54 protein-coding genes (2 of these 54 cut by a window edge) are annotated in these 57,671 nt (G+C 39.1%); 6 read left to right on the top strand and 48 right to left on the bottom strand.

Features of this window, described 5'->3' with window-relative positions:
* From BHU72_RS11240 to BHU72_RS11165, 16 genes are all read right to left on the bottom strand, one after another.
* Positions 1 to 301 carry the beginning of a sulfate ABC transporter substrate-binding protein gene (locus BHU72_RS11240; RefSeq protein ID WP_069702715.1) on the bottom strand. 740 nt of this gene lie to the left of the window's left edge, so the window shows 301 of its 1,041 coding nt (coding positions 1-301); it begins with the start codon at positions 299 to 301; its stop codon lies off the left edge, out of view.
* A gap of 308 nt (positions 302 to 609) precedes the next feature.
* The gene (locus BHU72_RS11235; protein ID WP_069702714.1) at positions 610 to 1,194 is read right to left on the bottom strand and encodes a CDP-alcohol phosphatidyltransferase family protein; all 585 of its coding nucleotides are present in this window, start codon (positions 1,192 to 1,194) and stop codon (positions 610 to 612) included.
* Between the two features lie 45 nt (positions 1,195 to 1,239).
* Positions 1,240 to 2,373: an ABC transporter ATP-binding protein gene (locus BHU72_RS11230; RefSeq protein WP_069702713.1), complete on the bottom strand. Its 1,134-nt coding sequence runs from the start codon at positions 2,371 to 2,373 to the stop codon at positions 1,240 to 1,242.
* Positions 2,373 to 3,176 carry an ABC transporter permease gene (locus BHU72_RS11225; RefSeq protein ID WP_069702712.1) on the bottom strand — a complete coding sequence of 268 codons (804 nt, stop codon included), beginning with the start codon at positions 3,174 to 3,176 and terminating at the stop codon, positions 2,373 to 2,375. The genes BHU72_RS11230 and BHU72_RS11225 overlap by 1 nt, the downstream gene beginning before the upstream one ends.
* The gene (locus BHU72_RS11220) at positions 3,176 to 4,027 is read right to left on the bottom strand and encodes an ABC transporter permease (RefSeq protein ID WP_069702711.1); all 852 of its coding nucleotides are present in this window, start codon (positions 4,025 to 4,027) and stop codon (positions 3,176 to 3,178) included. The genes BHU72_RS11225 and BHU72_RS11220 overlap by 1 nt, the downstream gene beginning before the upstream one ends.
* Complete coding sequence (locus BHU72_RS11215) at positions 3,993 to 5,264, bottom strand: ABC transporter substrate-binding protein (protein WP_141709305.1); 1,272 nt, start codon at positions 5,262 to 5,264, stop codon at positions 3,993 to 3,995. The genes BHU72_RS11220 and BHU72_RS11215 overlap by 35 nt, the downstream gene beginning before the upstream one ends.
* Positions 5,265 to 5,605: 341 nt before the next feature.
* Positions 5,606 to 6,559, bottom strand: a complete 954-nt coding sequence (locus tag BHU72_RS11210) for a lysylphosphatidylglycerol synthase transmembrane domain-containing protein (protein ID WP_069702710.1) — start codon at positions 6,557 to 6,559, stop codon at positions 5,606 to 5,608.
* 45 nt (positions 6,560 to 6,604) lie between these two features.
* Entirely contained in the window at positions 6,605 to 7,312 is a 708-nt protein-coding gene (locus BHU72_RS11205; RefSeq protein WP_069702709.1) for a TVP38/TMEM64 family protein, read from the bottom strand.
* 54 nt (positions 7,313 to 7,366) lie between these two features.
* Entirely contained in the window at positions 7,367 to 7,966 is a 600-nt protein-coding gene (locus tag BHU72_RS11200; protein WP_069702708.1) for a hypothetical protein, read from the bottom strand.
* A 25-nt stretch (positions 7,967 to 7,991) separates the two neighbouring features.
* Entirely contained in the window at positions 7,992 to 8,678 is a 687-nt protein-coding gene (locus BHU72_RS11195; protein WP_069702707.1) for a YdjY domain-containing protein, read from the bottom strand.
* 204 nt (positions 8,679 to 8,882) lie between these two features.
* Positions 8,883 to 10,034: a double-cubane-cluster-containing anaerobic reductase gene (locus BHU72_RS11190; protein ID WP_069702706.1), complete on the bottom strand. Its 1,152-nt coding sequence runs from the start codon at positions 10,032 to 10,034 to the stop codon at positions 8,883 to 8,885.
* A gap of 79 nt (positions 10,035 to 10,113) precedes the next feature.
* Positions 10,114 to 10,893 (bottom strand): acyl-CoA dehydratase activase, encoded by a 780-nt coding sequence (locus tag BHU72_RS11185; protein ID WP_218076131.1) that lies wholly within the window; start codon positions 10,891 to 10,893, stop codon positions 10,114 to 10,116.
* On the bottom strand, positions 10,886 to 11,230 hold the full coding sequence (yedF, locus tag BHU72_RS11180) for a sulfurtransferase-like selenium metabolism protein YedF (protein WP_069702704.1): 345 nt from the start codon (positions 11,228 to 11,230) through the stop codon (positions 10,886 to 10,888). The genes BHU72_RS11185 and yedF overlap by 8 nt, the downstream gene beginning before the upstream one ends.
* Before the next feature lie 42 nt (positions 11,231 to 11,272).
* Positions 11,273 to 11,485: a putative Se/S carrier protein gene (locus BHU72_RS11175; RefSeq protein ID WP_069702703.1), complete on the bottom strand. Its 213-nt coding sequence runs from the start codon at positions 11,483 to 11,485 to the stop codon at positions 11,273 to 11,275.
* Positions 11,482 to 12,618, bottom strand: coding sequence for an aminotransferase class V-fold PLP-dependent enzyme (locus tag BHU72_RS11170; protein WP_069702702.1), 1,137 nt, complete (start codon positions 12,616 to 12,618; stop codon positions 11,482 to 11,484). The genes BHU72_RS11175 and BHU72_RS11170 overlap by 4 nt, the downstream gene beginning before the upstream one ends.
* 5 nt (positions 12,619 to 12,623) lie before the next feature.
* Positions 12,624 to 13,049 (bottom strand): C-GCAxxG-C-C family (seleno)protein, encoded by a 426-nt coding sequence (locus BHU72_RS11165; protein WP_069702701.1) that lies wholly within the window; start codon positions 13,047 to 13,049, stop codon positions 12,624 to 12,626.
* Between the two features lie 261 nt (positions 13,050 to 13,310).
* On the opposite strand from BHU72_RS11165, the gene BHU72_RS11160 reads away from it, so the two are divergent.
* Entirely contained in the window at positions 13,311 to 13,895 is a 585-nt protein-coding gene (locus tag BHU72_RS11160) for a rhodanese-like domain-containing protein (RefSeq protein ID WP_069702700.1), read from the top strand.
* Positions 13,896 to 13,980: 85 nt separating this feature from the next.
* On the opposite strand, the gene BHU72_RS11155 is transcribed toward BHU72_RS11160, so the two are convergent.
* From BHU72_RS11155 to BHU72_RS11120, 8 genes are all read right to left on the bottom strand, one after another.
* On the bottom strand, positions 13,981 to 14,625 hold the full coding sequence (locus BHU72_RS11155; protein ID WP_083248414.1) for a response regulator: 645 nt from the start codon (positions 14,623 to 14,625) through the stop codon (positions 13,981 to 13,983).
* A complete protein-coding gene (locus BHU72_RS11150) occupies positions 14,618 to 16,483 on the bottom strand; it encodes a GAF domain-containing sensor histidine kinase (protein WP_069702699.1) in 1,866 nt (621 codons plus the stop codon). Before BHU72_RS11150 ends, BHU72_RS11155 begins: the two co-directional genes overlap by 8 nt.
* Before the next feature lie 9 nt (positions 16,484 to 16,492).
* Positions 16,493 to 17,443 carry a PhnD/SsuA/transferrin family substrate-binding protein gene (locus tag BHU72_RS11145; RefSeq protein ID WP_245671896.1) on the bottom strand — a complete coding sequence of 317 codons (951 nt, stop codon included), beginning with the start codon at positions 17,441 to 17,443 and terminating at the stop codon, positions 16,493 to 16,495.
* Between the two features lie 35 nt (positions 17,444 to 17,478).
* A complete protein-coding gene (locus BHU72_RS11140) occupies positions 17,479 to 18,567 on the bottom strand; it encodes a 4Fe-4S binding protein (protein ID WP_069702697.1) in 1,089 nt (362 codons plus the stop codon).
* A gap of 12 nt (positions 18,568 to 18,579) precedes the next feature.
* Positions 18,580 to 19,227, bottom strand: a complete 648-nt coding sequence (locus tag BHU72_RS11135; RefSeq protein ID WP_069702696.1) for a TorD/DmsD family molecular chaperone — start codon at positions 19,225 to 19,227, stop codon at positions 18,580 to 18,582.
* Between the two features lie 80 nt (positions 19,228 to 19,307).
* Positions 19,308 to 22,136: a molybdopterin-containing oxidoreductase family protein gene (locus BHU72_RS11130; RefSeq protein WP_069702695.1), complete on the bottom strand. Its 2,829-nt coding sequence runs from the start codon at positions 22,134 to 22,136 to the stop codon at positions 19,308 to 19,310.
* Positions 22,137 to 22,149: 13 nt separating this feature from the next.
* A complete protein-coding gene (locus BHU72_RS11125; protein WP_069702694.1) occupies positions 22,150 to 22,725 on the bottom strand; it encodes a 4Fe-4S dicluster domain-containing protein in 576 nt (191 codons plus the stop codon).
* Between the two features lie 28 nt (positions 22,726 to 22,753).
* The gene (locus BHU72_RS11120; RefSeq protein WP_069702693.1) at positions 22,754 to 23,092 is read right to left on the bottom strand and encodes a hypothetical protein; all 339 of its coding nucleotides are present in this window, start codon (positions 23,090 to 23,092) and stop codon (positions 22,754 to 22,756) included.
* A 597-nt stretch (positions 23,093 to 23,689) separates the two neighbouring features.
* Between BHU72_RS11120 and BHU72_RS11115 the strand changes: the two genes are divergently transcribed.
* A complete protein-coding gene (locus BHU72_RS11115; protein WP_069702692.1) occupies positions 23,690 to 24,649 on the top strand; it encodes a substrate-binding domain-containing protein in 960 nt (319 codons plus the stop codon).
* Here the strand turns inward: BHU72_RS11115 and BHU72_RS11110 are convergent.
* From BHU72_RS11110 to modA, 3 genes are all read right to left on the bottom strand, one after another.
* Positions 24,646 to 25,731, bottom strand: coding sequence for a sulfate/molybdate ABC transporter ATP-binding protein (locus BHU72_RS11110; RefSeq protein WP_069702691.1), 1,086 nt, complete (start codon positions 25,729 to 25,731; stop codon positions 24,646 to 24,648). The genes BHU72_RS11115 and BHU72_RS11110 overlap by 4 nt on opposite strands.
* Positions 25,731 to 26,408 carry a molybdate ABC transporter permease subunit gene (modB, locus tag BHU72_RS11105; protein WP_069702768.1) on the bottom strand — a complete coding sequence of 226 codons (678 nt, stop codon included), beginning with the start codon at positions 26,406 to 26,408 and terminating at the stop codon, positions 25,731 to 25,733. Before modB ends, BHU72_RS11110 begins: the two co-directional genes overlap by 1 nt.
* An 80-nt stretch (positions 26,409 to 26,488) precedes the next feature.
* Positions 26,489 to 27,304 carry a molybdate ABC transporter substrate-binding protein gene (gene modA / locus BHU72_RS11100; protein WP_069702690.1) on the bottom strand — a complete coding sequence of 272 codons (816 nt, stop codon included), beginning with the start codon at positions 27,302 to 27,304 and terminating at the stop codon, positions 26,489 to 26,491.
* A 225-nt stretch (positions 27,305 to 27,529) separates the two neighbouring features.
* Between modA and BHU72_RS11095 the strand changes: the two genes are divergently transcribed.
* Positions 27,530 to 28,891, top strand: coding sequence for a TrkH family potassium uptake protein (locus tag BHU72_RS11095; protein WP_069702689.1), 1,362 nt, complete (start codon positions 27,530 to 27,532; stop codon positions 28,889 to 28,891).
* Between the two features lie 16 nt (positions 28,892 to 28,907).
* Here BHU72_RS11095 and BHU72_RS11090 read toward each other — a convergent pair whose 3' ends face one another.
* Together BHU72_RS11090 and BHU72_RS11085 are read right to left on the bottom strand one after the other, a co-directional pair.
* Positions 28,908 to 29,270, bottom strand: a complete 363-nt coding sequence (locus BHU72_RS11090; protein ID WP_069702688.1) for a response regulator — start codon at positions 29,268 to 29,270, stop codon at positions 28,908 to 28,910.
* 209 nt (positions 29,271 to 29,479) lie between these two features.
* Positions 29,480 to 29,752 (bottom strand): DUF2325 domain-containing protein, encoded by a 273-nt coding sequence (locus tag BHU72_RS11085; RefSeq protein WP_069702687.1) that lies wholly within the window; start codon positions 29,750 to 29,752, stop codon positions 29,480 to 29,482.
* 461 nt (positions 29,753 to 30,213) lie between these two features.
* On the opposite strand from BHU72_RS11085, the gene BHU72_RS11075 reads away from it, so the two are divergent.
* Together BHU72_RS11075 and BHU72_RS16560 are read left to right on the top strand one after the other, a co-directional pair.
* A complete protein-coding gene (locus tag BHU72_RS11075; protein ID WP_141709304.1) occupies positions 30,214 to 30,477 on the top strand; it encodes a hypothetical protein in 264 nt (87 codons plus the stop codon).
* Positions 30,478 to 30,492: 15 nt separating this feature from the next.
* The gene (locus BHU72_RS16560) at positions 30,493 to 30,717 is read left to right on the top strand and encodes a thioredoxin domain-containing protein (RefSeq protein WP_083248433.1); all 225 of its coding nucleotides are present in this window, start codon (positions 30,493 to 30,495) and stop codon (positions 30,715 to 30,717) included.
* A gap of 95 nt (positions 30,718 to 30,812) precedes the next feature.
* Here the strand turns inward: BHU72_RS16560 and BHU72_RS11070 are convergent, their stop codons facing one another.
* From BHU72_RS11070 to BHU72_RS11015, 12 genes are all read right to left on the bottom strand, one after another.
* Positions 30,813 to 31,517 (bottom strand): ATP-binding cassette domain-containing protein, encoded by a 705-nt coding sequence (locus BHU72_RS11070; RefSeq protein ID WP_069702684.1) that lies wholly within the window; start codon positions 31,515 to 31,517, stop codon positions 30,813 to 30,815.
* Positions 31,518 to 31,542: 25 nt separating this feature from the next.
* Complete coding sequence (locus BHU72_RS11065; RefSeq protein WP_069702683.1) at positions 31,543 to 32,232, bottom strand: ABC transporter permease; 690 nt, start codon at positions 32,230 to 32,232, stop codon at positions 31,543 to 31,545.
* A 142-nt stretch (positions 32,233 to 32,374) separates the two neighbouring features.
* Positions 32,375 to 33,208, bottom strand: a complete 834-nt coding sequence (locus BHU72_RS11060; RefSeq protein WP_069702682.1) for an ABC transporter substrate-binding protein — start codon at positions 33,206 to 33,208, stop codon at positions 32,375 to 32,377.
* 250 nt (positions 33,209 to 33,458) lie between these two features.
* Positions 33,459 to 36,092, bottom strand: coding sequence for an ATP-dependent chaperone ClpB (gene clpB / locus BHU72_RS11055; protein ID WP_069702681.1), 2,634 nt, complete (start codon positions 36,090 to 36,092; stop codon positions 33,459 to 33,461).
* 217 nt (positions 36,093 to 36,309) lie between these two features.
* Positions 36,310 to 36,657 carry a hypothetical protein gene (locus BHU72_RS11050; RefSeq protein ID WP_218076130.1) on the bottom strand — a complete coding sequence of 116 codons (348 nt, stop codon included), beginning with the start codon at positions 36,655 to 36,657 and terminating at the stop codon, positions 36,310 to 36,312.
* A 95-nt stretch (positions 36,658 to 36,752) separates the two neighbouring features.
* A complete protein-coding gene (locus tag BHU72_RS11045; RefSeq protein ID WP_069702679.1) occupies positions 36,753 to 40,025 on the bottom strand; it encodes a response regulator in 3,273 nt (1,090 codons plus the stop codon).
* Positions 40,022 to 41,224: a response regulator gene (locus BHU72_RS11040; protein ID WP_069702678.1), complete on the bottom strand. Its 1,203-nt coding sequence runs from the start codon at positions 41,222 to 41,224 to the stop codon at positions 40,022 to 40,024. Before BHU72_RS11040 ends, BHU72_RS11045 begins: the two co-directional genes overlap by 4 nt.
* Before the next feature lie 17 nt (positions 41,225 to 41,241).
* Positions 41,242 to 43,221: a hybrid sensor histidine kinase/response regulator gene (locus BHU72_RS11035; RefSeq protein WP_069702677.1), complete on the bottom strand. Its 1,980-nt coding sequence runs from the start codon at positions 43,219 to 43,221 to the stop codon at positions 41,242 to 41,244.
* A 47-nt stretch (positions 43,222 to 43,268) separates the two neighbouring features.
* Positions 43,269 to 44,981, bottom strand: a complete 1,713-nt coding sequence (locus BHU72_RS11030; protein ID WP_069702676.1) for a two-component system response regulator — start codon at positions 44,979 to 44,981, stop codon at positions 43,269 to 43,271.
* 80 nt (positions 44,982 to 45,061) lie between these two features.
* Positions 45,062 to 46,222 carry an amidohydrolase gene (locus BHU72_RS11025; protein WP_069702675.1) on the bottom strand — a complete coding sequence of 387 codons (1,161 nt, stop codon included), beginning with the start codon at positions 46,220 to 46,222 and terminating at the stop codon, positions 45,062 to 45,064.
* Positions 46,216 to 48,327: an N-6 DNA methylase gene (locus tag BHU72_RS11020; RefSeq protein ID WP_069702674.1), complete on the bottom strand. Its 2,112-nt coding sequence runs from the start codon at positions 48,325 to 48,327 to the stop codon at positions 46,216 to 46,218. The genes BHU72_RS11025 and BHU72_RS11020 overlap by 7 nt, the downstream gene beginning before the upstream one ends.
* Positions 48,328 to 48,348: 21 nt before the next feature.
* Positions 48,349 to 50,541 carry a Tex family protein gene (locus tag BHU72_RS11015; protein ID WP_069702673.1) on the bottom strand — a complete coding sequence of 731 codons (2,193 nt, stop codon included), beginning with the start codon at positions 50,539 to 50,541 and terminating at the stop codon, positions 48,349 to 48,351.
* Positions 50,542 to 50,961: 420 nt separating this feature from the next.
* Between BHU72_RS11015 and BHU72_RS11010 the strand changes: the two genes are divergently transcribed.
* Entirely contained in the window at positions 50,962 to 51,885 is a 924-nt protein-coding gene (locus BHU72_RS11010; RefSeq protein ID WP_176720469.1) for a selenium metabolism-associated LysR family transcriptional regulator, read from the top strand.
* 53 nt (positions 51,886 to 51,938) lie between these two features.
* Here BHU72_RS11010 and BHU72_RS11005 read toward each other — a convergent pair whose 3' ends face one another.
* The 7 genes from BHU72_RS11005 to BHU72_RS10975 form a co-directional block, all read right to left on the bottom strand.
* Positions 51,939 to 52,643 carry a gamma-glutamyl-gamma-aminobutyrate hydrolase family protein gene (locus BHU72_RS11005; protein WP_069702671.1) on the bottom strand — a complete coding sequence of 235 codons (705 nt, stop codon included), beginning with the start codon at positions 52,641 to 52,643 and terminating at the stop codon, positions 51,939 to 51,941.
* A gap of 49 nt (positions 52,644 to 52,692) precedes the next feature.
* Positions 52,693 to 53,427 (bottom strand): hypothetical protein, encoded by a 735-nt coding sequence (locus tag BHU72_RS11000; RefSeq protein ID WP_141709303.1) that lies wholly within the window; start codon positions 53,425 to 53,427, stop codon positions 52,693 to 52,695.
* A gap of 247 nt (positions 53,428 to 53,674) precedes the next feature.
* On the bottom strand, positions 53,675 to 54,025 hold the full coding sequence (locus tag BHU72_RS10995; RefSeq protein ID WP_069702669.1) for a type II toxin-antitoxin system PemK/MazF family toxin: 351 nt from the start codon (positions 54,023 to 54,025) through the stop codon (positions 53,675 to 53,677).
* Between the two features lie 7 nt (positions 54,026 to 54,032).
* A complete protein-coding gene (locus BHU72_RS10990; RefSeq protein WP_069702767.1) occupies positions 54,033 to 54,284 on the bottom strand; it encodes a CopG family ribbon-helix-helix protein in 252 nt (83 codons plus the stop codon).
* A gap of 486 nt (positions 54,285 to 54,770) precedes the next feature.
* The gene (gene alr / locus BHU72_RS10985) at positions 54,771 to 55,898 is read right to left on the bottom strand and encodes an alanine racemase (RefSeq protein ID WP_069702668.1); all 1,128 of its coding nucleotides are present in this window, start codon (positions 55,896 to 55,898) and stop codon (positions 54,771 to 54,773) included.
* Between the two features lie 188 nt (positions 55,899 to 56,086).
* Positions 56,087 to 57,103, bottom strand: a complete 1,017-nt coding sequence (locus tag BHU72_RS10980) for an outer membrane lipoprotein-sorting protein (protein WP_069702667.1) — start codon at positions 57,101 to 57,103, stop codon at positions 56,087 to 56,089.
* Positions 57,104 to 57,176: 73 nt separating this feature from the next.
* Positions 57,177 to 57,671: the 3' end of a bifunctional ADP-dependent NAD(P)H-hydrate dehydratase/NAD(P)H-hydrate epimerase gene (locus BHU72_RS10975; protein ID WP_069702666.1), read on the bottom strand. Its footprint extends 1,053 nt past the window's final position; only the last 495 of its 1,548 coding nucleotides appear in the window; the start codon falls outside the window, past its right edge — the gene reads right to left on this strand; the stop codon is at positions 57,177 to 57,179.

The raw sequence follows: 57,671 nt of genomic DNA, 5'->3' as shown, positions 1-57,671 counted from the left end.
AGCCTAAGGCTAACGTTACAACATCTGCGCGCAATCCATCCATTACAGAACGTGCCTGCTTACCAGAACCACCATGCGACTGTTTTACCTTTACTTGCTGCCCTGTCTTGTCAAACCAGTACCTAGCGAAGACTTCATTGTATTCTTCATAAAACTCACGTGTTGGATCATAGGAAACATTCAAAATTTCTATTGTATTCGAGCCTTCTTTGCCGCTCGAAGCAGATTGAGAGTTCAAGGTGCATCCAGCAATGAAAAGAAGAATTACAATTACGATACTTAACAAAGCTTTATTTTTCATATAAAAACTCCTTTGTTGTCTTCCCTAAGTTTGAATTTATGTCTTATGATCTATTGATCTACTGTTCGTATGATCTATTGATCTATTGATTTACTGTTATATTATTTATTCTTTTAATTCCAATATGTTTACTCGGAATTGTTATTATAATAACACCGACTTGCATTTACTGTCAATCGTTTTTTGTACCAAAAAACCTGGATTCAGTAAATAGCTATACTATCTACCGCTCCAGGCTTTTGATTTGATTTTTAAGTTTTGATTTGAGTTTTAAGTTTGGGTTCTAATTTGAGTTTATGTTTTTTTGCTTAAGAAAGAATTTTCTTAGCTTCATACAATCTTTGGCATGCTGTAAAAAACACCAACCCCGCAAACACTAGCGTGGAGTAGTATAATACTGAAGGAAAAAGCATCATAATCGACAATAGGATAAATCCCTCTGTCCTCTCCATTACACCCGCCTGGTAATAGAAACTCTTCATGCTTTGCTTTTCCGAAACTGCCCCTACCGTCAGGAAAACCGTCATCGATACGACAATCGCGCCAGTCAACAACAGCATCGCAAATAATGTATCTGGGTAGAGTAACGCAAGCGCGATGATTACCGCTAACTCCACTAAACGGTCAAAGGTAACATCCATGACCGTACCCCATGCGGATGTTTGCTTGGTAAGACGCGCCATTGTGCCATCCACAGAGTCAAGAAATCCAGAAAACCAAAGAAACAACACGGCAACCAATGGTTGCCCAGTCGTAATCCAAAAAAAAGTACTTACTCCTACAATAAATGCAATAACCGTTACTTGATTTGCAGTAAGTCTCCAGCTAATGAAGCGTTTAGCAGTCCAAAGCAAGCAGGGATCTATATATTTTCTCGCATGTGTATCTAGCATGTGTTTTCTCCTTAATTAAAAAAACTATATATAATACTTTATACCTTACTTAGCAGTCTCTTTTTTCAATATAATGATTTCATCAATTGGAATTGAGACTTGAATAGCCTGCCCTACATGTAATTCTTTATTACAATAAGCAGTGAAGGTCAAATTCATCCATGCGATTTTCACCTTATATGCGCTACGATAGAATGTACGTAAAGTTACTTTTGCCACAAACCGTAAAATGTCCTTCTCATTCTTCTTTCTAAACTCCTCTTTAAGCTGCTCTTCAAAGCTCTCTTCGTACTGCTCTTCCAATTCGTCAATCATAATCGATTCGTCTTTAATACATGCTATTGATTCCGTTTTCCCTGAACATGAGACCGAGGCAGGGACAGGGAAAGAAACTTGCTCGTGATGACTGGCATAAAATCTCTGATTTTCAACATATCCATAGATCAGATTCTGCGTGGTAAAAAACCTTGCGACTCGAGCATTCGCTGGCAGATGATATATTTCTTGGGCTGTGCCCACTTGCACCAACGCACCATCAAACATAATACCAATTCGATTGGCTATGACCATCGCCTCTTCTTGGTCATGGGTCACCAGAACCGTCGTCAATGATAGTTCCTTCTGTAGTTTTAATACTAACTGTTGCATTTCCTCTCGCAAGGAAACATCGAGTGCACTAAAAGGCTCATCTAGTAGCAAAATTTCTGGCTCTAAAATAAGTGCCCTTGCTAACGCAACACGCTGTTGTTGTCCACCAGATAATGACTTGGGATAACGGCCGGCAAAACCAGTTAATTGAACTAACTCTAGCATCTGCAAAAGTTTTTGCGCCTGTATCGATTTCTCTACCCCAGCCATTTTCAATCCAAAGGTTATATTTTCCCCCACCGTAAGATGTGGAAATAATCGTGGATGTTGAAACATCATCACAATCTTCCGTTGGTGGGCTGGCACATTGCTTATCTCCACACCGTTAACCACAATATTTCCAGTATCTTGCCGCTCTAGTCCGGCAATCATTTTTAACAACGTTGTCTTCCCACAGCCAGAAGGCCCTAGTAATACAAACATCTCACCTTTTTCTATTCGGAGATTGATAGGCCCCATCTTTTGGGTATGATATGCTTTTTTTACATCCTGAACGCTTAGCCATTCTTTTATATGTGTATTGGTATCCATTATTTCACCGCAAATTCTTGTCGATTTCGATAATAAAGCTTTAAGAACACTTCCATTAATATCATAATTCCAATAGCAAGAAAAGCAAACAGGCTATTGTATGCCGCTGCAATCACAGGATTATCTCCGAGAATAAATGGCACAAGTAATAATGGTAGTGTTACGACTTGCCCACCGCCGATAATCATCGTAATAATATATTGACTGATGGAAATAATCACTACAAGAAAACTACCAGCAATGATACCTGGTAAGAGATACGGAATCGTAACAGCCGTAAAGGTTTGTCTTTTGCTAGCCCCAAGAACACTTGCTACCTCTTCCCACTCTCTTCCAGCAGCGCTATAACTGATTGTTAAAGCACGGACCATGTACGGCAATGTCGGAAAGATATGAGCAATAATTACTCCAATCATTTGATCCGTGATGCCGGCACGTAGAAATAATAATTGTAGTCCCATCATAATCGCATAGGGTGGAATCATAATCGGCATGATGAGAATCAATTCGACAAATCCCTTACCTTTGAAGTCGTAGAATGCTAAGGCGCGTCCACTGGGAATCGCTAGTAGTAGGTTAATCACAAGTACTACCACCGCAATCCACATCGTCAGTCCTATCGATTGCCAAACATCACCACTTGAAAATACATACTGCCAAGCACGCCACTGCACTTCGTTTGGAACAAGTTTTGGCCACTGCCAACCACTCGCAACAGACCATATAATGAGCGGGTAAAAAGGAACTGCTATGATCAATAGAATGAACAGACGCCACACAGTATTTCCTTTTCCTGTTCCCATCATGTATCCCACCGTCTTTGCATTCGAAAATATAGAAATGCAATCACAATCGCAATTGCAGATAATAGCAAGTTAATCGCCATCGCCATTGAGCGATGCGCAAGATTTGGATGTGTGAAATAGTCATACGCATACACCGATAGAAACTTCGGAAATGTAATGCCTAAAATATACGGTATCTCAAATGAAGTTAAAGTAAATGCAAAGGCAATCAACATAGCACTCCACCAAGCTGGTAACAACATCGGAAACGTAACATAACGAAAGGTCTGCCAACGATTAGCCCCTAAATTAGCCGCAGAGAGACTCCAGTCTTGATCAATCTGTTTCCACGCTGCCGCAACGAACACTGCTATAAACGGTGCTTCCTTCCATACAAAAGCAAGGATAATCCCAACACCGAAGGAGTCGTGAACAAGTACTGGGAACTGATGCATCGAATCTATGACTCCCATTTGATACAATAACCCTGAAATTAAACCACCTGAAGTAAACAATAGAAAAATCATATACGCAGCTACAATATGCGGAATTGCAAACGGTAATAAATATACAATTGGTCGATTCATAAAGAAGTACGCAATCGCTAGACCGATGACGCCAGATATAATAGTAGAAATGACCGACACTCTTAAGGTTAACAATAAAGACGGCAAAAACCATCGCCCAGAGAACATCCTCTCATAGGTAGCGAAGGAAAGATTCTGGTTATGAAGAAAAGGCAGGCGCCCTAAGCTCTGTAAAAGAGCTTCTCCAACGCCTGCTATAAGAAACATCATAATAATTAAAAATGCTGGTGCAATATAAAAGTACGGTTTAGCGACCCGCCACATTTGTAAGCCATTCCTCATTTAGTTGTTCTACGTGCTTTGCAGAAATTTCTGGTAAACGATATTTCGACAATACATCCATTGGAAGTGTTGCAACTCCTGGATCAATTGCTGCAATTTGTTGCTTATCGACATCATTGAGTCGATTCACATCAATCGCCATTCCTTCACCCCACTGCTTTGGATTATATTTAGCAATTTGCGCCTCAGGCGATAACAATGCATTAATCACCGCTAAAGCTCCAGCTTTTTGTGGTGCATTAAACGGAATTGCTAAGAAGTGGGTATTGCCAATCGTTCCACTTTCCATGACGAAAGAACGTGTCGTTTCTGGGAAAATTCCATCGGTAATCATATTTGAAGCACGCGCCTCATTATATCCCATTGTAATCCAAACTTCACCAGATGCAAAAAGTTGGTCTAGTTTTGCAAGGTTTTCTGGATAAGTGGTTCCATTTCTCCATAAATTAGGCTTTAACGCATTCAAATATTCCCACACCTTACTCGTATCACCTAAGGTGCTGTCTTCTTTCAAATATTGCTCATACCCGCCAGTCTCATTATATAAAACATGACGAATAAACGCACTACCCGTAAAGTCTTGTACAGCAGGGTATGTGAAACGACCTGGATTTTCCTTCGTCCAAGCTAATAGTTCCTCAAAAGTCTTTGGCGGATTCGCTACTTTCGCAGAATCATACGCAAAGGTAAATTGCACTTTCCCCCACGGAGCCTCGTACCCTTCTGTAGCAAGGCCGAAGTCGTATAATATACTTGGATCGTTCTGATCGACATAATCATTGAAATTCGGTAATTGATTCGTGAATGGCCCGTACAAGATATCTGCTTGCTTAGCCGTTAGGAAATTCTCCCCGTTAATCCATATGATATCGATAACACCTTCTTGTTTATTCGCCTGTTTCTCTACTTGAAGCTTATTAATAAAGTCAGGGGCGTTCATTGGCGTACGCTTTAGCGTTACGTCATATTGTTGTTTCACCATTGGGGCCATATAGTCATCAATATAACGATTGATTGCGTCACTTCCACCCCACATATAGATATTAACCGTTTTCCCTTGTGCATCTGCTACAATTTCATCCCAGCTTGCATCTGATAGAGATCCCGGGACTTCTAAAGGTTTATCTGGATTTGCTGTTTTCGCCTTAAATGGATTGTTACAGGCCGCAAGTAGAAGGATTACCAGTAATCCTAACATCACTACTAATATTCGTATCGTTTGTTGTCGCGCGTTCATAACGCCCTCCTAATTTTGTTATTTGTATTTTGTATTTTGTATTTTGTAGCTTGTAGCTTGTAGCTTGTAGCTTGCATATTATCTATCATATCTTTATTGAACCCCAACTTAGTATATAAAGAAAACTTAGTTCAGATGGAGTTTTTACTCCACCTGAACTTTAGTTGCACTTATTTCGCCTGTACCCCTTGTGGGTGAAGCTTGGCGGCACTTATCTCCCACTTTCACCTAAGGGTACGTAATGGTTCTAACTATTATAAAAATAGAAGAACCATTCTGTAGTAGTGGGCGCATTAGTTAACCCCGCTGAAATCAAAATACTTAAATATATTTGTTACAACTTATTGAATTAAAGATTCTGCTTTGAAATTCGTAGCAATTTCTTTGCTTTCCTTTTTTTCGATAATCCAGAACAGCCCTCCAACTGACGTGGCGAGTAATACTATCACATAAAATAGCAGAGATACTGTAATAGATGTCGCCTCAGCAATTCCAATTATGGCAAAGAAGTACGAGTAAGAACCTTCCCTTACACCTAAGCCATTCACTGAGACTGGAATCATTGTAATGGCTGATATTATAGCTACAAAAGCCAGCTGATAAAGAAAGTTCACTTCTACCCCTAATGCCCGGTAGAGCAAGTCTGTGATCCATACGAAACAAAACTGGAATGCCACAGAATAGGCTAGTAATTTCCACAATAGTCGTTTTTGATTTTTATAATGATCAATCGTTTGGTAGAAGTTTTGAATGCTTTTCCCAAAGCGCCTAGTCATAAAACGGATCACACTATTATTAAAAAGCATAATATATAGGATCGCGAAAACTCCCGTTAATATCACTAGATGATAGGAGAATTCCGTCATACTCTGAGCCCCAATAAAGCCAATCAATGCCGTAAGCACTAACGCAATCCCTGCAAAAACTCTCTCCACAGTAATCGATGCGACTGCATTGGCTAGACCCATTTTTTTGCTAGCATAGTAGATGCGTGGCGCATCACCACCAATACTGCCAGGAAGGAAATTACTAAAGAAAAAACCAATATAGTACCAGCGTAGGCTTTCCCAGAAACCGACATTCGATGTCGATTTGCATAAAATATGCCATTTAATTCCGCTGATAAAGATCGCCAATTGAGTAGCAAAAAATGCAGCTACAATAAACTTGTAGTCTGCACTTTGAATATTTCTTGTTACGTCTTGCCAATCGATTCGATAAAAGAGGTATAATAAGACTCCTATTGATACCATAATGCGGACTGCTAAACCAATCCTCTTACGTGTAGAATCCATATCGGTTCCCCATTCAATGATTTATTGGGTTATTATACGTTGTATTTATTGAGCTTTTTGAGGTTTTTTGTCCATTAAGAACCCTTTCGCCGCCCATGCAAAAACCATAAGTGTTAAGACAGCGATAACAGCCCAGAAAAGTACAGGGACTGAGATTATTGCATCGCCCTTAAGAATTTCGTCACCAATGGAATACGCAATATACGAGTACACGATTGTTGCCGGTGCTTGCCCAACACCCGTCGCCCACCAGTAGGTGCTAAAGCGGATTTTCGTAAGGCCTGCTGCATAACTTACAATACCGAAAGATAGAATCGGTAATAAGCGTGTGATCATAATCGTATGTTTCCCATACTTTTCGAAGAATCCGTCAGCAATCTCTAAACTCTTCTTCCCAACCATTTTCTCTACTAGTGGTCTACCATAGATTTTTGCAAGTGCAAAGTTAAGAGCCGCCCCTAACATCGCACCACTCCACGATAGAATAATGCCCCACTCCCAGCCATAAATCAACGAATTCGCAACTGTTATAATAAATGTTGGTAATGGAATGATCATGGTGTTGATAGTCATCATTAACATCGATATAATCGGTCCCCATATTCCAAAGGACTGAATGTATTCCTTCATTGCTACAAAGTTGTTTTTCTCAACAATATTAAAAGCTGTTTCTCTAAAAGAAGGAACAATTGCTATCATTGCGATAATTACAAGTAATATACCTATTTTAACCCATTGGTTCTTCTTTTCCATTCGAACACTTCCTTCAAATCCTATATTTTGTTACACGTATGCTGTCTCTCTTCTCTAGTGGCATACATATTGATTGATGAAGTAACGAATCCCCGGTTGCACCAAATATAATGTTAGAAAAATAAATACAGGGTACATCACACCAAGAATCTGCATCTTTCTCTTTCTACTAGTCTCTCGAATCGGATGTTCTTCCTTACTTTGTAGAGATAAACCCTTGAGTAATCCCCAACGGTTGGCGTGTAATAAAATATGGCTAATCAGCCCAACAATCAAAATGATAAGCATCGTCATATTCACTTGTGCTAAACTTACATTTTTCAAAAAGAAACCCGCACGCACGGTATACGCTGGTACGATTAACATGTGATCGATTGTAAAAGAATTCGTGGCAACAATAATAATGCCACTAAAGCCTATTAGCAACGACCCAATCAATGGTCGTTGCCAATATAGCTTTCGATATAATCGAACTTTTGAATTTAGTAAGTACACACAAGTAGAGATGATTAGTAATGCGAATATCATTGCGCCTGCGTTGGACCTCATGTCTAGCCAGGTCCACTTCACCATCAACATAGCAATTGCTAGCCCTAGAAGGAAGTGGATGAAAATGGTCTGAAACAAACCGATGACCCATCGCAATATCTGCATTTTCATTCTCCTACGCATTAACTTTTTACTTAATTGTGTACGTGATAACTACGCCAGTGCCGTCACCAGGTAGAACATCTTTATTTCCACGGAACTCACCTTTTTTGTCAGCAAAAGTCTTTGTTGGGTGAGAGCTGTTACTTGTAATACCAACTGGGCAGCTATCTAAGCAAAGTAAGCAGCCTGTGAAGATTTCTTTCGCACGGTCATAGTTGCCACCGAATTTAAATGCGAACGGTTGGTTATTGGAATCAACTAATACTTCATTCATGTTGTACTCTTTGCCAGCGTTTTCCCAAGTAATCGTTACATCTAAATCTTGACCTTCGATAAACTTGTTATCAGACTCTGCTGTAAGGTCTAAATTGTTACCAGGTACAGCACCAATTTCAACTAAAGCATCATGCACGTCTAATGGATTTGCATACGCAACGAAAATTGCCTGATCTCCGTATTTACCTTCATGGAAGTTAAAACCATGACGAGTTGGTTCTACTAAATACTTACCGTTTACTTTTCCATATACAGAAATTGATTTGTTTTCTTTGTTAATCACTAATGGATTTTGTTCTGTTACTTCATTTGCATCAGTAGCTTCTTGAGCAGGAGTTTGCGGTGCATTTGAACCCGCATCTTTAGAACCACAACCTACTAATACTAGACCAAAAACTAAAATAATTGCTAGACTTACGAATAAAAAGCTCTTTTTCATGTTTCAAATTTCTCCCCTTTTGTAATATGTGCTATAGCGTTTTTTGCATTTCTGTCATAAAAATGTTTTATCGCGCTATAAAGTTTTATTATGACAAGAGTATAGCACGTAATGCCGAAGGAGGTCAATCATACTTTTCCCATCAGTCTAGTTTTTTTGTATTATGTTTAATTACCTCGAATTCATTTGATAGTTTGTATTCCCTTACTCTTGTAGCATTTCTAGGAAAGTATCTACTCGTAGCTTAATTTGCTGCACATCCGACTGACTGTAATCTGTCTCAATCTGTAGCAATGGAATATTATCGTTTTCTCGTAAATGTTCTTTTAACGAGTAAGACTCGATATTATACGTATGGCAAGCCTGTAGTGTAATATCCACAACGCCATCAATTTGATAATCTTTGCACAGCTGGCTAGTGAGCTCCATCCTTCTAGGATTTGGCGATAAACAAGAACAAGGGATATCCATATACTTTTTCGCAAGGGCAATATATGGGTCGATTTCTTCGTCAATTAAGTCAACAAATCCCTTAATCCCGCTACAGGCTTCTTGAAGGATTACTTGACCGCCAGATTCTTCAATGATTTTCATAACCTTTTCCTGACCAACACCTGTCGGAGAACCTGTCACGAGAATTCTTGGTTTATTCGAAACTCGATCACTATCCGCGCGATTTTCTATGATACCTTTTACCTCTTCAGTAAGCTTCGCTAGGTTAGCAGAGAATTCCTCGCGATTGATTTGGAAGCTTCTACCCCACAATACTTTTAACAAGTCGATTCCAGACATTGGCGCAGGGTTATGCTTGTTTAATGCGACAAGCTCCATTACATCCCTGCGTTCTTGATTATAGATGCGAATTGTATCACGTAGTCTTTCTTCTGTCACTTCTGCTTCTAATTGATCTTCTAGAAATCCTTTTAACCTTTGAATTTCTCCTACCCAGTGCTCAACTCTTCGCTCGTAATTCGATGTATTTGGAATATCCATGACCATCAACGGCTTTAGCTTCGTCATCAGTTCATACATTTTTTTCTTCCCATCGCAAGTTGTCTCTGCTACAATCACATCGGCAAAATGGAAGAAAGGACATTTTCCACTTGCAGCGAATCCATAGCTAGATTTAATGAGTGGACATAAATTGCGCGGCAGAACCTTCTCCCCATCCGCAATAGGCTCTTGTTTTGTAGCACATAATCCTACTGGTAGAGCCCCTGTAGCCTCAATTAACTCTATTGGGGAGAATACACAGTAATATCCGACAACCTTTCGTCCTTGCTCTTTAACATTCTTGATATCCACTGCACTATTTGCGATTAATTGGTCAAAATATTCCATTGCTTGTGGTCTCATCTTTTCCACTCCCTCAATATTTTGTATAACTATCATTGCATTAAACTAGAATTACATGAAACCATTAATCACCGAGATGTTAGATCATCTCATAACCTATGACAGCAGCACCTAAAGCCCCCATAATTTGTGGTTGCTTTGGTACATACACAGTCCAGCCCGATTGATTCGCAAACATTTTTCGTAACATAAAACTGTTCGCAAGTCCCCCCGTGAAAACAATTTCATTCCCGGAATATAGCTTTGCTGCCATAGCCGTCATCCTGACTGCGATAGATTTCAGTACTCCTGCAAGAACTGCCCCTGGAGCGTGACCATGTACGATTAAGTTCAGCACCTCTGTCTCTGCAAAAACCGCGCACATACTGCCAATTTCCACTGGTTGTTGACCTTCTGTCACATAATCAATTTCATCTAAATCAATCCCTAGGGCTTGAGAAGTCACTTGCAGAAAGCGTCCAGTACCAGCCGCACATTTATCATTTAGTAGAAAGTCACGAACTCTACCTCGTTCATCTAACAATATTACTTTGCTGTCCTGTCCACCAATATCGATGACTGCCCCAGCATCTGGATATAGGAAATGAACTCCTTTTCCATGACAAGTAAGTTCATTCGTTGTTTTGTCTGCATAAGGCATGTGAATTCTACCATAACCAGTTCCGATTGTTTTAGCCACTTGATTAAGGGATATGCCAGCTTTGTTCAGGAGTAAATCACGCGCCTCTTGGCCAATTGACTTGGGCGAGAAACCCGTTGTCATAATCAAATATTGATACGATGTCCCATCAAAAAGAACGGCTTTAGTCGAGACGGAGCCTACGTCTATTCCTAAGGTGTACATAATGGTACTATCCAATCGACACTAAATTGTCAGTTTGTGCAATGATATCACGCAATGTATAAATGTTACTCACTTCACCAACTGCAAGTTGATCTTTGATTTGGTAATAATCCAAGCATGTCCCGCAAGCGAGAATCTTCACACCTTTTTCTGCAAGTGCTTGAAGAGACACAACAGTCTTCTCTCCTGATTGTGCAAGTAGCACGCCTGAATTGATTAAGAAAACATGAGACGGTAGTTCTTCCCCTTCAGATAAAGCAATCAGATAATTTGACATAAGCTTAACACCTAGCTCGTCTTCCCCTTTTCCTAACGCTTTCCCACTTACTAGAACTGCATATTTTTTTGCCATTGATAAACTCCCTTTCTATTATTCAAGATGTGATTTTGCAATTTATTGAGTAATTACTTTTTCAATTTCAATATTTTCTTTGTAAAAAACATCCATTGCAGCATTCTCTAAATCATCTGATATTTTAATCCCCAGACCACAGCCTTCATTCACATATGGCGGCACAGGTACGACGTGATGATTTATCGCTGCTGACTTTAAAGCCTTTTCGGCGGTTAACGTCCAATGTACTGTAGGAAAGATAACCAATTTCAAGACAATATCACCTCCAACGCTCGTAACAATTGCTCTACCTCTTCTTCTGTTGTGAACGGACCAACACTTACGCGTACTGCCCCAGGTTCTAATGTTCCAATGGACTTATGTGCTAAAGGCGCGCAATGAAGACCAACCCTTGTAGCAATTCCGAATTGCTGCTCCAAAATATACCCCACTTCGTCTGCCGGCTTATGGTGTAAATTAAAACTTATAAGGCCAACTCGATGTTCAGCATCTCTAGGGCCGTAATATTCAATTCTCGGATTTCGATCCATATAGTGCAAAATTTTTGTCACCAAAGTTGTTTCGTGGTCGCGCATAGATTCCATATGCTCTAAACAATACTGAACCCCAACCCCAAGTCCAATGATTCCCGGTATGTTTCTGGTGCCGCTTTCTAGCATTTCTGGGTACTCTTGCGGCTGTATAAGTAATGCGGAACGACTTCCCGTGCCACCATGGAGTAACGGGTTTAGTGTGATTCCCTTTTTCACATACAACCCACCAGTCCCTTGAGGACCTAAAAGCCCTTTATGACCAGTAAACGCAAGTATATCAATATTCATTTCCTCAACATCAATCGGAAGAATCCCAGCTGTTTGTGCAGAATCTACTAAGTACGTTAAACCGTATTCTTTCGCAAGAGTACCTATCTTAGCGATTGGTAGGATTGTGCCTGTTACATTCGATGCATGGGTTGTAGCAATCATTCTTGTACTTGAGTTGATAGTACGACGAAACTCTTCTATAAGCTGTTCATCCGATAATCCTAAACAATCTACTATTGTATACGTTAGATCGATCGTTCGTCGCATAAACTCTAGAACACGAAACACGGAATTATGCTCAAAGGAGCTAATGATGACATGATCACCCTGTTGTAAGAATCCCTTCAATGCTAGATTTAGGGCCTCTGTGACATTTTGTGTAAAGGCAATCCTCTCAGGTGTTGGTATGTGGAATAACCGTGCTAATAACAATCTCGTCTCTAGTAAACCACGACTAGCTGCCAAAGATTTTGCATTCCCACCTCTTCCAGCATTTCCACCTTCGCGTAGCGCTTGGTCCATCGCAACATAAACTTGCTCTGGTTTTGGCCAACTCGTTGCTGCGTTGTCTAAATATATCAAGGGATTCACTCCCCTTTATACTCTTCTATAATGGAAAACAATAATTCTGCAGAATTGCCAGTTAGAGAACAGCAGCCACTCCCTGTAATCTTGTTCAACATACCTTGCTTCTTATGAATGACACGGCAACAGGTAGAACTGTTTTGTTCACGGAATCCTTGCTCAAATTTCTTCGCTGCCTCAAGACCTCGAGGATGATCATGCAATACGTATCCTAGAATCATCATACCGCCCGCTAGCGCACCGCAGACACACCCTGAACCTGCAACTCCCTTTTGGAAAAATCTTCCCATATTCACAACCTCGGGCGGAATTGGTAACTCTAGTAGTTCAATAGATGTCCGAATCATACTTTCACAGCAATTGCTCTTTTGTTTAAACGCTTCCATTGCTTTATCCTTCGCTACTTCTGCTGTTGTTACAGTCTCCATCTTTTAACCTCCAATTACTATTTCTACTATATGTTTTACACTATCAATATAAGACTGATTTATACGATTATAACTTCATTTAATATCGAAATAAGTGTATACCAAATTTCAAATTTTTGAAAGTAGGAACTTACTTCTTAAGGGCTATAATATTTTCAAATAACTATATAAGCTTCCCGAATGACTGCTATTAAAATTTCTAATATATAATAGTTTTTGAAATGCTTAATTATTTTTAAAAAGAAAAGGGGAAATTACAACATGATACAAAGAAAGAAACATAGCTTGTATGTAGTACTTGCTACCATCCTAGCATTAAGCCTAATCATCGGTGGTTGTTCATCAACTACTAATTCTACCCAAACTCCGAAAACAGAAAGTCAGTCAGCTCAATCCCAAAGCACAGGCCCTCAATCACAGCTAAATCAATCAGTAGAATCTTCTCCTAACACTGCTACTGTTAAACAAAATTCTGAAGAAAAGCCGAAGGAAATTGTACTGCAATACATTAAACCTGAGAACGTCAAGTCAGCGATTGAAAAAGGCGACAAAATGTTTCTTGTCGATATTCAACCTGAAGACGAGTATAGTAAGCATCATATCAAAGGGACAATCGAAACAAATGCCTTCCCGGTGAAAACAAATGACGATAAACAAAAACTTGCAAAAGTCTTACCAGATGTATTAGCTTCCAACGACCCCGTTTATATCGTTTGTCCTCGTGGTAAAAGCGGTGCTGAGAACACATTTAATTTCTTAGCTGAACAGGGTGTTGCTAATGATCGCTTGTTCATAATCGAAGGTGGTCAGGCTGCTTGGCCTTATGACGAATTACTTGAGAAGTAATGAGAATATATAACAGGGGATTTCAATACCACTTACGGCAGTTGAAATCCCCTGTGTTTATTATATCGAATATTATTGTATTTCTTCATTCTATAATCCCTTTTTTTATTGCATACCTTGTTAACTCCACAAGATTTTTCAGACCTAATTTTCTCATCATATTTGCTCTATGGTGCTCGACAGTTTTGATACTTATATGCATCGACTCGCCTATTTCTTTATTCGTCTTGCCCTTTGCGATATTCAATAACACTTCTTTCTCCTTGCCAGTTAAGTCTTCATAGGCATCCTTGCTATTATCAAAGGGATTTGACATCGCATCAAGAACAGCACTAGTAACAGCCGCATCTAAATATTTATTTCCCTGTGCAATCTTGCGAATCGCGTGCACAAGCTCATCGGATGCTGCACGTTTTAATATATAACCTTCAGCCCCTAATTTTAGGGCCGGAACAATATATTCTTTATTCTCATGCTGGGTTAAGAATAACAACTTCAAATTAGGATTAGCCTCTTTTAGTAATCTTGTAGCTGTTAACCCATCCATTTTAGGCATGCTTATATCCATGATAGCAACGTCAGGATTAGCTTTTAATATCATTTCAATACTTTCATTCCCATCACAAGCTTCCCCTATAATTTGTATGTCAGGATAGCTCTCAAGTAATGCCCTAACCCCTGCTCTAAACATATTATGATCATCTACTAAAAAAACCCGAATCTTATTCAATACTGTATCCCCCAACTATTTTGGTAGGCACTACGAAAGACAATGTTGTCCCCTTATTTAATTCTGAAAATATTTTCAACTTAGCACCAACCAAGGATGCCCGTTCCTTCATTCCTATTAATCCAAGACCTCTTCTGGAATGTTTCGATGTTTCAGATAAAATGGACTCTAAATCAAAACCAATACCATCATCCGTTATCACCATCATAAAGTTCTCATCAGTAAAAATGAATCGAATAGATACTATGTTAGCCTGAGCGTACTTACTAATGTTCGTAATACACTCTTGGGCAATGCGAAAAACACTTATTTCCAATTCACTTGACAATCTATGCTCTTCACCAGTGACAGTCACATGAGCTTTCACATTTTTTAGCGATAACTTTGTGTCTGCTAACCACGTTACAGCGGGTATAAGTCCTTTATCATCTAATAGGGTCGGACGCAAATCGTAGATTATATTATGAATTCCCTTTACCGTTATGCTAATACTATCTTTTAATGTATTCAAAAGAGATTTAGTTTTTATATTCTCATCCGTTAATGATAATTCAACGGTCTTTATCCCGAGACTCAAGGCTGCAATGTTCTGACTCGTCTCATCATGAAGCTCTCTTGCGATTCTTAATCGCTCGTCCTCCTGTGTTTGAATCGTTTTTTCAATGAGTTCTTGCCTCAATAAACTTCTTGTTTTTATTCTTTTCCATAATTGAGCATTTTCTATCGCTGTACCAATTTGTCTACCTACAACGGATAGAATATCATAATCCCCAGATTTTAAATCCTTTCTTTCGCTAATCATTAAGTAGATGACACCTATAGATTTTCCTTTTGCAATTAATGGAATCATCAAATGATTTTGATAACTTATAACACGGGGCTCTTTGTCCTTCTCTGTTAGTTTTGCATACGTTTGAATACATTTCACTTGACTGTTATCATTGGAATCATTACTTTGCTTATTTACATCAACTTCAACTGCAAATTCCCATGATTGATCAGAGTTTAATAGTGCAATCCAACCAAATTTTAAATCAAGAAGTTCTAAAAGCTTTGTCAGAGAAGCCTTAAGAATCAAATCGAGTTCTGTCTCTCCACTAATTACCTTAGCTATTTCATTATACATCGATAAATCTTTATTCTTTTTCTCTATTTCACTAATATTATCTTGTATTCTAATGGACATTTCTTGAAATGCATTTTCTAAATCTCCTATTTCATCATTACTCGACGGCGAATTGCTAATGACATCACCATATTTAAAGTTCTTTACCTTTTCTGTAAATTGACCGATTGGCTTTGTAATTACATAACTAACCAACGTAGAAATCATAACGCTAAGTAGTATACCAGCTATAATAACTCCTAATATAATGATCGACATTCGGTTTAACACAGAATAAATTTGTTGTTCATCGAAACCAACGTGTAATTCAATATCGGTACCTTTGATGACTCGATATCCAATATCGCGAATCAATCCATAATCAGAATCGTAGATTGTAACATTTAAATCTTGATTGTAATCGATCCGTGTGTTCGGTGGTAATATAGCAGGGAATCCATGATTAAATGTGTGCACAGTATTCTGCGTCTGATAATTAATAATGTAGCTGTATACAATTTCGTGGTTATTATCGACAAAATCTGTTAGACTACGTTTAACTGCTAATATTTCTCCTTCCAAGAACGCATTGGCAATGTCCTCCGCAACTAATCTTGTAACTGTTTCCCCTTTTGCTTGCAGTTGGTTCTGCAGAGAATCTAAGATTATTAAACGTACAATAATCATAGTTATTAATCCCATGACAATTGTAATACTAATCGTTCCTATGGATATTTTGTCACGAAGCTTCATAGTAACCACCTATTCAACTAACCCAATATTCAATGCAATCTCTTCTAATTTTTTGTAACTGTTATCTCTTGTCGGTAAAAAACCATAGCGCATTTCTGATCGTTCCCAATCACTAAAAAAATGTTGATCAATTCCATTTGGATCACAATCGAGTAAAGCCTTCGTAACTGCTTCTACCACAATTGGTTCCACGTGTTTCCCAGCAATCACACCACTGCTAGGATAATAATCTGATTCTGCTATGATTTTTATCAGACCTTGTGCCTCAAGCCGCTGTCCCAGTTGGTCTTGAATTGCACCAGCATCATAACGACTGCTAAGAACAGCATTTACAGTACTTGAATGGGAGTCCATATATCCATAATCCGCTAAATCATTAATGGTTAATCCTTTTTCTTGTAACATGATCCTTGGAATCAAATGGCCTTGTGTTGAGGATCTGGGTCCAAAAGCCATAGTTTTCAAACGTAGGTCTCTTAAATTCTTGATTGAGCTGTTTGGCTTAGTAAAGATTACTGCACGATATTCACCTACCGTGTCATCTACCGTTGTTTTACCATGTGCAAGAATCGTTGCACCGTACTTATGTTTCACCTGGATATAACTTCCCATACCTGTCACTGCAAAATCGACAACTCCACTACCTATTTCTTCAATGACACTTTGATCTTTGGGAGTGACGTGAATTCTAAATTTATATCCAGTCTTTGCTTGTAAGTACCCCAACAAATTAGTGTACATCCTAACGTCTTCTTTAATTTCAAGGCGACGATCGAATCCAAGTATATACACCTCTTCCTCTTCGATATCTCTTTCTATTAAGTGGAATGGATCGACTTCAGCATAGCTAGACAAATTTAAACGATTTGCTTCAGGAGGTGCTAATGTCATACTTAACAATGCTGTTAAAGTAAATATAACAACAATAGATATTGCTACCATTATTCCATATGGTTTCATAATCACATCAAGTACCTCCTTTCATTAACAGGATGCTAATCGATAAATATTGATAATAGCTCATGACGCTTATCACAAACCATACATTTTTCACTTTTATGGTAAACCTCTATCTCTTTTCCGCATGAAACACAATATTGAATTACAATTTCTCTTTTTATGTCCCATTTCTGTGTTTGTAAGTCATTGGCATTAATATCCGCAGTTTCAATTGCACCCTTAGGGCAAGATTGTCGACATAATCCACATCCGACGCACCTTGTCATATTGTATGAAAGCAACCGTATATCTTCTATTTCTTCTATTCTCCAAGCGGAAAAAGGACATACACTCGAACAAACATAACAAGTATCACAAACATCTTGTACATTCCAATTCATGATAACCGATTGGTTGTAGGAATTATTATCAGACTTACCCTCTTCATTGAATTTGTTCATATCTTTCAATGCTTTGAATAACAATACCCGTTCAACGGGCATATCTATACTTTCCTTTATGTCATGACTTTCCCCTAAATCATCTCCGATTAAAGGCTTTAACTCTTGATGGAACACTTTTACTACTTCAAAAATACTTCTTTTCGATATCATAGAAAACAAGTCACGACGTTGATAGCTTGCTTGGGATGTCACTGAGTTATTCGAATGCAAAATCATTTTCTCGTCATTTTTATTATACCATTGGATGAAATCATTCGCCTTTCCAATTTCAACTTGTATCAATTCTTTTGAATTCATAGTACATTCGTTGCAATAATTTAAAGACACTTGAATTTTTTTATTTGTTATAAAGTGGAGCCATATATATACCTCAGCTCTTACTAGATTCAGGCACGATATTGATAGATTTGCTTTTTCCGATTCTCTGGTACAACCTATTACAATTTCCTGACGAATATATTTCACTTTGTCTTGCAGTTCCTGTGGGCTCCAGTCTGGTTCAAAGACAAAACCCGGACAAACTAAGGTACATTTGGTGCAACCCGTGCAATCCTCCGAAATAGACCATTCATTGCTAATTTTCTTTATTGCATTTGCTTTACATATATCGAGACATGACGAACAAGCGAAATTCGGATTGCGTAAATGGCTACAAAATTGACTGTGTGATTTCGCAAGCATGATGGCACCCCTTTACGCTTCGAGTTCGAAGATTTCCCGATCAAATGATAGAATAGCCAATGTTAATTTCGCAATTCCTTGGAACAATTGGTTCTTAGTATTATCAAGAAACGCATTTGAAAATTTATCACCCCATATATGCAAGTGTTGCTCAAAAAACTCCTTTTGCCGCTCGAATAACTGGTCAGCATCTACTTCGTTACCTTCTTCTAACGCGATTCGAAGCGTGTTTGACATATATCCCATAAATTCCAATTCCGTACTAATATGATCTTCTGGCTTTGATAAATATTGTTCCATAATTAATCCTGCATCCAGATATCTTTTGCGAGCATTGATAGCCGGCTCATTAAATAATGTTGGCTTGACGGAACCATCATAGCCTGATTCATACGGTATAACTTTTAATTTCCCAGGACCAATAAATATTGTTGTGAACTCAACTTGCAACATCTCCAACTCATACTCACTGTGAAAAAATTGAGATATTTCTTGGATTGCTTCATTAAACATCGGATGATCGATTTCTTGTATCGACTCTATTGTTGCATGGAATTGGCTAAATACATCTAACGTAGGCCCAAAATGATAAAAATCCTTTAATGCGTTGTAGATATTACTGCGAAATACTAGCGTTTCGATAAGTTGATTCTGTTCCATCTTATTTGCCTCCATTTTTGTAAAAAGGAGTGGTAAGAACCACTCCCTTTTACCATTATTTTAATAAATGATACTAATCTTTATATTTTTTTAATTTTTACAATCATATCCGCGTACGCTGGCTGCCCCATGATAGGACTTAATGCTTTAGGGTCAGTCAATGTATTATGACATGGTGTATATTCTCTATGCTCATACGTTGGTCCCATGCCAGGTGAGAATCGTCCCCCTGTAGCAAATCCCATTTTGATTACGCCAGGGCGGATTGTTTGCCCAACCACAACTTTACTGCGGGTTGATTTTCCTAACGGATTGGAAATCTCTACTAGATCCCCGGTTTTTAACCCTAATTTCTTGGCATCATCCGTATTCAGAAGTGTTGTCCCTACACAGAATGTTCCTTCACGGAATTTCTTCACTACACTTTCATATCCTTCTGGTTTCTTCGGATTCACATCAACGACTTCACTCTCAAATGCCTTATTCAATGGCATCCATAGACCTTCTACCGGAGTTTCCGATAACCAAGGAACCATGTGAGTTCCTGACATTGATTGATGTACTCTTCCGCAAATTAGTTGGAACGGATATTCATCTTTATATTTTGCATAGTCTTTATTCGTGTATGGGTTCCATACTGTTTCGAACCAATAAAACGATGTTGGGAATTTATCAAACCCGATTTCCTTTAATCCCGGTGGTACAATACCTGTTTCTTCAATTAACTTATTGTATTGATTGTACCGATCAAAACGGAATTCAATTAGCTTTGAGCTTGTTGGAGGCCAAACCTTGTTCGGTGTTTCCTTATCAGCCTTCAGGTTTCGGTGCCAACTCATCGGCCACACGGCTACCCCTTTGTTCTTACGTAACCATGCAACAGTTACGTATTCCCCAACTACTTCCTTCTTCTCATGATCAACTTTCGCAGTGCCAGCTTCTAGTGATTCAGGCGTCCCAATCAACTTATATCCTTCTGGATATTGTGGGTAAGGTACTGGAATCCCCACGTTAAAGCAACCTGGTGCTGGTTTTAATAACTCGTTAGTGAATATCTCTTCCGTTGGATACCCTTCCCAGAACTCTTTCGGATCAATATCTTTATCACCAAGTTCATACAGCCTTTTTGCAATTAAATTCATAATGTCTGTATGATTCTTTGAGTTGTGTAACGGCTTAATACAACTATCACGCAAATATCCCATTGGGTACGAAGGATAGATATCAGATAAACTCATTCTCTCAGCATAACTTGCTTCTGGTAAGATAACATCCGCATATAATGCTGATTCTAAAAAGAGTGTATCAATAAATACCGAAAGGTCTACTTTGTATTCTCCATTTGGCTTCTTTTGTGTTAACGCATCTTGCCAATCATATGGGGCAGTCCCAGTAACAACCGCATTCCCAGTGCGTTGGAAGTATCCGCGTATTGGATATTTATATCCTTTTAATGGACCGTATTTTAAAGTAACTCCATCTCTAAACAAATTTGGATAGTTCCCTACCACTTGGTCCCAACCAGCTGGCCAATCGCCATATAGTTCCATATGAAGATACTTTTGTTCTGTTTCTATCTCTTTGCCATTCACTGTTCTTTTGATTTTCCGAGAATCAAAGAATCCACCGTTTCCGCGTCCACCCTTGGACCATTTTGTGATTTCAGTGTCGATTGCTCCACCTGGTGCATCAAAGTTGCCTGTAATAACATTTAAAACCGTACCTAAAATTGATGCAGGATAACCATTGTAATGGTGACCTGGACTTTGCATACCCCAAACTAATGCCGCCGGTTTTGTGATACCAAATGTATGAGACATATTTGCAATTACTTCTTTTGTCAGGCCAGTACGTGCAGCTGCCCAATCTAATGAGAAATAGCTCAAATTGTTAATTGGGTCTTTTTTTCCCCACCACTCTTTAAAGGACTTCTCAAATTCTTCCCAGCCAAGTGACGCTTTTTCAAATCTTTTATCGATATACTTTTTATTTGAATCTTTTTGATTATCGTTTTCTAAAATATAGCGTAGCATTGCTGCAAATAAGTCCCCATCCGTACCTGGACGAATCGGTACCCATTGATCCGCTTTTGAGGCAGTGTTAGAGAAGTTTGGATCAACTACGATAACTTTACAATTATTCTCAACTTGCGCAGCTACTGTTCCTCTACTTTCGTAGTTGATACGAGTCGCAACAAATGGATTCCAACCGACATAGATAATTAGCTTAGAGCGTTGCGTATAATCCCACTCTAGTTTACCGTTAGCTTGGCGAACTAACTTTGGTGTCATAACATCTGGCTCTACACGCTTTCCACCAAACATTAATTTCGGGCCATGACGTCTAGGTGTATCACAGATTGCCCCATGTTCAGCTACGTTCGGTGAACCATATCCTCTAGCGAGTCTCCAATACTGATCTCTATCGGTAATATCGCCTGAGTCCATGATAATCGCTTCCGGACCTACTTCCTCTTTAATTTGTTTCATTTTCTTCGCTATAAAGTCAATCGCTTCATCCCAAGAAACTCTCTTAAAGGAATCCGCATGACCTCTTGGTCCTACACGCAACATAGGCTCTTTTAGGCGTTGAGGAGAGTATACGATTTGCGTTCCAGATGCCCCTTTTCCACAACAAGCTCCATCATTATAAGGAACCGCCTTATTTCCATAAATTTTCCACAGCTTTCCGTTCTTAATCCACATTTCCATTCCGCATTCACTTGGACACATTACGTCAGCAGTATACTTCACTTGTACATCTCCGAAACTCTTTGCTGCAATTTCAGCCTCCTGAGCTGATGCGTGCTTCAGTGTAGTTAGCCCTTTACCTAAGCCACTAACACTCGCCGCTGCTACTGCTGCAGAAGAAACTTTAAGAAATGTTCTTCGATTTATATTGAATTTCACAGTGAACCCTCCTTTACTCAGCTTTATGTTTATCGTCTACAATATAAAAGCACTTCGGATCGGTATTAAATTTCGTTTTTAGAACTTGTACTTTTTCCGTTTTGATTAACTGACTAACCTTGCTATTCGGGTCATTTAAATCACCGAAATACATTGCTTTCCCGAAGCAGTTTGTAACACATGCAGGTTGCAATCCTGCCGCTAAACGATGTTGACAATAATCACATTTATCTACTTTATTTAAACGCTCAGGATTTCCCTTATCAATATATCTAGCGCCATACGGGCATAAAGCAATACAATTTCCACAAGCTATACATTTTTCAGTATCTACTACCGTAATGCCGTTATCAATTTTGTAAGTTGCTTTTACTGGACACTTCGATGCACACACTGGATTTTCACATTGATTACAGCGCAATGATACGAATGTCGATTTTGGAGCTGGATAATTCCCTTGATATACTGTTTGTAATTTCGTTCGGAACTGAGACAAGGTCACTCCATTTTCTGATTTACAGGATATTTGGCATGAATAACATCCTGTGCATCTTCTCAAATCTACAACAAAGCCATAGCGTACTCCCATTTCATTCACCCCTTATACGTTCATATAATTATTTTGTTTTGTAAAATCCTAAATCGCCTGCCGTATGGCAACTTAAGCATACTTCTCTTTCTACATTTTTCAGACCAGTTACAGGCATAGTGGATGCTAATTGTCCGTCTTTTGTTTTCACAAATTGTTCATCAGTCATATCTAGGTGACAAGTTGTACATTGTGTTATTGTGTGTTTTTTGTGAAATGTGTTGTTAACAAAATCTACTCCAACATTATTTGGGATTGTTGGTTGACTAACTGCAGGAGTTTCAGCCATTGGCTCTAGCTCACATGCTCCCAATACAGTAAATGAAACTACAAGCAGCATTGCCAGAAATAAAACCTTTTTGCTCATAAATTTCCACCTCCATTCATGAATTGTTATTTCATCCTCATAATATCTAATTGTGAAATTTTTATGAATCGGGATTCGGATAATCTTTTAACAACTTACCCCTATTTTTTAATTAGGGTATACCCTGAATAGATAGTATGTTATGACTATTTTCTTAAAAACAAAAAGCAGTAGCGGCAAATTAAGTGGTTGATCCCCATCGAAATTACTACAGAAGGCCGGCCCTCATGGTAAAAGTGATGCTGAAAACACTTTTCATTTCTTAGCAGAACAAGGCGTTGCCAATGAGCGTTTATTCATTATCGAAGGTGGGCAAGCAGCTTGTCCTTATGATGAATTACTCGAAAATTACGCGAGAAGTAATTGAGAATATATAACAGGGGACTTCAATACCTTTTACGGCAATTGAAGTCCCCTATATATATAGAGAGAGAATATACTTGTCTTTCTTCATCCCTATGTATCGTTTTTTATGTGGAGTGTACTTGTGTTATTCTTATTGTTACTATTATTCTGGATATATTTCTTTCGCAGTTGTCCTTTTGACTATATCTTTGTTACACTATTAATAACATGTTTGTTAAGGGGATGCTCACGTTGACCAAGGATACCTATACCGTTGAGGAAATATCACAGCTTCTAAAAGTGTCTAAGCTTACCGTCTATGACTTAATAAAAAAAGGCATATTACCGGCATATCGAGTAGGAAGACAAATGCGAGTAGATGCCAAAGATATAGATGCTTATAAATCAAGGGGTAAAGGTGATACATGCTATCCTGGCAATGATTCGATACGTACTGCTTTGCAAGATTCTACCTATCAACAAGAAACTAAACTAGGTTCAGGAACAAGGTCTATTATCATTAGTGGTCAAGACCTCAGTCTAGACATCCTAGCAAATTCAATTGAGAAGTGGACCAAGAGCTTTCGACCTCTACGTTCCTATGTCGGTAGCTTAGATAGCCTCATTTCCATGTATCTTGGGGAGGCTGACATTGTCAGCACCCACTTACTCGATGGCGATACCATGGATTACAACATCTCTTACGTTCGCAAAATATTAGTGAACGAGTCTTTTATTGTCGTGAATCTAATCATTCGCCGAGCAGGCTTATATGTAGCTACAGGAAATCCGAAAAAAATTACTACATGGAGCGATCTAAAAAGGCATGACATCCGTATCGTCAACCGCGAAAAAGGCTCCGGCGCCCGAGTGTTATTAGACGAGCAACTACGTATTCACAGTATCAGCAAAGAAGTAGTCAGTGGTTACGAACATGTTGAAACGAACCATCTAGGAGTCGCTGGTGCAGTTGCCAATGGTATTGCCGATGTGGGTATCGGAATTGAAAAAGCTTCTAAGCTGGTTAACAATATTGAATTTATCCCACTAATCAACGAACGTTACGATCTTGTGCTGTTGAAAACAGAACGAAACAAGCCCTTAATTGCCATGTTACTCGATATATTACAGTCCTCTACTTTCCAGAAGGAATTAACCGCAATTGGAGGATATGATTTATCTTTCACAGGAAAAATTCTATTTGAAAATTAACCGTTTTTTATTAAAAGAATCTTATCCGTTGGGATACGCAGTTGATACGTGTCCTGCGGATTTTTTTTAATGCAAATCGCTCTCTCCTTTGATAACTCCACCAGAAATATGCGCCCAGCACACTCTATAGTAAATATTGTGGTCAAAATCGTATCCTTCCAGTCTATTATGTTACAATTACCACTTTCATTAGTAGTTCGGACAATATCTATATCGTAGGAATGAATTCCCACTATTACTTTTACATTGCCTTCGATAAACCTTTGTAGAATCCTTGGGTCCACACGATTCTTATCTACGATTGCTGGTACCGAACCCACTCTCACTTCTATTTGACCACTTGTCTCTTGAACGATGTGGCCCTCAACGATATTCTTACATCCCATCATACGCGCGAGTGTTATTGTCGCAGGACGTTCCAAAATCTCGTCTTTACTACCGGATTGCAGTATTCTTCCATTATCGTATACAAGAATTTGATTACAAAGACGATATGCCTCTTCCATGTCATGAGTCACAAGAATCGCTATACCACGGAATAAGTTATGAATGAGATCGAAAATCTCCTCTTGGAGAGCATTCTTCAAATGTCTATCTAATGCAGAAAAAGGTTCGTCGAGTAAAATTAGCTGTGGATTCGTAATTAAACTCCTCCCCAAGGCTACTCTCTGTTGTTGCCCTCCTGATAGATTGGAAGGATATTGTTTCTCTTGTCCCTGAAGATTCAACTTTTTCACCATATCCGCTACTAATTGCTTCTGTTCTTTCTTTTTTACATGCTTTAAGCCAAATGCAATATTCTCAGCTACCGTAAGATGAGGGAATAACGCATAATTCTGAAACATATAGCCAATATTCCTGGAACGTGAAGGAACATTCGTAGAAGAATGCGAATCAAAAAGCACTCGATTTTGCAATGTAACATTTCCTTTATCCGGGTTTCGCAAACCCGCAATACATTGTAGCGTTAAGCTTTTCCCACACCCTGATGGTCCAAGAATACCAAGGATTCCTTGTTCAACAGTAAATTCAGTCTGCAAAGTAAATGAACCCTCTGTTTTTTCGATATTTACCGTTAACATTATGCTCCTCCTTTAAATCCTTTTCTCTCTAAACGATTAATAAGAAACAGAACTATTATTGATACTCCTGTCATAATCATAACCAAAATATTTGCTAAATCGCGATTCCCTGCCAGTAGTGCATCGTAAACTGCGATTGGCATCGTCATGGTACGCCCCGGAATTCCGCCTGCTACCATTAACGTAGCACCAAAATCTCCTAAAGCTCTAGCAAATGCCAGGGTTGTACCCGAAGCAATCCCTCGCCAAGAAAGCGGTATAATAACTGTCAGGAAGATGTTGATCTCTGTCCGTCCTAACATTCTAGCCGCATGTATTAAATTCCGATCGACACTCAGGAAGCTTGCTTTCGCCGACTTTATTAAAAACGGAATAGAAACAACCAGGGCAGCAATCACTGCCCCAGTTGGTGTGAAGACAATCATAATATCAAAATAATCTTCTAGAAATCGTCCAATCGTGCTATTACGGCCTAATAATACTAATAGATAATATCCTAAAACAGTTGGCGGAAGAACGATAGGGAGCGAAATTAGTGTATCTACAAAGTCTGAAAATACGCTTTTTTCTCTACTTAAATAGAAGGCGATTGGCAAGCCAATCGCGATTGCTAGAATTGTGGCAGAAAAGGCAACTTGCACAGATAAAACTAATGGAAATAAATTAATACCTTGTATTTGCATAATCATCACACCTAAACTATTGAAATAAACGGATGAACTTATTTAAACATGACCAAAAATTACTTTGTTAATATTTACTTATCTAAGATTGGATGAATAAAACCATATTTCTTCATTATATCTCTTCCTTCACCATTTACATAGCGAATAAACTCGCGAGCCATCTCTTCATTTTTCGAGCCTTTCACAACAGCAATCGATTGTTCTAATGGCTTGTGTAAACTTTCATCAATAATACGGAAGTTTACATCATCCTTCACAATGGATAGTGCAATAATTGCAACTTCTACATTCCCTGTTTCTAACAGAGTTAAAGTATCACTAATGTTCTTACCATATACAAGCTTTGGTTTTACTGCATTCCAAACGCCAGCAGTTTCCATCGCTTGCTTTGCTGCAAGACCATATGGGGCATGTTCTGGATTAGCAATTGCAATCTTCTTAAATTCCGCCTTCGTTAAATCTTCCAGTGTAGTCGCTTGTAATGAATTTGTTTTTAAAGTTGCTATACCAACTCTCCCAAGAGCATATAACTCCTGTGAGTCTGCAATTACTCGATCTATTTCGCGAAGCTTGTCTACTAACTTCACGTTAGCGGAAGCAATTACGTCAAATGGTGCACCGTTTTCTATTTGATCAGCCAATTGACCAGAAGATCCAAAGGAAAATGTCACTTTCGTTCCATACTTCTGTTCAAAGCTCATACCTAGTTCTGTAAACGCTAAAGTTAAGTCCGCCGCACCTGCAACCATTAATTCCTGTGCTACTGGGGCTTTATTTGGTTGTTGATTCGGTGCTACATTCGGAGCAGGTGTTGTCGTCTTTCCACATCCAATAATGAAAGTAAAAAATACACTAACAATTAAAAACAAACGAATGATTCGCTTCATATAGATACTCCTCTACTATTTGTCATTTTGAACATCATCAGCACTTTATGTTATAACTAAATATAATCAATTATAACTTATTATAACTAAATATAATTTATAAATTTGTAGTTTGTCAATTTTATATTTTACATATATAAAACATAGGAGTATAATTCAGTACGAAGTAGTAACTGTTCTAATGCATAAGTCTGACGATTCGTATAGCAAAAGGAGTGACTTATAATGAAGTTAACTAAGCTTGTTCACCATATATCCCCCGTTCATATGCTTGTACTCATATATGTCGCCGCAACAGTTCTAGCTTCGATACTGCTATCATTGCCATGGTCGATTAAACCTGGTGTTGATTTCGATTTATTAGAAATCTTATTTACTGCCATTAGCGCTATAAGTGTCACAGGTTTATCAGTCGTCAGCACCGCCGATACTTTTACTCCATTTGGTATAGTTATGTTAGCAATTATCTTGCAATTTGGCGGAATTGGCATGATGACAGCTTGGACACTGGTGTGGATTCTTTTAGGCAGAAAGATTGGTCTTGGGTATCGTCAATTGATAATGTTCGATCAAAACCGCACGGATATGATTGGTCTCGTCCGTGTGATTCGCTATGTATTCGGATTCTCTATATTATTTGAGTTGATTGGATTTATATACTTTAGTGGCCTTCTATATGTTAGAGGTTATTACGATACAGTACTACAATCGATGTATTATGGTGCTTTCCATGCTATTTCATCATACACTAATGCAGGGTTTGATATATTCGGGGACTCATTACTAGGCTATTACCATGACTATCTGTTCCAGCTTGGAACAATGGTTCTAATCATTCTTGGATCTATTGGATTTCCTGTCTTAATAGAGACTTGGTCATATCTACAAGCAAAGAAACTAAAGCAGCGATACCGTTTCTCCTTATTCACAAAAATAACTGTTACTACCTTCTTTTTATTAATTATGATTGGTGCAGCCGTCATGTTCACTTTTGAGTATAATGGATTTTTCAAAGATGCCCCTTTGCACGAAAAATTAATGGCATCTCTATTTAGTTCCGTTACAGCTAGAAATGCTGGTTTGGCAACCCTAGATTTTGCGAACTTTTATATTCCTACTTTATTAATATTATCTGCCTTGATGTTTATTGGAGCGAGCCCTTCTAGCGTAGGCGGAGGAATACGAACAACAACCTTTGCCATTGTGTTTTTGGCTATACGGAATTATGCTTTAGGGAGAACGGATGTGCAAGTCTTCGGACGGAGAATCAACGAGCGGGATGTGATAAAAAGTTTCGTGGTGTTTACGACTGGGGTAGCGATTGTAATCGGGGCCATCATAGTAATTGATGCACTAGAGATGCATCGTCATTCTTTAGCAGAGGTAATATTCGAGGTGTCATCGGCATTCGGAACAACTGGCTTGTCGACAGGAATTACTGCAGAATTAACAAGCGCCAGTAAAATCATCATAATGTGGCTAATGTTTATTGGGAGAATTGGAATTTTATCATTTTTGCTAGGCATGCGCTTCAACAACGAGCCAATACCTTATCGTTATCCCGAAGAAAAAATGATTATCGGTTAATCATTAGGTCCGTGTGTTAGCCAAATACTTTGGCAATTGCAGCTACCACGCGTTCCTTTTTGATTGGTTTCACAATAAAATCTAATGCACCCGCCTTCATGCAACGAGTCACAGCTTCTTTTGCTCCTAAGACAGAGCACATGATAACCTTCGCATGTTGATCCATTTCGCGGATTTTCTCTATCGCTTCGAACCCATCCATGTGGGGCATTGTTATATCCATAATGACTAAGTCCGGTTTGTATTGCTGGTACATATCCAGAGCTTCAATACCATTGGTTGCTTCATCCACAACTTCGAAACCATTTTCTTCAACGATTTCTCGCATTACTTTTCTAATAAATGTTGTATCATCGACAACTAAAACAGACTTCTTCATAATATCCCCCTAGACACACTTTCCTACATCATAATTATTATGTAAAACATAAAATAGTACTATTAGCATATTACTTAATTCATATGAACATAGTCTTATTTCATAATAACGGAAAAGAGGGGCATTTGACAATCCATAAAATGACTAGTTTTTAGAAATATTATAAAATTTTCAAATATATACTCTTACGCTAATTCGATTCCATGCGGTTAGCGAGCCATAGTCTTTGAGATGTCAGACCAAGATCTTTTTGAAAAAAACGTTTTAACACCCATGTCTTTCGCCTGGTCTTTCACCATTTTACAAAGGTTGTGACTGACAAAGTCAGTTAGCACGAGCACTGCATCCATCTGATTCGATATATTTAATTGTGAGTGCCTTTTCTTGCGACCATCAACATGCTCAATTCGAGTGAAACCCAACCCCTTTAAGTTCTTATCGATATTTCCTAAACGATCTCCACCAATTACTAATATTGACATTGTTATCACCTCAACTTAGATTCCGATAATGATTATCATTACCTGTTTAATAAGATATTAAATGATATGACAAACTTTGTCAAGAGAATTATTCTCAATCACTGAATAACTTAGCCCATAGTGCAATATATCTTTTTTATGCCCATACATTTTTCATATACTGGTCCAGTACAGAAATCTGTGACATGCCGCCATCTTTATGATTTGAAGTTGCTTGCACAAGGAAATTTGTTAAAAATCGTACACTTTTCTTTCTAAAAAATTCATGTAATATTTGATATAATACTTCTATATAAAACAATCCAGCGAGTAGAACAATTGAATAAGCTTCTATTGGGCACAACGTCACACACCATTTAGAATTATTACTCGCTGATTAAGAATAGGAGTGATTACTTAGAATGTACTTAGAAATGATTTATACTAATTCATTAAGCAAGAGCAAATATCGATTTTTAATTTTGGCTATAGTATTGGTTTCGTCCTTAGCTCTACTTTCCGCATGCGGTAGTCAAGCGGATGAAAAAAAGGGTGTTGACCAACTCCAACCTTCATCCCCGAATGAAAACACTAAGCCGACAACTGGTAACAGTGATGGCAAAAACGATGGTTCTCCAAATGATAAACCAACGGATTATAAAGACCGCGGTGATGCTGTTGACCGTTTTTATGGCGCGTTAGAAAAAGGGCAGCCGATATTTCTGTACTTCTATACAGACACCTGACCGACTTGCGTACGACTGGATGTCGTATTCAATAAGCTAGTAGTCGAAGAACAATATAGCCATATCGCGTTTATTAAAGTAGATGCTAACTTAGTTAAGAATGAAGAATTCCTACAACAGTATAAAATAAGATTTGTCCCTACACTCTACACCTACAATGCAAGTGGTGAAGAAGTTTGGAACTATATAGGGCCATTGGATGAAGCTGCTTTCCGCGAAAAACTTGATGCAATTAAATAGCCATACTAATGCAAACAACCACTACAGTTTTTATTTAAACTAGTAGTGGTTGTTTGTTTTGATAAGAAGTTAGCTTTACGAAAAATGCAGAACATCTAATATATAAAATCCCCAGAAATAAAGCTTCTAGTTTCCTCATGAAATGGCGCAGCAAACATTTCCATAGTATTACCCACTTCTACAATTGTACCCCCTGATAGAAAAACGGTTTCATCCGCGATTCGCTTTGCTTGGAACATATTATGCGTGACCATAATGATTGTGATATCTGAACTTTCTCTTAAATTCTTAAGCATACTCTCCACAAACATTACGTTTTGGGGATCTAGTGCTGCAGATGGCTCATCAAGTATTAGTAGTTTAGGATTTGTCGAAACGGCTCTTGCAATCGCAACTCTAGAAGTTTCTCCTCCCGATAAACCTTGTACGCTTCTATCAAGTAATTTCTCTAACTGATAGTCATGTACTAATTCTCCTATCCGATGATCCCGTTGCGGACGGCTCCAGCCTCTAACCTTCATTCCATATTCGAGGTTATAACGAACGCTTCCATGGAAAAGATAGGGTTTTTGCCAACAGCAAGCAATCTCTTGATGTGGCTGTAACATTTCTACCCCTTGAAAAAAAATATTCCCTTCTTGAGGCCTCTCAATACCCGCAATCACTTTTAATAGAGTGCTTTTGCCTGAACCGTTCGGTCCAATAATCCCATGAATTTTATTTGTTAGGAAGGTATGTGATATATTATTTAATATTTTATTTCCTTTATAACCATGAGTCTTAATGTCGACTTGTAGCATATCTTTCCCTCACTAGGATAAGAATCTATTTTTTTTGAAAGTTGTATACGATACTATTCACTATAAACGATAGGATTAATAAGACTAACCCAAAGGCCATAGCATTTCCGACTTTCCCTTGTCTAGTCTCGATTACAATGGCGGTTGTAAGAACGCGCGTAGCACCAGCGATATCTCCTCCTACCAATGTCACTGCACCAACTTCTGCTATGACACGACCAAACGCAGCAGCAATAGCAACAATAATACCAACTTTCGCTTCACGTATTGTCATCCATATTGCTTGCCTCCTAGATGCACCAAGGCCTTGCGCCGTCATCAACACTTCATGTTGCTTTTCTTCTATTGCAGTTGCAGTAAAACTTGCAATGATAGGAAGTGCTAGAATAAATTGTGCAATAATCATTGCCGTGGGGGTCCATAGCAAATAGGCGTATTCTGCAATTGGTCCTTGCCTAGATAATAGCAAGTATACCACTAGCCCGACGAAAACCGGCGGCAGTCCCATAAAGACATATATTAACTTGGTTAATAGCTGTTTCCCTATAAAGTTGTGATTCGCCATCCACGCCCCTACCGCAATTCCAACAATTGATGCAAGAAATATTGCAGTTAAAGATACTTTTAAGGATACTGTAACAACTTCCAATAAGTATGGATTAAGGGAAAATATCATTTCAAATGCTAATACTATAGCTTCGTAGAAATAGTTCATAGTTCACCTTGTATATATGGATTTCTCTATTATTTATAATACAAATGGAGTTAATCCTAATAGAATTAAACTCCACATGTTCATGTTCAATGACCTTATAATTATATCCTAAAAGTTATACAAATTTTATACTTATATTAAATTATTCTGTAAAGAATAACTGTTTCCCTTCTAGTTGGAATCCGTTGATTATATCTTTACCTTCTTGGGATGTTATAAATTCCGCAAACGCCTCTGCACCATCGTAATTCGCATGTGCATGCTTGTCAGGGCTAATAGAAATTATCCCATAAGGATTTAATAAGGTTCTGTCCCCTTCGATTAGTATCTCTATATCCATTTCGCTTTCCATTTTAATGAAAGTTCCTCTGTCAGTTAAAGTATATCCCAACACTTCATTTGCCATGTTGATGCTATCGCCCATGCCCTTTCCAATACTTAGATACCAATTCCCTTTTGGCTCAATTCCTACACTCTCCCATACAGACACTTCTTTCTTGTGAGTTCCAGACTCATCACCACGGGAAATGAATTTCGATTTTCCTTGATTTAATAGTCGAAAAGCTTCATCGATGGCTTTGCCTTTAATTCCCGCAGGGTCGTTCTTCGGACCAATAATAACGAAGTCATTATACATCACATCACGTCTATTCACTCCAAACTCTTCGAGTACGAATTGGTCTTCTGAAGCACGTGCGTGAACTAGTATCACATCGCAGTCACCGTTCTTTCCAAGTTCAAGTGCTTGACCAGTGCCTACTGAAATCACTTTTACTACAATTCCAGTCTTTTCTTTAAATACAGGTATTAATACATCTAATAACCCCGTGTCACTAGTACTCGTCGTAGTTGCTAAAATCAACTCTTGGTTTGCTTGTTGACTCCCTTTAGTACTGCAACCAGAGAAAGAAAACACGGATAGTAAGATTATCAATAATAAAAATAAGAACATACTACTTCTCAAAATTCTTTGCATTTGTCAATTCTCTCCCCTTCTATATTTCTACCCTAAAAGCTGCCATGCAAGCTTGTACGCCAAATAAGATATATGTGTCACTTTAGACATAATAGTTATATGTAACTACTTCAAAACCCATAGTACTACAGGAAAAAGTATGTGTCAATATAGGCATAATGATATTATTTTCTGTACTATATAATCGAAAAGAGCTGCCTAATCCCATGTATCATAAGATTAAGCAGCCCTCATTTCCTAACTTTCCTAGCTATTTCTCTAAACTATTCGTGCCTTGATTCTCCCAACGAACTTGCAATTGTTCGCCATCATAGTCAATTACAATCTTGGCATGCTCTAAAACATCGCCAGAAATCAGTAACCTTGCAATCTTTGATTCGACATTACGTTGTAAATATCGCTTCAAAGGTCTTGCACCATAGATTGGATCATAACCTTCTTTACCAATATACTCAATTGCTTCATCTGTTAATTCCAGCGTGATATGACGATCTTGCAAACGCTTTTGCAAATCAACAACCAGCAACTTAACAATTTCTTTAATCTGACTGTGTTGTAGTGGAGTGAATAGTACAATTTCATCGACGCGGTTCAAGAATTCCGGTCTAAAATGTCCTCGAAGCTCACCCATAACACTCTTGCGTGCTGATTCTTCGATCATCCCATCTTTATCAATTCCATCTAGTAGATACCCAGATCCAATATTCGATGTCATGATAATCACGGTATTCTTGAAATCGACCATACGCCCTTGAGAATCGGTAATACGACCATCATCTAGCACTTGGAGTAACACGTTAAATACGTCTTGGTGCGCTTTTTCAATTTCATCAAACAGAATGACAGAATATGGCTTTCTCCTGACAGCTTCTGTTAATTGTCCACCTTCATCATAACCTACGTACCCAGGAGGTGCCCCAATTAGACGAGAAACCGAATGCTTCTCCATATATTCACTCATATCGATACGAATAATATTGTCTTCGGTATCGAATAAAGTCTCCGCAAGGGCTTTCGCAAGTTCAGTCTTCCCTACCCCTGTTGGCCCTAAGAAAATGAATGAACCTATCGGTCTACGAGGATCTTTAATTCCTGCCCTTGCACGAACAATGGCATCGGCCACTAACTGCACAGCATCTTCTTGCCCAATGACACGCTCATGAAGTACTTGATCGAGGCGAAGCAGCTTTTCACGTTCACCCTCGACTAATTTGGACAGCGGAATACGCGTCCATCGAGATATGATTTTACTAATTTCCTCTTCATCCACTACTTCTCGCAATAATGCTTGACCGCTTTGTTGCGAACGTAGCTTTTCCTCTTCTAGCTTTAATTTGTTTTCCATTTCTGGTAGCTTTCCATATTTCAACTCTGCCAAACGGTTTAAGTCATATTGACGCTCTGCCAGCTCGATTTCATGGTTGATTGCTTCTAGTTCTTCACGTAAGTTTCTTACTGCTTGAATTGCGTTCTTCTCATTGTCCCATTGTGCATGCATTGTTGCTAGTTGCTCTTTCAGATTGGCAAGCTCTTTTTGCAAAATTTGTAGGCGTTCCTTACTTCCTGTATCTTTCTCTTTTTTAAGAGCTGCTTCTTCAATTTCAAGCTGCATCACTTTACGCTTGACTTCGTCCAACTCCGAAGGAAGTGAATCAATTTCCGTGCGTATCATCGCGCAGGCTTCATCCACTAAATCGATTGCTTTATCCGGTAGAAAGCGATCTGTGATGTAACGGTCTGACAGGACTGCCGCAGTTACCAATGCGTTATCCTGAATCTTCACCCCATGGAATACTTCAAAGCGTTCCTTTAGACCACGAAGGATAGAAATCGTGTCTTCCACATTTGGCTCTTCTACCATAACAGGTTGGAAACGGCGCTCTAAAGCGGCATCCTTCTCGATATATTTTCTATATTCATCTAAGGTAGTTGCTCCAATGCAATGGAGTTCCCCACGAGCAAGCATCGGCTTCAATAAGTTCCCTGCATCCATAGCCCCGTCTGCTTTACCAGCACCAACAATGGTATGAAGCTCATCGATAAACAGTAGTATCTGGCCTTCACTCTTCTTAACTTCCTGGAGTACAGCCTTCAGACGTTCCTCGAATTCTCCACGGAATTTCGCCCCAGCTATTAAGGCTCCCATATCTAACGAAAATACTTGTTTGTTCTTCAGCCCCTCAGGAACATCACCACGAACGATTCTCTGGGCTAGTCCTTCAACAATGGCTGTCTTACCTACCCCAGGCTCACCGATTAACACTGGGTTGTTTTTTGTTTTTCTAGACAGGATTCGGATTACGTGACGAATCTCGGCATCACGACCAATGACTGGATCCATCTTATTCCCTTGAGCGTCTTTCACTAAGTCTCTACCATATTTCTCAAGGGCTTCGTATGTAGTCTCTGGATTCGTGCTTGTTACCCTTTGATTCCCGCGGATTTCCGTTAGTACTTGTAAGACTTTATCTCTAGTTATGCCAAATTGCTTGAGCTTTTTACCGAAGTTCTGCTTTTCTAATTCCGCTAATATTGCTAGAAATAGATGCTCTACAGAAACATAATCATCATTAAAGCGCTTTGCTTCATCCTCCGCTTTGATGAGCACTTGGCTTAGCCTATTCGATATATATATTTTCCCAGGTTCTCTACCTGGTCCTGTAACACTTGGGCGTCTAATTAATTCTTGATCAACTTCCTGTCGTAAAGCATCAATCGATACGTTCATCTTATTGAGTAAGCGCGGAAGAAGACCATCATTTTGTTCTAAGAGGGTCATGAGTACATGCTCTACATCTACTTCTATGTGGTTATACCGTAAAGCCTTTGTTTGAGCTCCTTGCACTGCTTCTAATGACTTCTCTGTGAATTTATTAGCATCCATATCAATTGCCTCCTCGTTATGTTTTATATAATATAATTTCCTATTTTTGCTCATTTTAACATGTTTTGAGCCTATCTTTATTATAAGTCAAAGTAGGTCAAAAGTCAATATTGGTCAGACATGGTTTTGGGCAAAGAAAAAAAGCGACATTTCTGTCGCTAATTACGGGGAGTTATGGGAGGGTTATGCTCCATTATATGCATAAACATCCAAGAGGTTACGCCGAATCCTCTTTTGTTTTTTTATTTATAATGAATTTACCGCCGGCGAATTGTCCTATGACTGCCGCAAAAATCATTATAGGTATAAAGGCGTTACTCACGTTTGCCTCTAATCGTAGATATATGATAAACGGTACACTAATATGGATGGCAACAAACCATTGCCATGAAAACTTTATAACTCTTGCACGCCACATACCCATAGGTAAATTTACGGCAAAAGATATGAAAGCTAATGCAGCCACAACTGGTACTGTTGCTCCCATGAAATGAATTCCCACTTTCCTGATACTTAAAGTCAATTCATAGTAAAAGCCCATCTTCTGAACTATTATTCCTATCAACTTACATATCAATGCTAATGGTTTTCTTGAGAGGTGTCAATGTCATAGCATACCTGTTCACAAAATCTACAAAACTCCGATTTTCTCTTTACATCCTACAGATACTCTAACCATTGCTGGGATGCATAATATTCCCTTACTTGTTCAAGTTCGACCTTCAGTTCATCAAGTAGCTTTCTTGCTAACTGTTGGTCAAATGATGAGCCTTTCCCTAACTTCTCAAGTTCAAATGCTATCGAGAATGATTGTTTAATCCCTAAATTACCTAGCTCTCCTTTTAATCCGTGAGCTGCTTCATTTAACAACTGAGAATCACCGCGCATAATCGCTTCTTCGATTCTCATTAGATCCTTAGGATAGTCCTCTAAGAAAATATCTATGACTTCTTGAATTAGATCTTTGTCATTCCCTAATTGTTGAATAATCGTTTGAATCCCCTCAGGTGCTGATAGCTTTTGACTCGGAGGTTCTGGAATAAAAGATTCTACAACCCTATATAATTCTTGAGTTTCAATTGGTTTCGATACATAGTCGTCCATACCGATTGCTAAATACTTCTCTTTATCACCAGCCATTGCGTTGGCCGTCATGGCAATAATCGGAACTCGTTGGCGATTACTTAAGGTCTCCAGCTTTCGAATCGATTTCGTAGCTTCCATACCGTCCATTTCCGGCATTGATATATCCATTAAAAGCACGTCAAACTCTTGTTCTTGCCAAGCATCAATCGCTTGCTTACCATTGCCTGCAATCGTGACGTTCCAGCCACGCTTGCGTAAAATCGTTGTCGCCAGTTTTTGGTTCATCATTTTATCTTCGACAAGTAAAATATTCACTGGCGCCCCTGTACGATAGAGTTCTAACATTGTATCATCTACTTCTGAAACCTTCGTTTGCATTGTTTGCAATGGTTGATCCAAGGTGCCGCTCGCCAAAGCATCTTGGAAGCTTTTATCTTTTACCAATAAGCGTTTCTCTATTACAACATTGATAATCGTATCAAAAAGTTCCGATTGCTTTAACGGCTTCGTTAAATACGCAGCAATCCCAAGTTCCTTACAACGTTGTGTGCTCTCTTGAATATTTGCAGAAGAGAGCATCATCGTTACCGTTCCTTTTAAATCAATATTTTCTGATAATTTCTCTACGACTGTAAATCCGTCCATTTCAGGCATATGAAGATCTAGAAGTACTAGATCATACAAATCTTTATCTATTACACTTTGCTTTAGGATTTCAATCCCTTCAAACCCACTTGTAGCCGTAGTGACTTGAATTCCCCAATTACTTAACAACTCTACAAGAATTCTTCGATTCGCTTGGTTATCGTCGACTACTAAAACCCTAAGATCCTGCAGTGTTGCGCGCGATATCTCTTGAGTCGGTTCAATAAGTTCACAACTCTCTTGTTCAACTACAGTAAATGGAACTTCAAAATAGAATGTACTTCCTACACCAACCTCTGAAGTTAAGCCTACGGTTCCACCCATAAGTTCGCATAGATGCTTAGATATTGCGAGACCCAAGCCAGTTCCCTCATATTGCCTTGCTAATGAGCTGTCGACTTGACTAAAGCTCTTAAACAGTCTGTCAATTTTATTAGCAGGTATTCCTATGCCTGTGTCTCGTACAGAAAAGCGCAGTAGCACACTTTGTTGCTGTGTATCCGCTTCCTCACGAATCATCACGCAAGAAATCTCAACCTCACCCTGATCTGTGAACTTAATAGCATTACTAATAAAGTTCATCAAAATTTGTTGCAATCGTAACGGATCCCCAGATAATATGTTCGGAACATCTGGGTGTACATGGTGGACTAATTCAAGGTTTTTCTCATGGGCCTTGACCGCATGAAATCTTGATACTTTCTCTATCATTTCTCGTATGTTAAAATTCGAATATTCCAGTCTCATCTTGCCTGCTTCGATCTTCGAATAGTCAAGAATGTCGTTGATAATATCTAACAATGAATAGGAGGAATCTCGCACCATAGAGATGAATTCCCGCTGTTCTTTTTTCAGATCTGTGCCAAGGACAAGTTCAGACATGCCAATGATGACATTCATTGGTGTACGAATCTCGTGACTCATATTGGCAAGAAATTCGCTTTTCGAACGAGAAGCATCTTCTGCTGCATCCTTAGCCTTGGTTAATTCTTGGCGAATTAGTTCTTTTCTTTCTATATATTTCTCTAATTCATCTGCCATGGTATTAATGGTATCCCCAATATAAGATAACTCGTCTTTGGTATCTAATCTCAAGCGGATACCAAAATCCCCACCTGCTATCTTCTCTGTTCCTTGTTTCAAAGCTGAGATTGCATTATGCACAGAGAAGTAGGACCCAAGATACATATACAGACATAAAAAAGCCATTAAGAGCGCAATCGACAAAATCACTGTTTTGCGCCTTTCTAAACGTTCAACTTCCCCCTGCAAATCATCGTGTAATTCGGTTGTTATCGTTTCATACAATGCGAAAGCTGTATCAAGTACCTGTGTTGCTTGACTAAAAAATTGCTCTGGTTGGATTTGTATACTCTCTGAAAGGATTAACTGTCGTTCTACAGAACCTATAAACTCATCGGTACTAACTTCTACCTCTCTTTGAAGCGGGAGAATGTAGTCATGTAGCCGCTCGTTTTCATGCTCAATAATATGGATATTAAACGTAATTCGATCTAACATATTCTGAATCGATCGTACATGTTGAATTAGCCTTTGTCGTTCCTGACTAGTAATCTTCTGCTTATTCGCAATTCTAGTTCCTAAAGCGCGCATCTGACCTAATTCTTCTGAAAGTGACGGAACTTCATTGACAACGGTATTTGTTAAATAATAGCGATGCCTTTCATGATCTAAAATCAAACCAGATGTATCTGCTACATAGCGAATCGTCTCAATCAGTTGATGAATTACATCAGCATAAATTACAAAACGAACTTCCACATCAAAACCTGGGCCTATTGCTTGCATTGATTTCCAATCGGCCTCAATCTTCTGCCAATGTGCATCCACCTTTATGAGCGATTGATGTCGAACGTTTAATTCTTTAATAGTATCGATTCTGTCACGCACTTTCTTTTCGCTTTCTTCAATCAGTACGTGATGAGCACTCTCCCCACCACTATATGCATAGGAAAGACCGCGATGCCTCTGCATATCACTCAAGAGACCTTTTAACTCATTGATATAATGTGCTCCGATTTGTCTGTCCCTAGCCGCATCCACATCATGATTAATATCATAGAATAAATTGCCTACAATCGTAATAATCCCTAGTCCTACCGTAAGACCAATGATGAGGAATTTCTTGAAATATGTGAGCCGGTCCATTAATTTTATGACTGGCAATAGAAGGATTCTCATCGATTCGTCACCTCACAATTGGAGAAATCGTCATGTAAAAACATAGTTATAATGGCAATATCATCTTGAAAAGAATCCGTTCCTGCAAATGCACTCAACTCTTGAATCATCATTGGTACCGCTCTCATTTCTTGACCATTTTCCATACTAGCTAATGCCATTTCAATGCGGCTTGTTCCAAAATGCTCTGTCTGTTCAGGGTTTAGTTGCTCAACCAAGCCATCGGTATAGATGAAAATCCCCTCGCCCTTTTCAAGCTTTGTAGCATGTTCCTCAAAATCACTTTCTGCCTCTAGCGCCATAATCAGCTTTCCTGAGCAATGCAAGTGACGAATCCTATTTTTACCATAAATCAATGGGACTTGGGCAAAACCAGCCGTTGAATATGTTAAAGTGCTACTTGGGCAGTGATACACTGCCAAAAACATTGTAATGAAAATATCTAAAGGAAATTCTTCCTTTTTAAATGCTTCATCTAATTGCTGTAGGCAGGATACAGGTTTGAAAATTTCTTTCTTCTCAATGGCTTGTCTTGTGTAGCCAGAAACAAATTCTTTTATGAACACAGTAAGCATGGCTGCATCTAGTTGATGCCCTGAAACGTCCGCTATATAAAAACACAAATTCTCTTCATCAATTGGAAAGATATTGTAGCTATCCCCACCAATAATTTCTGTCGGCCTGTAAAATGCGTCTAAAGAAACCCCCTGGATTTGTGGAAGTTTCTTTGGTAATAATGCCCGCTGTATGGTCGCCGCGGTTTTTAAATTGTCAATTAATTGTTCATTCAGGCGATGTAGTTGGTCATAGTATTGTTTCACATGAATTAAGGATTTCACTCGCGCAATCAATTCTGTGGAATCAACAGGCTTATTCAAGATATCATTGGCGCCGAATTCGATACATTTTAATTTCGATTCATGGTCGTTTAGGGCTGTGACCATAACGATAGGAACCATCTGAGTTCTCGGATCGCTTTTCAACCTTTGACATACTTCAAAACCATCAATACCAGGCATCACAATATCTAATAAAATGAGGTCAGGCTTTTGCTTTTTCACCATATCTAAAGCTTCTTGACCATCACCTGCATGGGAAATATTATAGTATTGAGCAGTTTTTAAATGCTTTTCAAGAATAATCCTATTAATTTTTTTGTCGTCAACAATCAAAATATTTGCAGCCTGTACTTCCCCCATACAATATCCTCCAATAACTAGAGTATTTCAATCCAGTTTTCTATTGAAAAGAATTCCTCTAACAGCGCAAGTTCTCTAGTAAACTCCTCTAACACTTTACTTGCTTCCTGCAATTCACTCTCTTTGCCAAGTTTCTCTAATCTGCTAGCTAACTGATAAGCCTTTGCTGCTCGTAAGTGTCCAAGTTCACCTTTCAATCCGTGGGCTACCTCAGATAATTCGACGGCATTTTGATTTGCAATCGCTTGGCGCATCTTTTCTAAATCTGTAGGGTATTCAGCTACGAATATCTCGACAATCTCTTGAAAAAGTTGTTGGTCCCTCCCCAAAAGGTTATATCCTTCTTGAAGTCCAGCAGGAACCTGCATTTGCTCCACTTTCTCAGCTTTCTCTTCCACGTTCTCCTTTGGTTCTCCATTAGGATCCTGTGAAGCTTTTAGAACTAAAGATTCTATCTTTGTATATAGTTCTTCTGTAACAAAAGGTTTCGTTATATAATCATCCATGCCGATTTGAATGTATTTCTCTTCTTCACCCTTCATTGCATTTGCTGTCATAGCAACGATTGGCGTCACTGAACGGTTGGTCATTTTCTCTAATTTACGAATTTCAGTGGTCGCTTCGATTCCATTCATCACAGGCATTTGTATATCCATTAGAATTATATCAAACAGTTCCTTTTGAAGGATTTCCACAGCAATCAATCCATTATTCGCTGTCGTAACCTGCCAGCCCTTCTTTTGCAAAATAGCAGTTGCAAGTCTTTGATTCATCGGTTTATCTTCGACTAATAAAATGCGTAGGCTTCTATTTACTGCCGTTTCATTTATCATACTCGATACTTCTCGGGAAATCGTTGGATTAAGTTCTATCTGCTGTTTTGCCAATGCAAAGCAAACTGTGAAATGAAAGACACTCCCTCTACCAACCTCACTTTCAACGGCTATCGTTCCGCCCATAAGTTCTACTAATTTCTTCGAAATAGCAAGGCCTAATCCTGTACCCTCATATTTCTTCGTAAATGAACTCTCCACTTGACTAAAACTCTCAAACAAGCGATCAATCTTATTAGTAGCGATGCCCATGCCAGTATCTTGCACCGCCATACGAATCACGACTTTGTCCTCCTTCGTTTCAACTAGTTGTACTTGAAGTGTCACTCCACCAAGGTTCGTGAACTTTATCGCGTTCCCAATCAAATTGATAAGAACTTGTTGAAGTCGAATCGCATCTCCCTCTAGCAAATCCGGGATATTATGGTCAAAGTTTAAATCTAGTGTTATTCCTTTTTCACGGGCTGCAACCGATTGGATTTTCACTAGACGCATAATCGTTTCGTGAAAAGGAAATGTCATCTTCTCAAGTTCTAGCTTTCCTGCTTCAATCTTCGAAAAATCTAGTATTTGATTTATGATTTTTAATAAGAGATTTCCAGAATCTCTTACCATATTCAGATATTCCTGCTGTTCGGCTTCAAGCTTTGTGTCTAACACCAATTCTGTCATTCCAATAATGACATTCATCGGCGTACGAATTTCATGGCTCATGTTCGCCAAAAATGCACTTTTGGCTTCCGATGCCCGGATAGCCGCTTCTTTCGCTTCCTTAAGCTCTTCCTCAACTCTCTTCCGGTTTGTAACATCTTCCGCTACCTTAAGATAATGAGTAATCGCACCAGTCTCGTCACGAATTGGAGATATGGAAGCATGCTCCCAGTATAAATCTCCATTCTTTTTCCGGTTTAATAATTCTCCACGCCATTCCTGCCCAGAAGAGATTGTGTGCCACAAGCTTTTGTATATGTGTTCCGGCAAAAATCCTGACTTTAGAACATTTGGCTTTTTGCCAGATATTTCTTCGATTGTAAATCCAGATAATGCAGTGAATTTTGGATTGATGTATTCGATAACTCCTTGAGTGTCAGTTATAACAACTGTACTTGGACTTTGTTCAACAGCAGAAGAAAGTTTTCTTATTAATTCATCTCTTCCACCCATCTCACTAAACCTCCTAATAATAAGACCACTAAGGATAAAACTTTCATTTACAAGATGACACCTTTAATATTCGAAGTTAATAGAATCTCAAATTCGTTCGATGGTAGCGGTTTGCTAAATAGGAATCCTTGCATTTCCTGACAATGATGAGATTTCAAAAACTCTAATTGCGATACTGTTTCAACACCTTCTGCAACAATATTCATCTTTAACGTCTTACCTAAAACGATTACCATATCTACTATCGCCGCATCATCCTGGTCGGTAGTAATATCTCGGACAAAAGATCGATCAATCTTTAATTCGCTGATTGGCAGTTTCTTTAGGTAACTGAGTGATGAATACCCCGTTCCAAAATCGTCAATGGAAACCTTAACTCCCATAGCTTTCAGCTCATTTAGAATCTTGATCGTGAAATTCACATTTTCCATGGCGACACTTTCTGTCACTTCTACCGTGAGAAATTGAGCTTGGAAACCTGTTTCTTGCAATACTCTCTCGATTGTCTCTTTCAAATGATCTTGTTGAAACTGCTTCGCTGAGAAATTCACAGAAAGGTGGATTTTATAGCCTTGGTTATGCCACTCTTTCACTTGCGTGCAAGCGGTCTTGAGTACCCACTCTCCAATCGGAAGGATAAGACCATTTTCTTCCGCTAATGGAATAAAGTCTATAGGCGAAATCATGCCACGCTCCGAGTGATTCCATCGGATGAGAGCCTCAACTCCCGAAATCACTTCCGTGTTACAATTCACTTTCGGTTGATAATACACGATGAGCTCATTGCGTTCGATGGCATATCGCAACGCATTCTCTAGCGCTATGCGATCCAATGCCTTACTGTTCATCTGTTGATCGTAGAAACGATAAATATTGCGATTCTGCTCCGCCGCACGATCCATCGCGGTTTCCGCGTTTTTCAATAAGGTTTGTACGTCTTCCCCATCGTGAGGGTACAAGGCAATCCCTACATTACAATCAATATATACTTCTTGCTCCTCTATTGACCAAGGTTGATTGATAGCATTGATAATAAGGTCGGCATATTTGGCAGCCTCTTCCCCTTTGTAAATAGACGGAACTACAACTGCAAAATCGTCGCCACCCATACGAGATACACTAATTTTAGAATCTATTTGTAAGAGCCTTTCAGCAACACCTTTAATCAATCGGTCTCCATTGTCGTATCCGAACGCGTCGTTAATCAGTGCAAAATTCTTTAAGTTTATGAATAGAACTGCTAATTGTAGCTTTTCCTCGTCCGCTTTATTAATAGCAACTGTTAATCTATCTTTAAAGAGTAAGCGATTCGGTAAATTGGTTAAAGAATCATAGTACACTTGACGCTGTACCGTCTCTTCCATATCTTTCAGATGTAATAACCTTAATACCCGATAGCGTAACTCTTCCCAATTGATAGGTTTCGTTATGAAATCAGTAGCCCCTGCCTTAAATGCTAATTCTACCGACTTTCCGTCATCAAGGCCTGTGAACATTAGAATGGGAGTTTCGTGACCAAATGGTAGTTTCTTTATTTTCTTACACGCTGTAAGACCATCCATCACTGGCATCATAATATCTAACAATATAATATCTGGTCGATAAGTTAAAAACATCTCAATCGCCTCTTGCCCATCTTCCGCTTCTAGCACTTGATACCCCTCTTTTTGGAGTACGTTTCTAATCACTAGACGCGTAGCTCTACGATCATCGGCAATTAGTATGACAGGAGTCCCGGGATTCTTCCCTAGTTGATTCATAATTTCACCACCTTCTAAGAAGAGTTATATCGTACCTTTGTATCTTATTATATTTTTCCATTATTTAATATAGGGATTTTTCACTTTTTATACACAATCTTTCCATCAATAATAGTAAATTCGACATTTGTACGGAAATCAAACGGATGTCCACTCCAAATAACGATGTCGGCATCCTTACCAATTTCGAGAGAACCTACCTGGTGATCGACTCCTAAATGTTTCGCTGGGTTAATCGTAATTGCTCTTAATGCATCTTCCTCAGATAGTCCTTCGCGTGTCGCAAGTGCGGCGCAAATCGGCAAGTATTGAATAGGAATTACAGGGTGGTCCGTTAAAATTGAAACCTGTAGCCCTTCTTTATTCAAAATATCAACTGTAGAGAAGCCCAAATCTTGTAACTCTACTTTCGAACGGCTTGAAAGAGTTGGCCCTACAGCAACCTTTACATTCTTCTTCTTTAGGAAATCTACAATTTTATGCCCTTCCGTACAATGTTCAATTGTGATTTCAACATTGAACTCTTCCGCAATACGAATTGCTGTGACAATATCATCGGCGCGGTGTGCATGTGCGCGTAACGGTACTTCTCGTTTTAAAACTTTCACAAGCGCATCTAACCCTAGATCTCTGTCCGGCTTTTTGTCAGGGTCTTGTTCTCCTAATATGATTTTATCCATATAAGCTTGCGCTTTCGTTAATTCACGGCGAAGCACTGCTGCTGTCCCCATCCGTGTAGACGGTAACTGTTTCTTCTCTCCGTAAACTCGCTTCGGGTTTTCTCCAAATGCTACCTTCACCCCAGCTAGCGGGTTCAAAATCATCTCTTCAATAATCGTTCCTGCTGTTTTTATCACTACTGTCTCTCCGCCAATTACGTTTGCACTGCCTGGCATAGAGTGGGCTGATGTGACGCCACCCTTGCGCGCGTCTTCAAATCCCATGTCAAAGGGATTTATTGCATCCACTGCACGAACATACGGAGTAGAAGGGTCCGTCATTTCATTGACGTCTTCACCTTCCCATCCAATACCTTCTTCGCAAATACCCAAATGTCCATGCACTTCTATCAATCCCGGAGTTACTACCTTACCCTTTGCATCAAGAATTTCCGTGCCTTCTGGTAGTTCAGGTGCACCAGTCTCAATTGCGTGAATTTTACCGTCTTTTATCAAGATTGTCCCTTGCTCTATTGTTCCTTGTGTAATCGTCATAATTTGTGCATTAATGATTGCTAACATCGTTTCGTTCCTCCTAAAAATTTAACATGTTCAATGACATCATAGATTCGTAGCTTGTGTGGATTCGATAATTGATATACTTCCATGATTATGGAATCTATTTTCTCGTATATTAATAGACGCTCTATTGCATCTTCTGTATTTAGTAGCGTTCTTATATTGTGCTCGATTTCTTCCATGATAGTAAAGTCGCACGGAGGAATAGGGATTGATTCAATATGATTGCGTAAGACCTTTATGCTAGAAAAGGTTTTCTGATAGAAAAACTGTGCTGCTCGAGAATTCAAAACTGCTAATATATAGAGAATCGAGTAGCCTTCTAGTTTTGGGATTAATAGATTCGCACTATTCAAAGATACCCTTTGCTGATTATCATAGGCAAAAATTAAACTATTATTGATAAAACGATAGAATAATTTTTCCTTTGCTCGGTACTTACATTCAGACGCTGTCTGTTGAAATCGTGCCGAATCAAAGACTATGTACTTTTTCTTACAGGAATAATTATATTTAAAAATATCGCTCCCTTGGATCACAACTTCCCCATCATCAGGACAAGTTTCAAGAATATATTCACGATTGTTCCCTGTGACGATGCCAAGTGCAAATTCTGCATGCCCTTTAAGAAACTTGACTCCTAGTTGATTCTTCATTGTTTCGAGGATTCGGCAATCGATAGAACTTGCTTGAACATTCATAATATAGTACGGATTGGAATGAAATCTCGATTGCGGGATAAAATTCGTATCATAGTCCCATCCATTCACGGTAATCTTCTGATCCTGCTTTTGATCACGATTCAGATCTGCCTTCTCAAAGATTACGCTCATTGCAGGGGCAAACACCTTTGCAAAGCGGTTGCCTAGCGACTCAATCGCAAGTACGTTCGTTTTTTCCAGCACTAACTTGCGTAGCTTTCGGTGTCCCGTTACATGCAAAAGGGATGTAGGTAATACATATGCAAGAAGTCCACCTTTATGAAGGTTATCAATTCCCCATTCAATAAACATGCTACATGCTTCAGGGCTGCTTTCTGTTGTCTGATATCGCGCTTTTAACTCTTTGATTTGTTCACGATTGAACCTTGAGCCCCACGGCGGATTCCCTAGAATCACATCAAATCGCTGGTTCATACAAGTCCCAGCATCTGCGCAATCATCCTGCAACGTATTGCGGCAGTCTACCATCGGTAGTGAAAGTGATTCTGTTGGTAGTCTTTCTCTCATCAACAATACTAGATTCAGGGCAGCCAAAGCGACGGCTACTGAATCATTATCGTAACCACGAATGACATCGCGAATGAGAATCTTTTCATCTATTGTATCACGCAACTGTAAAAATGCACGTATCAAAAAATTGCCCGATCCGCAGCACGGATCTAGTATTTTTATCGGTTGATTATCCCCATCGTTAGACTGATTATGGACGACTCCCGCGAGCACTTTCGCAGTAAGTTGCTCCGCAATATCCGTAGGTGTGTAATAGCTACCCTTGCCCTTGCGTTCACCTAAATTGCTTAATGCCATATATAGAAGACCTAGAAAATCCTCACCCTCGATATAAGGAATCCCAAGGGTTTTCATCTTCCTTAACTGAGTAATGACCGTAGCATCCACATCCCCAGAGTCTATCGCTACAAGCTGATGCAGTAACACTTGGTATGGCGCATCCACCTCAAAATGGTTTTGCATGTAGCCTTCGACCGCACTACATTCCATATCAGCTATATCTGCTACTATATGCCCCGTTTGCATCAAAAACTCTAAAGCCATTTCTAATAATACAATTTGATTGCGATAGGGGTTTTGGATTGTTGTAGCTATGTGTAATACCTGCGTAGCAAAATGAAGATATGGTTGATAGTTGACATATCTCGTTGCGATGAAGTTCCCTGAAACTGCGCGCTTATTTCTTCTCTGCTGCAAGCTCGTAATCTCACCTTCAGCAATTTTCTGGTTCAGCGCATTGACAATCACCTTATCAAAGAAAATTCTGCGCCCTTCCGGCGATGTTGCCTGTAACTTGCCGTTTTTCATCCAGTTTCGCACAGTTGCTTGTGAAACGCCTAATTTCTCAGCAGCTTCTTGTAATGTCAACTGACCCATCTTCACTTGGTCCTCCATTAATTATTTCATGCTTAAGCCAACCCGTGAACGTTTACGATCGATATCAATCACTTTTACTTTCACGATTTGTCCCACTTGTACAATCTCCAAAGGATGTTTCACATACTGGTTGCTTATTTCTGATATATGTACTAATCCATCGTTTTTCAATCCAATATCAACAAAAGCTCCAAAGTCGACAACATTTCGGATTGTCCCTTGTAACTCAACGCCTACTTCTAGGTCATCCAATGACAGAATATCTGACTTCAGTGCTGGCTTTTGCAATTCGTCGCGAGGATCTCTCCCTGGTTTTAGTAACGCTTCTACGATATCTGTTAGCGTCGGTACACCCACTTCTAGCATTTCTGCTGTCTCCCGAATATTCAAATCCTTTAATTTCTGCTCATATTCTGCCTTTTCTTGATGCATCGTCAGGATGCTTGAGTCAAAACCTAAATGCTTCAAGAGCTTTCTCGCTATTTCGTAAGATTCTGGATGAATCGGTGTGTTATCTAATGGTTCTTTACCATCGCGAATGCGCAAAAAGCCTACACATTGCTCATAGGATTTCGCTCCCAGGCGTGGCACTTTTTGTACTTGTTTGCGGTTCGAGAACGTCCCAATTTCCTCACGATAAGCGACAATATTGTTCGCAACCGTTTCATTAATTCCTGATATATATTTCAATAAAGATGTAGATGCGGTATTCAAATCTACACCCACGCTATTTACTACTGTTTCTACGACAAACTGTAGACTCTCGGATAACTGTTTTTGCGCTACATCATGCTGATATTGACCAATACCAATCGATTTTGGGTCAATCTTGACTAATTCTGCTAGCGGGTCTTGCAGTCGTCTAGCAATCGAAGCAGCACTTCGTTCTGCGACATCTAATTCAGGAAACTCCTTCTTAGCAATTGGCGAAGCTGAGTATACACTTGCTCCCGCCTCGTCCACGATAATGTAATGCACTTCTTTCGTGAACATTTGCTTTTCTTTGCCATGACGGATTAACTCCGCTACGAATTGTTCCGTCTCCCTTGATGCTGTACCATTCCCAATCGCTATAATATCGACTTGATATTGCTTAATGTAGGAATAAAAGGTTGCCTTCGCCTTTTCTATATTGACGTGATCTTTGTCCGAATTCTTATTCAGAGAAATTGGATACGTTACATCAACTTTCAAAAGTTTCCCCGTTTGATCTACGACAGATATTTTGCAGCCAGTGCGGTATGCCGGGTCAACACCCATCACTACTTTATTCTTCACGGGAGCTATGAGTAGTAAGCTTTTCAAGTTTGCCTTAAACACTTCAATTGCTTTCGATTCCGCTTGTTCTGTCTTCTCTTTGCGAATCTCTCGCTCGATAGATGGCTCTAGTAGCCTCTTATAACTGTCTAGAATTGTTGCTTTTAGCTGCTCATATACCGTTGAACCAATCACAATACCCCATGTACGTTCAATAATTTCTAGGATTGTATCCTGGGCTATATGCGACGTTACCTTTAAAGCCTTCTCCCGCTCACCACGGTTAATCGCAAGGACTCGATGAGGTGGAAGCTTCTTAATTGCTTCTTCATATTGGAAATACATCTGATATACATCGTCCGCTTCTTCCCCTATCGCGACGGTTTGTAATGTCGCATGGTCACGGAAGTGTTGACGTACCTTTTTCCGTATTTCAGCCGTTTCTGCAATCTGTTCTGCGATAATATCGAGTGCGCCTTGAATCGCTTCTTCTATCGTCTCTACACCGAGTTCAGCATTTATGTATTGCGTCGCTTCTTCTGCAAGATTGCCACTCATAGGTTGTCCAGCAATCCATTCCGCCAATGGCTCTAAGCCCTTTTCCTTCGCCACGCTTGCACGAGTTTTCCGTTTCGGTCGGAATGGCAGGTAGATATCCTCTAACTCTTGTAGTTTCTGGGCTTTTTCTATTGCTAGTTGTAATTCTGGCGTTAGCTTTCCTTGTTCTCCAATCGAGGATAGGATTTCTTCTTTACGCTTTGCCATCGAGCGCAGATATTCCATACGTTCCTGAACTGTGCGCAGCGTTTCCTCATCCATGGAACCAGTCATTTCTTTTCGATAACGGGAGATAAATGGAATAGTATTTCCCTCATCTAATAAAGCGACTGCTTTCTCAGTCAGCTCTGGCTTCCACTGAATTTCCTTCGCAATTGTACTAATGAATGGATTTGACATCTTGAACCCCCTGATAAAGAAAACTTAGTTCAGATGGAGTCTTTACTCCACCTGAACTTTAGTAGCACTTATTTCGCCTGTACCCCTTGTGGGTGAAGCTTGGCGGCACTTATCTCCCACTTTCACCTCAGGTACGTAATGGTTCTAACTGTTTTAAAATAGAAGAACCATTCTGTAGAAGTGAGAGAATTAGTAACGCCGCTAAGATAAAATATAGAAAATACCCTAGCGAGTATAATTTGCTTAAAGCTGCAAAAAAGGTGCTATGAATAAAACATTTAGAAAATCTGATGCACTTAATTAGACTTAGCATAGCATAGAATGCCATACTAAGTCTATTTCACGGTATAACGATAGGGGTTGTCTTTCTATATTTACACTATGACTTCATAGCATACTTACCAGAAATACGATATAATGATGAAAATAATATCGGATGGATGTGATGATGTGAATCTTAGTCAAATTGAAGCATTTGTTGATTTAGTGGAAACACGAAGCTTTTCCCATACTGCGCAACGTCTATCGGTATCACAACCTGCCATAAGCCAAAGGATTAACGCCTTAGAAAAGAGCTTGGGTTGTCAGCTGTTTGAACGTAAATCTGATGATCTAGTTCTCACACATATTGGGACCTATTTATATGAGCAAGGAAAAGGAATTCTTGCCCTTTGCCAATCCACGTACTTACATATTCAAGATATGAAGAGCTCACCGCATGGTAGCGTGAGTATCGGGGCTAGTACAATTCCGTCACAATTTTTAATTTCCCCTATGATTAAGGAGTTCCGTAATAGCTATCCACATATTCAGATTCAGGTGCATGTCGCTGGTACAGAACAAATCACTCGACTATTGAGCGAGAAGAAAGTCGATGTGGCAATTGTCGGTTCTTATCCAAGCGATGACAGCTCTTTTCACGTATTTCCAGTGGCAACTGATCAATTACAACTAATTGTTCCCATAGACCACGCGTGGGCAACCAGAGCTTATATTAATATAGAAGAGTTGAAAGATGCGATTCTAATATTACGTGAGAAACAGTCTGGCACTAGGAAAATTCTATCGGAAGCATTATCCCATCATAACATCCAACTAGACAAGCTATCTGTGCTTGGCGAATTCGGAAGCACAGATGCTGTCATTTCAGCGGTAGAAAACAGTTTAGGTGTTTCCTTTGTATCCACAGCAGCCGCCGAGCGAGCGATTACCTTGCAAAAAGTAAAGCCTGTGTTAGTACGTGGCCTATCAATTGAACGCAAATTGTATTGCGCTGTGAACAAGGACCATAACTCGTTATCGACAAACAAATTTGTTGATTTCATACAAACCCTTGCTTTATAATCTATAATTCTCTTGATATCCATTAAACCAATGTATAGTGCATGAGGGTGCGTTCATTGACATTCTCTAATAAAGGCAGTGAATAATTCAAATTGTAGCGAGTCTCTTTCCCACATACCTTCAGGATGCCATTGCACACCAAGAATATATAGATTTTCCGTACCTTCAACTGCTTCTATTACACCATCAGACGAATGGGCTACAATCTCTAGTCCATCCCCTAGTGTGTGAATCGATTGATGATGGTAGCTGTTAACCTTCATAGACGAGGTTTGGACAATTTTGTGCAGTTTTGAGTTATCTGCAATGTCTATATAATGAGTACCAAACCATCTTGGTGCATTTTGTGAATGCTTGATGGTTCCCGGGATTTGGCTGTTTATATCTTGATATAAGGTCCCCCCACATGCAATATTAAGAACCTGAATTCCTCGGCAAATAGCGAAGATTGGGATCTTTTTTTCTATTGCTTTCGGAATGATACTTAATTCTAATACATCCCGATCAGGCGTTATCTTTCCTTGCTTAGGAATGGGATGCTGCCCAAAACGATTGGGGTCGACATCCTCGCCGCCGCTAAGCAATAATCCATCTACCGAGTCAAGCCATTCATCACATAAATCTTGAAATGTTAATGGCAATAGGACAGGTATGCCACCCGCCTTAATAACAGCTTCTGAATAGGCACGATTTAGAAATGTCCCGTACCCATATTTCGTATCCATTGCAGTTCCTGTAATCGCAATCTTTGGTTTCATACAAAAACAAACCCCCTTTCTACAATCCTATGTAGTCAGGGGGTACTTTTTACCTCGTTATGTGATTTGCATAGACTAAAATTGTGTCCGTGGAACCAAATAAGTCACTAGATTTGCTATTATATGCAATAGGCGTGCCATAAAACTGAATTCGTTCACCCTTTTGCACTTCCACAACAGCTGGATAATATAATATGCATATTACTCCATCCGTCGTTAGTACTTGAATTTGCATTTCGCGTATTGCCGTACCTTCATCTACCAGCGTTTCTAAAACAGTGCCTGTGTCTTTAATGATCTTTTGCTTGTAATTATTTATATTTCGAAGTAATTCCCCTTGTTTACTCATAGGAATTGCCAATTTTTCTACTTCAGTCAGTTTCTGTTTCGAATCAGCAGGATATAAATGCAACTGTTTCAATAACCATTCTTTTTGCACTGCAGACATTCCACTCAAGTCTCCCGTGAAACGCTTCGCAAATAAATCTAATAGCATGATTTGTGAAACTTTTCCTGATTTGCCTGTTTGATCTGCTATATTCGTCGGATTCGCATTCTCGTTAGGACCCTGCTGTCCATTATCAGATGACGACTGGTCACTATTACTCATACTGTCTGAATCTAAGTTTTCATTTACCCCATTGGTAATTTCTTCAATTTGACTATTACTGGCTTCTTTTGCTTCGATGATATGTAAAGAGTCAATAATGAAAATAAAGGACGTAATAAAGATAGACGCCGTTGATAATAACGCCCAAAATCTTGTGAATCCTGTTCTCTTCATAGCATTCCCTACTGTCATAACTATGCTCAAGAATGTTACCAATAACGTTAGCAACAATACTATGGTAAGCATTTGAACCAGTCCTTTCGCGAATCCTTTCGCATGTATCCTATAGTCTCATTTTAACCGTTGTGTCCTATACTTCCATTTTAACCGTATCTAGTAATTTTTACAATTGACAATTATCATAACAGTTTTGATTATAAAAAAACAAAAAAAGTTTCCTATCTTTTGGATAGAAAACTTTCTAAAACTCTATTAGACCCAAACTTATATTTACTGCGTCGTTCACCTTAGCCATCATTTCATCATTTAAATGGGTTATTTTATCTGTTAAACGTTGTTTATCAATGGTACGAATTTGCTCAAGTAAAATAACAGAATTCTTTTCTAGTCCGTAGATATCTGCGTTTACTTCAATATGGGTTGGAATCTTGGCTTTTTGTATTTGTGCAGTTATAGCAGCCACTATTACGGTAGGACTATATTTATTCCCAATATCATTTTGAATAATCAGAACTGGGCGTACACCACCTTGCTCAGAACCAACGACAGGAGACAAATCGGCATAGAATACGTCACCACGTTTAATATTCATCAGCCAACTACACTCCGCTAACTAATTTCTCTAAAGTAACTTCCGCTTCTTCTTCCGCTCTAAAAGCTTCCGATGCAATATTTAAGTTGATATCCGCCATTTCCAAATATCCCTTTTTCATAGATTCGCGAATATGGCGTTTCTTTCTCTCACTTAAATACATTTTCATGGCTACTCGGATAATCTCACTTCGATTCGTATTCTCTGTTTCCACGACACCATCCACTTCCTGCAAAAGATAGGTCGGAATACTAATCATAATCCGTTTGTTATTTACCACAAAGTTGACCCCCCAAAAGAAATTCCTATTTATCTCAACGGCGATACTAATACTCCTCCTTCTACAGAATGGTTCTTCTATTTTAAAATAGTTAGAACCATTACGTACCTAAGTGAAAGTGGGAGATAAGTGCCGCCAAATTTTACCCACAAGGGGTACAGGCGAAATAAGTGCAACTAGAGTTCAGGTGGAGTAAAAACTCCATCTGAACTAAGTTTTCTTTATCTGCACAAGATTGTATACCAACAGTATGCGGTAAAATATTGAAAAATATACAGTATACGTCTTGTCTTATGTCAATGTTTTCATTTTGTCATTCATCATCATTCATCCACTAAAGATATTCGACAAAAAAGCTCAAAATCCTGCTATTATCTATGGTCTTTATACATACAAAGAAATAGACTCAAGAGCTCAATAAAAGTTTCAGGATATTCCTGGAAAAATATCTATATAATCAGTGTATCACTTAATATATACGCGTGGTACACGTTTGCTTATAGATGTTATGATTTCATAATTGATTGTCCCGACTTGATTGGCTAGGGTTTCTACCGATAGTACCTCTCCCTTTTGTTCACCAAACAGGACTACTTCACTTCCAATATTTACATCAGGAACTTCTGTAACATCGACCATCGTTTGGTCCATACACACCCGTCCTACTACATGTGCTTTAACCCCATTCACGAGCACAATGCCTTGGTTGGAAAGGAGTCGATTATATCCATCGGCATAGCCCACAGGTAGCGTTGCGATTCTCGTAGCTTTTGTAGTCTGGTACGTTGCCCCGTAACTAATATACTCTCCTGACTGTACTTCCTTCAGGTACACTACCTTCGTTTTAAATTGCATCGCCGGTTGCAGTAGTACGGGTTCTTGATCAACCTCTGTAGAAGGATAGTATCCATACAAGCTAATGCCTGCACGAACCAGATCGCAGGCTAAATGAGGTGAGTCAATAATGCCACCGCTATTACAGACATGACGTTTGGCTTTACTAAGATGGATATCATCGATCCCATTAAGGAGACCACTAAACTTAGTGTATTGTTGTTCTGTATATTGCTTATCCTTATCATCGGAACATGCGAAGTGCGAATACACTGCTTCAAGATGAATATGAGGGCAGTAATTCAGAAATTGCAGCATTTGCCTAAGCTCTTCCTCTGTCCTGATACCTAGCCGTCCCATTCCCGTATCAATTTTCAGATGGATATTGGCAACTTTTTGTTGTTGCATTGCAGCAATGTTTAACGCATCCATAAACGGCAAATCGAGAACAGTAACCGTGATATTTTGTTCAACAATCTCCTTCGCTGCTGTCATTGGTACATACCCAAAAATTAAGATAGGACAGGTAATTCCTTGAGTCCTAATTTCTAATGCTTCTTCCATGGTAGCTACTGCTAAACATTTTGCACCTGCATCTAGAACCGTCTTCGCTACTGGTAGTACCCCGTGTCCGTAAGCGTCTGCTTTCACTACCGCAATAACATCTGTGCTTTCTCCCACCCTTTTCTTTAGTGCAAGATAATTGGCACGAATGGCTTGTAAATTAATTTCTACCCAAGTCGGTCGATACTGTTTCATCACAACACCTCTAATTCATTAAACCTGTCGTCCTATTAACACCTGTTACATTTTTTGACACCTTGATAATTCATCATACCATATCTTGTTTCTAAAACAATTCAAACTTAAAAGACGAACCCCAGAAAAGATACCCCAAGAATAGATACCATAGGAAAAGAAGAGATGAGGCCACAAGGCCTCATCAATTATTTCACAGCAGGACGGTACACAGTGCTTGCAATTCTCTCCATTTCCTCAACAGAAACATTTCCTGATAACGTAAACTCTAACCCTTGATCATACCATTGAAGCGTTGGATTCGCACCGCTCGTAAGCATTGCTACCTTACCATATAGTTCAATGAGCTGACTGTTATTATCCTTAAATCCTTCAGAGAAAGGCTTTTGAATCAACGTGAAGTTCGCATCGTTACCAGCGTATTGTAATACTGCATACTCAGAGTTGCCTTCCTCCACGATCTTCAAAGACTTTAGAGTTAAACCAGAAGGAACATATTCAGGCTGTAATGGTGTCCATGACTTATCTTGCGCCATTGTTGCCGTAGCATCCATTGGCTCTAACACACCTGTTTTCATTTGCTCTTCTACATTAAACTCAGTATCTTCTAACGGAAGATTCGCCTCGAAGTTCTCAAAGTTTACAGTAATTTTCACTGTCTCTGATTCATCTGTCATATAAGACATTTTAGGGTAGAACCCTTCTTGAAGAACCACTTCTTGTTTTGCAGTGTATTGACCGTTTTGCACTTCATAGGCAAAGTGATACATGCCTTCTTTATACTCATACTCTAAGTTTTCAGCTTCTAAGACATTGTTTAGAAGTGTCTGATATAAGTATAGCTGACCCTTTGCATGTGGCCAATCCTTGCTAAATTTAAAGACCTTATTCATGTATGGGTTAATTACATGAACCCCATCATTGTTTTTAATGATAATTTGTGATACTTCCTTATTCTCATTTTTTAAAGCTACTTTATAGAGCTCTGGAGTTTTGAACCATACTTCAACATAATAATTTTGCGGCATGCCTTCATGATCAACCACTAACTCTGCTTCTAAATGATAGCTTTCAATCTCTGTAGATATCTTTTGTAGTTCCTTCATTACATCTTCTTGTTTCGTAACAGTTCCCCCACATGCTGATAAGACTAATGTAAGAATACCTAACAATATGATACCTAGTTTGCGTTTACCCTTTAGCACAACACCATCTCCTCACTATCTTTCGACAGACTTCTTATGAAAAATGTCTATTTCCCGGGAAATGTGTCATAGGTTATGCTCGATGCGCTATTTTGTGCAATATGGCTCCGGCTGTACGCGATACATCCGATGCCATCGTAGATACGTATGTTGTCTCTGCTAGTTGTTCCGCTGCTTTCCCGTGAATGTAGACGGCAACACACGCTGCCATTTCTAATGAGACCCCCTGGGCTGCAAGCCCCCCTATAAATCCCGCTAATACATCTCCCGTTCCAGCTTTCGCCAAGACATGGCTACCCGTCGTATTGATATACGTATTACCTTCTGGTGTAGCTATGATTGTGTGAGCACCCTTGAGAATAATCGTGACGTGATATCGTTTCGCAAATTGCTCTGCATAATAAATTCTTTTGCTTTCCAATTGCGCGACTGATATTTTCAACACTTTCGCGATTTCTCCTGGATGCGGTGTAACAACTGTCACTCCCTTACGGGTCAATAAAATGTCCAGCTGTTTTTTTAACATGACAAAGGCACTTGCATCGATAATCAATGGACATGTAATGCC

The organism is Desulfuribacillus stibiiarsenatis (assembly GCF_001742305.1).
Taxonomy (GTDB): Bacteria; Bacillota; Bacilli; order Desulfuribacillales; family Desulfuribacillaceae; genus Desulfuribacillus_A; species Desulfuribacillus_A stibiiarsenatis.
This window is presented reverse-complemented; position numbering and strand designations above follow the sequence as displayed.

Excerpts from the sequence above, each read along its gene's own strand:
- BHU72_RS11235 (WP_069702714.1), bottom strand. The coding sequence starts at position 1,194 with ATGCTAGATACACATGCGAGAAAATATATAGATCCCTGCTTGCTTTGG.
- BHU72_RS11230 (WP_069702713.1), bottom strand. The coding sequence starts at position 2,373 with ATGGATACCAATACACATATAAAAGAATGGCTAAGCGTTCAGGATGTA.
- BHU72_RS11225 (WP_069702712.1), bottom strand. The coding sequence starts at position 3,176 with ATGGGAACAGGAAAAGGAAATACTGTGTGGCGTCTGTTCATTCTATTG.
- BHU72_RS11220 (WP_069702711.1), bottom strand. The coding sequence starts at position 4,027 with ATGAGGAATGGCTTACAAATGTGGCGGGTCGCTAAACCGTACTTTTAT.
- BHU72_RS11215 (WP_141709305.1), bottom strand. The coding sequence starts at position 5,264 with ATGAACGCGCGACAACAAACGATACGAATATTAGTAGTGATGTTAGGA.
- BHU72_RS11210 (WP_069702710.1), bottom strand. The coding sequence starts at position 6,559 with ATGGATTCTACACGTAAGAGGATTGGTTTAGCAGTCCGCATTATGGTA.
- BHU72_RS11205 (WP_069702709.1), bottom strand. The coding sequence starts at position 7,312 with ATGGAAAAGAAGAACCAATGGGTTAAAATAGGTATATTACTTGTAATT.
- BHU72_RS11200 (WP_069702708.1), bottom strand. The coding sequence starts at position 7,966 with ATGCAGATATTGCGATGGGTCATCGGTTTGTTTCAGACCATTTTCATC.
- BHU72_RS11195 (WP_069702707.1), bottom strand. The coding sequence starts at position 8,678 with ATGAAAAAGAGCTTTTTATTCGTAAGTCTAGCAATTATTTTAGTTTTT.
- BHU72_RS11190 (WP_069702706.1), bottom strand. The coding sequence starts at position 10,034 with ATGAGACCACAAGCAATGGAATATTTTGACCAATTAATCGCAAATAGT.
- yedF (WP_069702704.1), bottom strand. The coding sequence starts at position 11,230 with ATGGCAAAAAAATATGCAGTTCTAGTAAGTGGGAAAGCGTTAGGAAAA.
- BHU72_RS11165 (WP_069702701.1), bottom strand. The coding sequence starts at position 13,049 with ATGGAGACTGTAACAACAGCAGAAGTAGCGAAGGATAAAGCAATGGAA.
- BHU72_RS11160 (WP_069702700.1), top strand. The coding sequence starts at position 13,311 with ATGATACAAAGAAAGAAACATAGCTTGTATGTAGTACTTGCTACCATC.
- BHU72_RS11150 (WP_069702699.1), bottom strand. The coding sequence starts at position 16,483 with ATGAAGCTTCGTGACAAAATATCCATAGGAACGATTAGTATTACAATT.
- BHU72_RS11145 (WP_245671896.1), bottom strand. The coding sequence starts at position 17,443 with ATGAAACCATATGGAATAATGGTAGCAATATCTATTGTTGTTATATTT.
- BHU72_RS11140 (WP_069702697.1), bottom strand. The coding sequence starts at position 18,567 with ATGCTTGCGAAATCACACAGTCAATTTTGTAGCCATTTACGCAATCCG.
- BHU72_RS11135 (WP_069702696.1), bottom strand. The coding sequence starts at position 19,227 with ATGGAACAGAATCAACTTATCGAAACGCTAGTATTTCGCAGTAATATC.
- BHU72_RS11125 (WP_069702694.1), bottom strand. The coding sequence starts at position 22,725 with ATGGGAGTACGCTATGGCTTTGTTGTAGATTTGAGAAGATGCACAGGA.
- BHU72_RS11120 (WP_069702693.1), bottom strand. The coding sequence starts at position 23,092 with ATGAGCAAAAAGGTTTTATTTCTGGCAATGCTGCTTGTAGTTTCATTT.
- BHU72_RS11110 (WP_069702691.1), bottom strand. The coding sequence starts at position 25,731 with ATGTTAACGGTAAATATCGAAAAAACAGAGGGTTCATTTACTTTGCAG.
- modA (WP_069702690.1), bottom strand. The coding sequence starts at position 27,304 with ATGAAGCGAATCATTCGTTTGTTTTTAATTGTTAGTGTATTTTTTACT.
- BHU72_RS11095 (WP_069702689.1), top strand. The coding sequence starts at position 27,530 with ATGAAGTTAACTAAGCTTGTTCACCATATATCCCCCGTTCATATGCTT.
- BHU72_RS11090 (WP_069702688.1), bottom strand. The coding sequence starts at position 29,270 with ATGAAGAAGTCTGTTTTAGTTGTCGATGATACAACATTTATTAGAAAA.
- BHU72_RS11085 (WP_069702687.1), bottom strand. The coding sequence starts at position 29,752 with ATGTCAATATTAGTAATTGGTGGAGATCGTTTAGGAAATATCGATAAG.
- BHU72_RS11070 (WP_069702684.1), bottom strand. The coding sequence starts at position 31,517 with ATGCTACAAGTCGACATTAAGACTCATGGTTATAAAGGAAATAAAATA.
- BHU72_RS11065 (WP_069702683.1), bottom strand. The coding sequence starts at position 32,232 with ATGAACTATTTCTACGAAGCTATAGTATTAGCATTTGAAATGATATTT.
- BHU72_RS11060 (WP_069702682.1), bottom strand. The coding sequence starts at position 33,208 with ATGCAAAGAATTTTGAGAAGTAGTATGTTCTTATTTTTATTATTGATA.
- clpB (WP_069702681.1), bottom strand. The coding sequence starts at position 36,092 with ATGGATGCTAATAAATTCACAGAGAAGTCATTAGAAGCAGTGCAAGGA.
- BHU72_RS11045 (WP_069702679.1), bottom strand. The coding sequence starts at position 40,025 with ATGAGAATCCTTCTATTGCCAGTCATAAAATTAATGGACCGGCTCACA.
- BHU72_RS11040 (WP_069702678.1), bottom strand. The coding sequence starts at position 41,224 with ATGGGGGAAGTACAGGCTGCAAATATTTTGATTGTTGACGACAAAAAA.
- BHU72_RS11035 (WP_069702677.1), bottom strand. The coding sequence starts at position 43,221 with ATGGGTGGAAGAGATGAATTAATAAGAAAACTTTCTTCTGCTGTTGAA.
- BHU72_RS11030 (WP_069702676.1), bottom strand. The coding sequence starts at position 44,981 with ATGAATCAACTAGGGAAGAATCCCGGGACTCCTGTCATACTAATTGCC.
- BHU72_RS11025 (WP_069702675.1), bottom strand. The coding sequence starts at position 46,222 with ATGTTAGCAATCATTAATGCACAAATTATGACGATTACACAAGGAACA.
- BHU72_RS11020 (WP_069702674.1), bottom strand. The coding sequence starts at position 48,327 with ATGGGTCAGTTGACATTACAAGAAGCTGCTGAGAAATTAGGCGTTTCA.
- BHU72_RS11015 (WP_069702673.1), bottom strand. The coding sequence starts at position 50,541 with ATGTCAAATCCATTCATTAGTACAATTGCGAAGGAAATTCAGTGGAAG.
- BHU72_RS11010 (WP_176720469.1), top strand. The coding sequence starts at position 50,962 with ATGAAAATAATATCGGATGGATGTGATGATGTGAATCTTAGTCAAATT.
- BHU72_RS11005 (WP_069702671.1), bottom strand. The coding sequence starts at position 52,643 with ATGAAACCAAAGATTGCGATTACAGGAACTGCAATGGATACGAAATAT.
- BHU72_RS11000 (WP_141709303.1), bottom strand. The coding sequence starts at position 53,427 with ATGAAGAGAACAGGATTCACAAGATTTTGGGCGTTATTATCAACGGCG.
- BHU72_RS10995 (WP_069702669.1), bottom strand. The coding sequence starts at position 54,025 with ATGAATATTAAACGTGGTGACGTATTCTATGCCGATTTGTCTCCTGTC.
- BHU72_RS10990 (WP_069702767.1), bottom strand. The coding sequence starts at position 54,284 with ATGATTAGTATTCCGACCTATCTTTTGCAGGAAGTGGATGGTGTCGTG.
- alr (WP_069702668.1), bottom strand. The coding sequence starts at position 55,898 with ATGAAACAGTATCGACCGACTTGGGTAGAAATTAATTTACAAGCCATT.